The sequence below is a fragment of the Kitasatospora sp. NPDC049258 genome (genome assembly GCF_040678895.1).
Lineage (GTDB): Bacteria > Actinomycetota > Actinomycetes > Streptomycetales > Streptomycetaceae > Kitasatospora.
In genome coordinates this window covers 115,344-171,093 of sequence record NZ_JBFAQT010000005.1, presented here as the reverse complement: position 1 = coordinate 171,093, position 55,750 = coordinate 115,344, and the positions used below count along the sequence as shown (strand labels likewise).

Annotated in this window: 51 protein-coding genes, 3 tRNA genes and 1 pseudogene (2 of these 55 only partly in view); 29 read left to right on the top strand and 26 right to left on the bottom strand. The window is 72.4% G+C overall.

The features are described 5' to 3' along the window. Both AB0K43_RS06865 and AB0K43_RS06860 read left to right on the top strand, forming a co-directional pair. A protein-coding gene (locus AB0K43_RS06865; RefSeq protein ID WP_363636567.1) for a cyclopropane-fatty-acyl-phospholipid synthase family protein crosses the window boundary here: on the top strand, window positions 1-86 show its final stretch. Its footprint begins 1,306 nt before the window's first position; 86 of the gene's 1,392 nt are visible here — the last part of the coding sequence; its start codon lies beyond the left edge, outside the window; its stop codon occupies window positions 84-86. Between the two features lie 16 nt (window positions 87-102). Then, a tRNA-Ile gene (locus AB0K43_RS06860) sits at window positions 103-176 on the top strand. Between the two features lie 96 nt (window positions 177-272). Here AB0K43_RS06860 and AB0K43_RS06855 read toward each other — a convergent pair. The 6 genes and pseudogenes from AB0K43_RS06855 to AB0K43_RS06830 form a co-directional block, all read right to left on the bottom strand. Next, complete coding sequence (locus AB0K43_RS06855) at window positions 273-1,433, bottom strand: site-specific integrase (protein ID WP_363636565.1); 1,161 nt, start codon at window positions 1,431-1,433, stop codon at window positions 273-275. After that, window positions 1,433-1,612: a helix-turn-helix domain-containing protein gene (locus AB0K43_RS06850; protein WP_363636563.1), complete on the bottom strand. Its 180-nt coding sequence runs from the start codon at window positions 1,610-1,612 to the stop codon at window positions 1,433-1,435. Before AB0K43_RS06850 ends, AB0K43_RS06855 begins: the two co-directional genes overlap by 1 nt. Next, window positions 1,594-2,925: pseudogene (locus tag AB0K43_RS06845) on the bottom strand (replication initiator); the annotation flags it as partial. The gene AB0K43_RS06850 and the pseudogene AB0K43_RS06845, both read right to left, overlap by 19 nt. An 86-nt stretch (window positions 2,926-3,011) precedes the next feature. Then, window positions 3,012-3,218: a hypothetical protein gene (locus tag AB0K43_RS06840; RefSeq protein ID WP_363636561.1), complete on the bottom strand. Its 207-nt coding sequence runs from the start codon at window positions 3,216-3,218 to the stop codon at window positions 3,012-3,014. A gap of 3 nt (window positions 3,219-3,221) precedes the next feature. Continuing rightward, entirely contained in the window at window positions 3,222-3,479 is a 258-nt protein-coding gene (locus AB0K43_RS06835) for a hypothetical protein (RefSeq protein ID WP_363636559.1), read from the bottom strand. A gap of 88 nt (window positions 3,480-3,567) precedes the next feature. Next, on the bottom strand, window positions 3,568-3,759 hold the full coding sequence (locus tag AB0K43_RS06830) for a hypothetical protein (protein ID WP_363636557.1): 192 nt from the start codon (window positions 3,757-3,759) through the stop codon (window positions 3,568-3,570). A 171-nt stretch (window positions 3,760-3,930) separates the two neighbouring features. Between AB0K43_RS06830 and AB0K43_RS06825 the strand changes: the two genes are divergently transcribed. The 7 genes from AB0K43_RS06825 (at window position 3,931) to AB0K43_RS06795 (ending at window position 8,968) form a co-directional block, all read left to right on the top strand. Continuing rightward, window positions 3,931-4,797, top strand: a complete 867-nt coding sequence (locus AB0K43_RS06825; protein WP_363636555.1) for a winged helix-turn-helix domain-containing protein — start codon at window positions 3,931-3,933, stop codon at window positions 4,795-4,797. Beyond that, the gene (locus AB0K43_RS06820; RefSeq protein ID WP_363636553.1) at window positions 4,787-5,470 is read left to right on the top strand and encodes an HAD-IA family hydrolase; all 684 of its coding nucleotides are present in this window, start codon (window positions 4,787-4,789) and stop codon (window positions 5,468-5,470) included. The genes AB0K43_RS06825 and AB0K43_RS06820 overlap by 11 nt, the downstream gene beginning before the upstream one ends. A 1,020-nt stretch (window positions 5,471-6,490) precedes the next feature. Next, window positions 6,491-6,757 (top strand): hypothetical protein, encoded by a 267-nt coding sequence (locus AB0K43_RS06815; protein WP_363636551.1) that lies wholly within the window; start codon window positions 6,491-6,493, stop codon window positions 6,755-6,757. A gap of 447 nt (window positions 6,758-7,204) precedes the next feature. Further along, window positions 7,205-7,951 (top strand): hypothetical protein, encoded by a 747-nt coding sequence (locus tag AB0K43_RS06810; RefSeq protein ID WP_363636549.1) that lies wholly within the window; start codon window positions 7,205-7,207, stop codon window positions 7,949-7,951. 111 nt (window positions 7,952-8,062) lie between these two features. Next, entirely contained in the window at window positions 8,063-8,452 is a 390-nt protein-coding gene (locus AB0K43_RS06805; RefSeq protein ID WP_363636547.1) for a DUF6191 domain-containing protein, read from the top strand. Between the two features lie 153 nt (window positions 8,453-8,605). Then, window positions 8,606-8,734 carry a DLW-39 family protein gene (locus AB0K43_RS06800; protein ID WP_014137031.1) on the top strand — a complete coding sequence of 43 codons (129 nt, stop codon included), beginning with the start codon at window positions 8,606-8,608 and terminating at the stop codon, window positions 8,732-8,734. A 161-nt stretch (window positions 8,735-8,895) separates the two neighbouring features. Beyond that, a tRNA-Ala gene (locus AB0K43_RS06795) sits at window positions 8,896-8,968 on the top strand. 123 nt (window positions 8,969-9,091) lie between these two features. Here the strand turns inward: AB0K43_RS06795 and AB0K43_RS06790 are convergent. Beyond that, complete coding sequence (locus AB0K43_RS06790; RefSeq protein ID WP_363636545.1) at window positions 9,092-10,021, bottom strand: DUF5324 family protein; 930 nt, start codon at window positions 10,019-10,021, stop codon at window positions 9,092-9,094. A 98-nt stretch (window positions 10,022-10,119) separates the two neighbouring features. Between AB0K43_RS06790 and AB0K43_RS06785 the strand changes: the two genes are divergently transcribed. Both AB0K43_RS06785 and AB0K43_RS06780 read left to right on the top strand, forming a co-directional pair. Then, complete coding sequence (locus AB0K43_RS06785; RefSeq protein WP_363636543.1) at window positions 10,120-10,644, top strand: peptidylprolyl isomerase; 525 nt, start codon at window positions 10,120-10,122, stop codon at window positions 10,642-10,644. An 81-nt stretch (window positions 10,645-10,725) separates the two neighbouring features. Then, window positions 10,726-11,631, top strand: a complete 906-nt coding sequence (locus AB0K43_RS06780; protein ID WP_363636541.1) for a rhomboid family intramembrane serine protease — start codon at window positions 10,726-10,728, stop codon at window positions 11,629-11,631. 273 nt (window positions 11,632-11,904) lie between these two features. Here AB0K43_RS06780 and crgA read toward each other — a convergent pair whose 3' ends face one another. Then, window positions 11,905-12,156, bottom strand: coding sequence for a cell division protein CrgA (crgA, locus tag AB0K43_RS06775; protein ID WP_363636539.1), 252 nt, complete (start codon window positions 12,154-12,156; stop codon window positions 11,905-11,907). A gap of 260 nt (window positions 12,157-12,416) precedes the next feature. On the opposite strand from crgA, the gene AB0K43_RS06770 reads away from it, so the two are divergent. The 4 genes from AB0K43_RS06770 (at window position 12,417) to AB0K43_RS06755 (ending at window position 15,144) form a co-directional block, all read left to right on the top strand. Then, window positions 12,417-13,127, top strand: coding sequence for a DUF881 domain-containing protein (locus AB0K43_RS06770; protein WP_363636742.1), 711 nt, complete (start codon window positions 12,417-12,419; stop codon window positions 13,125-13,127). Between the two features lie 132 nt (window positions 13,128-13,259). Then, entirely contained in the window at window positions 13,260-13,430 is a 171-nt protein-coding gene (locus AB0K43_RS06765; protein ID WP_363636537.1) for a hypothetical protein, read from the top strand. A 54-nt stretch (window positions 13,431-13,484) separates the two neighbouring features. After that, on the top strand, window positions 13,485-14,144 hold the full coding sequence (locus AB0K43_RS06760; RefSeq protein WP_363636535.1) for an aminodeoxychorismate/anthranilate synthase component II: 660 nt from the start codon (window positions 13,485-13,487) through the stop codon (window positions 14,142-14,144). A gap of 13 nt (window positions 14,145-14,157) precedes the next feature. Further along, window positions 14,158-15,144: a class E sortase gene (locus AB0K43_RS06755; protein ID WP_363636533.1), complete on the top strand. Its 987-nt coding sequence runs from the start codon at window positions 14,158-14,160 to the stop codon at window positions 15,142-15,144. Window positions 15,145-15,184: 40 nt separating this feature from the next. On the opposite strand, the gene AB0K43_RS06750 is transcribed toward AB0K43_RS06755, so the two are convergent. After that, complete coding sequence (locus AB0K43_RS06750; RefSeq protein WP_363636531.1) at window positions 15,185-16,225, bottom strand: helix-turn-helix domain-containing protein; 1,041 nt, start codon at window positions 16,223-16,225, stop codon at window positions 15,185-15,187. A 111-nt stretch (window positions 16,226-16,336) separates the two neighbouring features. Between AB0K43_RS06750 and AB0K43_RS06745 the strand changes: the two genes are divergently transcribed. Both AB0K43_RS06745 and AB0K43_RS06740 read left to right on the top strand, forming a co-directional pair. Then, window positions 16,337-16,759: a zinc-binding dehydrogenase gene (locus tag AB0K43_RS06745; protein WP_363636529.1), complete on the top strand. Its 423-nt coding sequence runs from the start codon at window positions 16,337-16,339 to the stop codon at window positions 16,757-16,759. A 115-nt stretch (window positions 16,760-16,874) separates the two neighbouring features. Next, window positions 16,875-17,816, top strand: a complete 942-nt coding sequence (locus tag AB0K43_RS06740) for a Bro-N domain-containing protein (RefSeq protein ID WP_363636527.1) — start codon at window positions 16,875-16,877, stop codon at window positions 17,814-17,816. 116 nt (window positions 17,817-17,932) lie between these two features. On the opposite strand, the gene pknB is transcribed toward AB0K43_RS06740, so the two are convergent. The 6 genes from pknB to AB0K43_RS06710 form a co-directional block, all read right to left on the bottom strand. Beyond that, window positions 17,933-19,993, bottom strand: a complete 2,061-nt coding sequence (gene pknB, locus AB0K43_RS06735; protein ID WP_363636525.1) for a Stk1 family PASTA domain-containing Ser/Thr kinase — start codon at window positions 19,991-19,993, stop codon at window positions 17,933-17,935. Between the two features lie 306 nt (window positions 19,994-20,299). Then, a complete protein-coding gene (locus AB0K43_RS06730; RefSeq protein ID WP_363636523.1) occupies window positions 20,300-21,760 on the bottom strand; it encodes a penicillin-binding protein 2 in 1,461 nt (486 codons plus the stop codon). A 97-nt stretch (window positions 21,761-21,857) separates the two neighbouring features. Further along, on the bottom strand, window positions 21,858-23,249 hold the full coding sequence (locus tag AB0K43_RS06725; protein WP_363636740.1) for an FtsW/RodA/SpoVE family cell cycle protein: 1,392 nt from the start codon (window positions 23,247-23,249) through the stop codon (window positions 21,858-21,860). Between the two features lie 114 nt (window positions 23,250-23,363). Then, entirely contained in the window at window positions 23,364-24,866 is a 1,503-nt protein-coding gene (locus AB0K43_RS06720) for a protein phosphatase 2C domain-containing protein (protein ID WP_363636521.1), read from the bottom strand. Window positions 24,867-24,917: 51 nt separating this feature from the next. Then, window positions 24,918-25,427: an FHA domain-containing protein gene (locus tag AB0K43_RS06715; protein ID WP_363636519.1), complete on the bottom strand. Its 510-nt coding sequence runs from the start codon at window positions 25,425-25,427 to the stop codon at window positions 24,918-24,920. 12 nt (window positions 25,428-25,439) lie between these two features. Next, window positions 25,440-26,309, bottom strand: a complete 870-nt coding sequence (locus AB0K43_RS06710) for a DUF3662 and FHA domain-containing protein (protein WP_363636517.1) — start codon at window positions 26,307-26,309, stop codon at window positions 25,440-25,442. Window positions 26,310-26,713: 404 nt separating this feature from the next. On the opposite strand from AB0K43_RS06710, the gene AB0K43_RS06705 reads away from it, so the two are divergent. Next, window positions 26,714-26,800: transfer RNA gene (locus tag AB0K43_RS06705), tRNA-Leu, on the top strand. Between the two features lie 90 nt (window positions 26,801-26,890). On the opposite strand, the gene AB0K43_RS06700 is transcribed toward AB0K43_RS06705, so the two are convergent. Both AB0K43_RS06700 and AB0K43_RS06695 read right to left on the bottom strand, forming a co-directional pair. After that, a complete protein-coding gene (locus tag AB0K43_RS06700; protein WP_363636515.1) occupies window positions 26,891-28,036 on the bottom strand; it encodes a histidine kinase in 1,146 nt (381 codons plus the stop codon). After that, a complete protein-coding gene (locus tag AB0K43_RS06695; protein ID WP_363636513.1) occupies window positions 28,033-28,704 on the bottom strand; it encodes a response regulator transcription factor in 672 nt (223 codons plus the stop codon). The genes AB0K43_RS06700 and AB0K43_RS06695 overlap by 4 nt, the downstream gene beginning before the upstream one ends. A gap of 293 nt (window positions 28,705-28,997) precedes the next feature. Here AB0K43_RS06695 and AB0K43_RS06690 point away from each other — a divergent pair, with 293 nt between their 5' ends. Further along, entirely contained in the window at window positions 28,998-30,797 is a 1,800-nt protein-coding gene (locus AB0K43_RS06690) for a phosphatidylglycerol lysyltransferase domain-containing protein (RefSeq protein ID WP_363636738.1), read from the top strand. Window positions 30,798-31,096: 299 nt separating this feature from the next. Beyond that, window positions 31,097-31,849, top strand: a complete 753-nt coding sequence (locus AB0K43_RS06685; RefSeq protein ID WP_363636511.1) for a hypothetical protein — start codon at window positions 31,097-31,099, stop codon at window positions 31,847-31,849. Between the two features lie 55 nt (window positions 31,850-31,904). Here the strand turns inward: AB0K43_RS06685 and AB0K43_RS06680 are convergent, their stop codons facing one another. Beyond that, a complete protein-coding gene (locus AB0K43_RS06680; protein WP_363636509.1) occupies window positions 31,905-34,640 on the bottom strand; it encodes a SpoIIE family protein phosphatase in 2,736 nt (911 codons plus the stop codon). A 413-nt stretch (window positions 34,641-35,053) separates the two neighbouring features. Here AB0K43_RS06680 and AB0K43_RS06675 point away from each other — a divergent pair, with 413 nt between their 5' ends. From AB0K43_RS06675 to AB0K43_RS06655, 5 genes are all read left to right on the top strand, one after another. Beyond that, complete coding sequence (locus tag AB0K43_RS06675; RefSeq protein ID WP_363636507.1) at window positions 35,054-36,196, top strand: rhodanese-like domain-containing protein; 1,143 nt, start codon at window positions 35,054-35,056, stop codon at window positions 36,194-36,196. A 107-nt stretch (window positions 36,197-36,303) separates the two neighbouring features. Beyond that, window positions 36,304-36,933 (top strand): DUF5819 family protein, encoded by a 630-nt coding sequence (locus tag AB0K43_RS06670; RefSeq protein WP_363636505.1) that lies wholly within the window; start codon window positions 36,304-36,306, stop codon window positions 36,931-36,933. Then, window positions 36,930-38,123, top strand: coding sequence for an HTTM domain-containing protein (locus AB0K43_RS06665; RefSeq protein ID WP_363636503.1), 1,194 nt, complete (start codon window positions 36,930-36,932; stop codon window positions 38,121-38,123). The genes AB0K43_RS06670 and AB0K43_RS06665 overlap by 4 nt, the downstream gene beginning before the upstream one ends. Before the next feature lie 9 nt (window positions 38,124-38,132). Beyond that, complete coding sequence (locus AB0K43_RS06660; protein WP_363636500.1) at window positions 38,133-40,277, top strand: FUSC family protein; 2,145 nt, start codon at window positions 38,133-38,135, stop codon at window positions 40,275-40,277. Between the two features lie 11 nt (window positions 40,278-40,288). Then, window positions 40,289-40,930, top strand: coding sequence for a TrmH family RNA methyltransferase (locus AB0K43_RS06655; RefSeq protein WP_363636736.1), 642 nt, complete (start codon window positions 40,289-40,291; stop codon window positions 40,928-40,930). A 30-nt stretch (window positions 40,931-40,960) separates the two neighbouring features. Here AB0K43_RS06655 and AB0K43_RS06650 read toward each other — a convergent pair whose 3' ends face one another. The 5 genes from AB0K43_RS06650 to AB0K43_RS06630 form a co-directional block, all read right to left on the bottom strand. After that, window positions 40,961-42,271 (bottom strand): peptidoglycan-binding protein, encoded by a 1,311-nt coding sequence (locus tag AB0K43_RS06650; RefSeq protein WP_363636498.1) that lies wholly within the window; start codon window positions 42,269-42,271, stop codon window positions 40,961-40,963. A 110-nt stretch (window positions 42,272-42,381) separates the two neighbouring features. Then, window positions 42,382-43,254 carry a pyridoxamine 5'-phosphate oxidase family protein gene (locus AB0K43_RS06645; protein WP_363636496.1) on the bottom strand — a complete coding sequence of 291 codons (873 nt, stop codon included), beginning with the start codon at window positions 43,252-43,254 and terminating at the stop codon, window positions 42,382-42,384. After that, a complete protein-coding gene (locus tag AB0K43_RS06640; RefSeq protein WP_363636494.1) occupies window positions 43,254-43,733 on the bottom strand; it encodes a VOC family protein in 480 nt (159 codons plus the stop codon). Before AB0K43_RS06640 ends, AB0K43_RS06645 begins: the two co-directional genes overlap by 1 nt. A gap of 112 nt (window positions 43,734-43,845) precedes the next feature. Then, window positions 43,846-44,805, bottom strand: coding sequence for a hypothetical protein (locus AB0K43_RS06635; RefSeq protein WP_363636492.1), 960 nt, complete (start codon window positions 44,803-44,805; stop codon window positions 43,846-43,848). A 324-nt stretch (window positions 44,806-45,129) separates the two neighbouring features. Then, window positions 45,130-47,280 (bottom strand): protease pro-enzyme activation domain-containing protein, encoded by a 2,151-nt coding sequence (locus AB0K43_RS06630; RefSeq protein ID WP_363636490.1) that lies wholly within the window; start codon window positions 47,278-47,280, stop codon window positions 45,130-45,132. Window positions 47,281-47,480: 200 nt separating this feature from the next. Between AB0K43_RS06630 and AB0K43_RS06625 the strand changes: the two genes are divergently transcribed. Beyond that, window positions 47,481-48,026, top strand: coding sequence for a CGNR zinc finger domain-containing protein (locus tag AB0K43_RS06625; protein WP_363636488.1), 546 nt, complete (start codon window positions 47,481-47,483; stop codon window positions 48,024-48,026). A 6-nt stretch (window positions 48,027-48,032) separates the two neighbouring features. Here the strand turns inward: AB0K43_RS06625 and AB0K43_RS06620 are convergent, their stop codons facing one another. Further along, the gene (locus tag AB0K43_RS06620) at window positions 48,033-49,514 is read right to left on the bottom strand and encodes an FAD-dependent monooxygenase (RefSeq protein ID WP_363636486.1); all 1,482 of its coding nucleotides are present in this window, start codon (window positions 49,512-49,514) and stop codon (window positions 48,033-48,035) included. Window positions 49,515-49,634: 120 nt separating this feature from the next. On the opposite strand from AB0K43_RS06620, the gene AB0K43_RS06615 reads away from it, so the two are divergent. Beyond that, window positions 49,635-50,867: a glycosyltransferase gene (locus AB0K43_RS06615; RefSeq protein ID WP_363636484.1), complete on the top strand. Its 1,233-nt coding sequence runs from the start codon at window positions 49,635-49,637 to the stop codon at window positions 50,865-50,867. A 13-nt stretch (window positions 50,868-50,880) separates the two neighbouring features. On the opposite strand, the gene paaN is transcribed toward AB0K43_RS06615, so the two are convergent. Together paaN and AB0K43_RS06605 are read right to left on the bottom strand one after the other, a co-directional pair. Beyond that, window positions 50,881-52,581: a phenylacetic acid degradation protein PaaN gene (gene paaN / locus AB0K43_RS06610; protein ID WP_363636481.1), complete on the bottom strand. Its 1,701-nt coding sequence runs from the start codon at window positions 52,579-52,581 to the stop codon at window positions 50,881-50,883. 145 nt (window positions 52,582-52,726) lie between these two features. Continuing rightward, window positions 52,727-53,995, bottom strand: coding sequence for a hypothetical protein (locus tag AB0K43_RS06605; protein WP_363636479.1), 1,269 nt, complete (start codon window positions 53,993-53,995; stop codon window positions 52,727-52,729). 171 nt (window positions 53,996-54,166) lie between these two features. Here AB0K43_RS06605 and AB0K43_RS06600 point away from each other — a divergent pair, with 171 nt between their 5' ends. Beyond that, window positions 54,167-55,198 carry a glycosyltransferase family 2 protein gene (locus AB0K43_RS06600; protein ID WP_363636477.1) on the top strand — a complete coding sequence of 344 codons (1,032 nt, stop codon included), beginning with the start codon at window positions 54,167-54,169 and terminating at the stop codon, window positions 55,196-55,198. A gap of 49 nt (window positions 55,199-55,247) precedes the next feature. Further along, window positions 55,248-55,750, top strand: partial view of a TetR/AcrR family transcriptional regulator gene (locus AB0K43_RS06595; RefSeq protein WP_363636475.1) — the 5' portion only. The gene runs 79 nt beyond the window's last position; only the first 503 of its 582 coding nucleotides appear in the window; the start codon lies at window positions 55,248-55,250; the stop codon falls past the right edge of the window.

Sequence of the window (55,750 nt, the reverse complement as noted above, 5' to 3'; positions counted from 1 at the left end):
GCCGGGACCCTGAGCTGCACCGCCCGGAGCCCGGCTCCGGGGAGGCCGCGGATACGGATTTGGGAGATCGGCGCTCGGTCCGCTAATCTTTCAGTGCGGCAAGGGCCTATAGCTCAGACGGTTAGAGCGCTTCCCTGATAAGGAAGAGGCCACAGGTTCAAGTCCTGTTAGGCCCACCTGCAAGAAGGACCCCGGTCACCTAGTGGCCGGGGTCCTTTGACATCCACGATCTGACAGCAACGGCAGCGGCCAAATCCGGGGCACGTCAGGATTCAGTCGAGCGAGGATCCGTTCATCCCGTCTCGCAGCTTGCTGCTCAGCATGGCTGCCGCAGCCCTCTGTGTGTCGGTCGTCACATGGGTGTAGATCTCCAGAGTGGTCGTGATCCGACTGTGCCGAAGGATCTTCTGCGCGTCATTCGGATGGATGCCCAGGAAGGCGAGCAGGCTGCCGGTCGTGTGCCGGGTGTGGTGCAGCGGAATACGCCTCACGCCTGAGCGGATCACCCGGCGCTCGAAGCTCCCGGAGAAGCCGTCGGGATCGATCATCCCGCCTGACTCGGTCGTGAAGACTAGGTCCATCTCCGTCCAGGTTCCGTCGGCCTTGGCCCGTTCCAGCTTCTGGAGTTGGCGCCGCTCTCCCAGCGCTTCGAGGCAGAGCCGCGGAAGTGGCAGCGCGCCCTTCGAGTGCTCGGTCTTGAGATCGGTCAGCACCAGACCGGTGCCCTTCTGCCGCTGGACCTGCTTCCGAGGGTGAGCGACACCTTCGGCCAGGTCCAGGTCGATCCACCGGAGACCGAGCAGTTCACCGCGTCGAAGGCCCAACACGATGGCGAAGACGAAGGCCGCGTGCAGCCGGTGCGACCTGGTCGACCGCAGAAAGGTGATCGCTTCCTGAGCCCGCCACGGGATAACCTCCCGTGTCTCGGCTCTCGGCATGTCGACCAGCTGAGCGACGTTCCGCAAAAGCAGCTCTTCGCGCATCGCTCGGTTGAGCGCGTTCCGGAGCGTCTTCAAGCACTCCTGCTGGGTGGCTCCGCCGACCCTGTCGGTCTTCAGCTGGCGGAGGAAGCGTCGGATGTCTTCGACACCTAGCTTGGTGAGCTTCTTAGTCCCCAGCTTGGGGATCAGGTACAGCCGCACCATGGTCTCGTACTTGCTGTACGTGGTCGGCCGCTGGTTGGGCTGCACGATCTCGGCCAGCCAGTGAGCTAGGTATCCCGCAACGGTCCACGCCTTGTCCGGCACAGGGACGCCCTTGCGCTCCTGGGCCTGAAGCAGCGCGACCTTCTCGGCCGCCTCGTCGTAGGTCCTGCCGTAGACGCTCTTTCGGACCCGGCGCCCCAGCGTGTCGGTCACGTAGACCGCGCCCATGTACCGGCCATCGGATCGCTTCACGATCGTTCCGGCACCGTTCGGGTTCTTCCTGGCCATCAGGCCGCTGCCTCCAGTCGCAGGGCCACGAAGGCCCGGATCGAGTCGGCCGGCACCCGGCGGGCCCGGCCGATGGTGATGGACGCCAGCTGCCGCGTCCGGATCAGGTCGTAGACCGCCGAGCGGCCGAGCTTGAGACGCGCCATGACTTCGGGGACGGTCAGCAGTTCGTCAGCCATGCCTGCTCCTCCTGGTCCAAGGCGATCAGCTCTTTGCGGATGGCGTGGTTGTGCTCCAGCTCGCGCGCGATGGTCGCGGCGAGGATGGACTCGCCCGGGGTGTTGCCGGACCCGGCGAAGGACCAGTGAGCGAGTACGAGGGTCTCGGCCTCGGGCAGGTCGTCCAGGTCGGGCAGACCGGCGGCCAGGAGCCGTTCCCGTAAGTCCTGGCGGGCCTGGTCGGCGCGGAAGTCGGCCCGGACCTGGCGGAGCGCCCCGAGAGTGGTCGAGTAGGTCGGGGACTTCGAGGAGAAATGGCCCCGGAAGCCGAGCATGTGGGACCAGTGCGCCAGCAGCCGTTCCGGGTACAGCACGTCCAGGTCCCAGCAGGCTTCGATCAGGCGCCGGGTGTGGTCGGGCAGGTCGTGCCGGTCCAGCTCTTGGCGCTCCAGGATCCGGCGGTCCACGCTCTCGGTGCTCTCCGCCGACTTGGTCGCGTACTTCGCCACGTACGAGGCCACGGCCTGTTCGCTGATCTCCCCGGATGCGAACGCACCGATCGGCCGCACGTCGACCTGAGCACCCCACTCCAGGACCCGGGCCGGATACGGTCCGGCACCGGCCACCGGGACGCCGGCGCGGCGGGCGGCTCGGCGGATCGCGCTGTCCAGGAGAGCCACCGTTGCCCAGTCCGGGGGCGGGGAGCCAGCACCGTCGAGGCCGTCGATCCGGATCACGGTGTGGAAGTGGACCGCGCCCCGGCGCTGGAACTCGGCGACCTTCCCGAACGAGATCCGTGCCTGCTCCTTGAACTCCCGCTGCGTGAGCCCGGCCAGCTTGGCCATCACCCGGAACAGGTAGATCGTGAAGCGCCGCCACAGGTCCGGGGCGTGGTTGTTCCACAGCACGGCGTGTGCGTAGTCGTAGCGCTCCGGGTCCAACGGAGTGCCCAGCACGGCGGCTCCGGCCGGGTGCGCCAGGCCACAGCGGCACCGGCCGGAGTCGGGCCGGTTGTGGACCGGGCCGAACGACGGAGCAGTCAGGGTGGCGAAGACCCGGGGGTGCTCGCGGACGGTGCCGGGGACGCCCTTGGTCTCGTCCCCGGCGAGTCCGGCGCGGATCAGGTGGAAGGTGTCGGCCGCGTAGGTTCGGGCGCACGAGGTGCAGCGGGAGGCCCGGCGGTTGCCGCAGGCGACCTTGAGCCGCTCGCCGGGTGCCTGGTCGGTGGAGAACCGGTGCCAGACGGCGCCGGTCGGGGCGTGCACCAGAGTGCGGAACCCCTTGAGGTGGACCGGGTTCGAGCAGCCGCCCGTGCGCCGAATCTGCTCGTGAAGCTCTGGAAGGTCACCCCGGGAGGCAAGCCGTGCCAGGTCCGCCAGGGCGAGCCGATCTGCCTCACCAGACACTGGGTAGGGCAGGATCACGCGGCCACCGCCAACCGTGCCGGGGCGGTCTCAGGGTGCCAGCCGAACTTCGAGTCGCGCGGGCAGATCGTGTTCCCATCGTGAGTCAGCACCCACAGGCCGTCGGCGCGAACCCAGGCCCAAGCCGGGGCTTGGGTGAGGCAGCGCGGGCAGCGGGTCGAATGCGGTGCCATGTTCAGGATCTCGTCCCAGGTGAAGGCCATCGGTCAGCCCTCCAGGATCTTGTTGCCGCAGCAGGTCGGGCACCAGATGTTGAATCCGGTCGAGTCCCAGCCCGTACCGGCGCAGTCGTGGCACGTGATCCAGGTCCGGGCGGCGAACTCGACCGCGCAGGCAGCGGGGGCGAAGCGGTGGTGGTCGGCGCAGACCGGGCAGTCACGCCCGGCGCGAGACTGCCGGACGGGCTCCGGTCGGGCGGAGGGAATCGGGACCGTGGGCGAGGCGAGAACGGCAACAGCGGGCATGATGGAAGTTCCCCTTCGAGGGAAGCCCGGGGCGGCGGCTCTGCTTGGCGGTAGGTGCGCCGCCCCGGGCACTGTTCGGACGAGGTGACTACTTGCGGCGGCCGAAGAGCTTCGAGGTGATGCCCCGACTCTCGGGCTTGTGGCTCGTCTTGTGGTCGGCGTGGATCCGGAACGCGTCCTCGTAGGTGCTGGCGCTCGTGGTGTCGCTCCAGTCGCACGAGAAGTCGTTGCAGGTGATCTCGTACTTGTCGTCCTTGCCGTTGCCATCCTTGAAGAACATGTGCAACTTCCCTTCGAGAGAGGGGCGGCGGCTCTGCTTGGCGGTAGGTGGGCCGCCCCAACCTGACTAGCCTGGCTGGCCAGGTCTCTAAAGTAGGTTACATGGCTAGCCAGGTCAACACCCTGGCTAACTTGGCTGTCCCAATGTCGGCTGGCCGCGTACGATCGCGATATGACCTTTGCCCCCGACCGACTTGACCCGGACGACAGCCGTCCGCCGTATGAGCAGGTGGCTAGCAGCCTTGGCGCTGCCATCCGCACACGGAGGCTCGCCCCGGGGGAGAAGCTGCCGTCGCACAAGGACCTGACGGAGATGTATGGCTTCGCCAGGGCGACGATCCAGCGCGCGCTACGGGACCTTGAGGACGAAGGTCTCGTGGTCTCTCGCAAGGGCAGCGGGGTCTACGTCCGCAACCGCACCGAGCGGCCGGCGGGGCTTCGGCCTTACGTGGAACAGGCATTCGCCAGCGACACCGTCACCATCGACTTCGCAGGCTTCTCCAGCGAGACGCTCCACGGCGCACTGCAGGAGCCGTTGGACAAGATCCGCATCGGTCGACTGACGCCGAGGAGTATCAGCATCCGCATCCTGGTACCGGACATGAGCGTGCCGCAGGCGGCCCCGGTCCGGCGCGAGGACTGCGCGGACGACGTGCGGCTACGTGACCGAATGCACGACATCATGGTCGGCTACGCGCGCAGCATCCGGGATTCCGTCGCCGAGCTGAGCCACCTCGGCCTGGTCTCGGAGACCCGGGTAGAGGTTCGGGTCCACAGCGGCACACAGTTCTTCAAGCTGTACATCATCAACGAGACCGACGCATTCTTCGGCTACTACCCGATCAGGCCGAACAAGGTGGTGGCTCAGGGCGAGGCCATCGAGATATACGACCTGGTGGGCAAAGACACGGTTCTCTTCCACCACTCGGTCAACGAAGGCGACTCTTCCTCGGGCTTGCAGCAGGTCGAGCAGGGTCGCATGTGGTTCGACAGCATCTGGGACACCATCGGAAGGGACTTCGATCTCGATGCCCAGTGACGACCTGATCCGAACGCTGGCTGTCCCCGGCATCCTGTTCGACTTCGACGGACCAGTGTGCGACGTCTTCGCCGGCGCGCCAGCTCCGGAGGTAGCCAGGAAGCTCGAAGAGTTGCTTGTCGCTCAGGCGCCATCCCTGATCAGTGAGACTGCTACCACGGATGATCCGCTGGTCATCATGCGCATCGCTTACGGGGTCGACCAGGAGTTGGGCCAGCGGATCGAGCAGGCCCTGACAGAGGCCGAGGAAATCGCAGTGGCGGTGGCCGGCAACCCGACCCCTGGTGCGGTGGCAGCTCTGCGTGATGCGAAGAGCTTGGGACGCCGCGTCGCGGTGGTCAGCAACAACTCGGCGAGCTGCGTCCGAGCCTTCCTGGATCGTCACGGGCTCATGGAGTACGTCGAAGAGATCATCGGTCGCCCAGCGGGGCGCCCAGACCTGATGAAGCCTCAGCCCTACTCCTTGCTCAAGGCGGCCGAGGTGCTCGGGGTGGAGCCCGCAAAGTGCACGCTGATCGGCGACTCGCTGACTGACATCGAGGCCGCCCATGCCGCCGGGGCCACCGCCATCGGCTACGCGAATAAGCCCCACAAGCGCTCGACCTTCGCTGAAGCAGGGGCCGACGCGATCGTGGACAGCATGGCGGAGATCCCGGAAGCCCTTCGCCAGTAGGGCGGGTCTACTCGGCTAGTGGAGCTGTTACGAGTTTCGCTACTTCATCAAGGCGCCGCGTGCCGCGGCGCGGGCGGGGGCGGAGCCCGAAGGGGAAGGCACATCACGGCGGCATCGGAGATACCGGCGAAGATTCCCGGCCTCCTGAACTGACTGGTAAGCAGCCTCACACAAGGTTCGGGGTGCCGCGCTGCGCGCGGCGGCGCCGGCCGTCCGCCGGCGCGCGCCCCGCCTCCTGTCTTCGCCCCGGCTGGGGCTTCGCCGTCGACCGTCCGCGCCCGAGGGGCGGAAGCTAAGGCCGGGGCGAAAACGGACAAGGTCCAGACTTACCCCCAGCCCGGCCAGCGGCAGCGGGACCAAGAACCGGGGTCAGAACCCACCCCACCGGGGCCGGGGCGGGCGGCTCCACGGTTTTACCCACCTGCCAGGACCGGGACCCGCACCGAGCAAGACCGGGGGGCCACTCGGCCAAATTGCGGTCAGGCCCAAAGAGCCCTGACCGAGTCGCAGCAGCTTACGGCCCCCCGATCATGCTCGGACCCAGACCAGGCAGGACACCGGCCAAAACCGCTCCACCGCCCGTGGAGTCCGGGTCCGAGCACTTGCTCAACTACCTTCGGCGCACGTATGGCACTGCGATACCTGCGACTGCTGCCCCGACGCCAAGCGGGGCGGCGGTCTGCGGATAGGCAGCTACGACCCCGGTAGCGATGAGCACCGCGGCAGCGGCGCCAGCCAGGTAGCCGCGGCCCCGGCGAGTCTGGCCTTGGGCAATGTCCTTGTCTGGACGTACTTTCATCAGTAGCACCTTTCTGTTCAACGAGACCGAGCGGTGCGAGGAGCGGCCTCCCGTTGCAGCGGGGGGCCGCTCGGCGTTTGCCGGGTGGCCCTTGGACTGCTCCTCGCATGTAAAACGCTACCGATCGGGTCCGACAATCCGTGAACGCTTGGGCATGTGCTCTGACCTGCGACTTTTCTCGAAATTGAGTGACTGGTCGTCAGATCTGTCAACATATGTTGATGCCGAACCAGAGAGAGCGCATCGAATCGGGACAGTCGCATGAGATCGAGGTCTTCCTCCAGGAGCAGGTCGACAAGCTATGCAGGCCCTACCGGAGGCAGGGGGCGCGGTACCGCATCTACTTCGCGGCGAAGCTGCGGGATGCGGCCGAGGCAGTGCTCCAAGGTGAGATAGCGATGGCGACTGAGTCGGCCGGGATGACTTGGAGGGAGGTGGGTGAACTGCTTGGCGTGTCCGCGCAGGCCGCTCACCGGCGCTATCACTGACGCGACGGCGGCCCGACTGACAACGACACCTGACAGCAACGGCGGCGGATTGTGGCGGATCCCGGCGAACGTGCACCCACAGTTGCTGGTGCCGCCCCGGCTGCAGACTGCTCGTTTCGATCAGCTGATCGAACTGATAAGGAAGAGGCCACAGGTTCAAGTCCTGTTAGGCCCACCGGCGCAGAAGGCCCGGAGTGATCTCACTCCGGGCCTTCTGGCGTTCCCGGCGTGACCTCTGCCCGGGTGGCTCGTTGGACCGGGTGCGCAGAGGCACTGTGGGGATGAGCGACTCGAAACTCCTGTGAAGTCGGGGATAGCCGGGCGACAGTACCGGTCATTGGATCTGTGGACGTGTGCGACCTCTGGTCCGGCCGGCGGAAGTTCGGCCCCGTACGCCCCGGGTGATGTGGCGGTCCACGATCCACTTCAACCATGGAGGGCATCCCCATGTCCATGGACTCCGTCATGCTCGAATCCCCGACGCTGCGCGGTGAGCTGGCCCGGCGGCTGGACGGCCGTACCGAGGCGCTCGACAAGGTCAAGGCGCTCACCCTGCTCCCGGACGGTGTGCACGTGACCGTCCGGATGGCGGCCGACTACTTCGAGGTCGGCGAGGAGGTGATCCGGAAGGTGCTTGTCCGCCACCGCGAGGAGCTGGAGGCCAGCGGAGCTCGCGCGCTCCGGGGTGCTGACCTGCAGACTTTTAAGAGTGAGACGATGTCTCTCTATTACGCGAGTTATCCACAGGCCCGTTCCGGGCTCACCATCCTCCCCCGGCGGGCCGTGCTGAACGTGGCGATGCTGCTGCGGGACAGCAGGGTGGCCCGGGCGGTGCGGCGGGCGATGCTGGCCGCCGCCGAGGAGTTCTGGCGGGACGAGGCGGCCGCGCCGCGGGTGCGGGAGTTCCGGGCCCGGCCGCGGCCGTGGAGCGGGCTGCGCCGGGACGAGTACGAGCGGGTGGCCGCCGATCCGGCGGTGCGGGAGTGGCAGCGGCGGATCGACGGTGAGGAGCCGTTCGATGCGGTGGAGCTGCGGCTGCTGGCGATCGAGCGCCGGCTCGACGCCGGCGACCGGGTGATCGCGGCGATCGGGCAGCGGCTCTGCCGGCACGGTGACGACCTCCGGGCGATCCGCGGCGACCTGCGGATCCTGCGCCTGGACGTGGCCGGCCCGCGCGGGCGCCGGCGGAGGTAGCCGCCGGGGCCGGTGCGGTGGCCTAGGGGCCGCCGCACCGGCCCTTCTGCTCGGCCGGGGGTGGGGCGCATGATGGTGGGGGAGATCCGGCCTGCGGAGGGGAGCAAACCGATGGCGGTGTTCTGGGCGATGAGCATCCCGGGGCTGGTGTGCGCCCTGGTGCTGGTCGGCATCGTCGATCAGCTCGCGCTGCGGGCCAGCCGGACCCGGTGGATCCCCTGGCGCGGGACGGGCCGGGAGGGGCAGATCTCGGCGACCGGGTTCGAGCAGCTGCACGCGCAGTTCGCGGCCGGCAAGCAGCACGAGCTCGACCAGCGGCGGAGCACCCTGATGCTGCGCGACGAGGAGGGCGAGGGCGCGCCGCCGCGGAGCACGGTGGATCTGACCGCCGGGACGGCGGTGCTGCGGGTGCCGGCCGGTCGGGCAGACCGTACGACAGAAGGCGTGGCGTCAATCCTGGGCGCGGATCGGTCGGTTGGACCGGGCAGTGGCACCTCTTGACCCGGTTACCGGTGTGTATCATCGGCCGCAAGGCGGTCTCCACCTCGACCGCTGGTTCGTGCTCGTACACCAAAGGGTTCGTGGGTGCTGCCTCCCGGTCGGGACGGCGGGCCGGCGATCCGATACTGCAAGCAAGAAGGACGAGGTCCCGCGGTGAAGAAGCTCCTCCTGGTCGCCCTGGTCGCCCTCGGCGGCTTCTTTGTCTACCGTCAGGTCCAGGCGGACCGCGCCGAGCAGGACCTGTGGACCGAGGCCACCGACCCGGTCCCGGCCGGCCGCTGAGGCCAGCAGACGATCTTCGGGGGCCGGTGCGCCGGCCTCCCGCGGGTCGGCCCCGGCCGTCAGGCCGGGGCCGGTCCGCCCTCCGGGGCGCTCCGGTCGGTGCTGTTCGTCGGCCCGCGCGGGATTCGTTCCGGGAACGGGTACGCTAGTGCCCGGAACACGGGGCTTTAGCTCAGTTGGTAGAGCGCTGTCTTTGCATGGCAGATGTCAGGAGTTCGAATCTCCTAAGCTCCACAACCCGACGGCCGCCGACCTGATCACCAGGTCGGCGGCCGTTCGTCGTTGCTGCCCGCCCAACACCCGCCCAACAGCCCGCTCAGCTGTCCGCCCACCTGCCCGGGCGGCGGCGGCGGTGCGTCAGTGCGGCTTGCGCGGGTCGTGCGGCTTGGGACGCTCGTCGTGGTCGGCGTGGGGTGCGGCCCCGCCGCTGTCGGGAGCGCCGCCGCCGCCCGGCTGGTCGTCCGGCCGGTGGTGCGGGCCCGCACCGGGCCGGCTCGCGCCGCTCGGGGTCGACCCGTTCACCAGGGTCTCCTCCACCGGGGTGGCGCTGCCGGTGCCGGAGGTGGTCTGCGGCGCCGGGGGCTCGACCAGCCACTCGGGGTTGCTCTGCTTGCGGTACCAGTGCCAGACCAGCACCCCGCTGCCGATCGCCACGGTGCCGGCCACCGCGAGGCCGGTCGCCCAGCCGTGCCGGTGCTGCTTCTTCGCGTTCTTCGCCGCGAGGTCGCTGATCTCGGCCGCCGTCACATGGCCGTGCAGCGCGGTCAGCGCCGCCGCCCCGCGGGTGTGCGCCTCCTGGGCCAGCGGGGTGACCGTGGCCCGGGCGTTGTCCACCGCCGTGGTGACCTTGGGGACCACGGCCGCCTTGGCCTGCTCGGTGGTCCGGGCCGCGGTGAGCTTGGCGGCCAGCGCGGCCTCCTGGGCCCGGTGCACGGCCTTCAGGGTGCTCTTCTGGGCGTGTGGGGGCAGCCCGGCGAAGGCCTGCTCCAGCTGGGGGACGACGTGCTTGGTGTACTGGGTGCGGGCCGCCAGCGCCGCCTGGGCGGCACCCGTCCTGGCCTGGGCGCCGACCGCCGCGGCCTTGGGGCCGAGCGCGTCGATCCGGGGGGCGAGCAGCAGCTTGGCCTCCTCGGCGTACTGCCGGGCGGCGTCCTTGGCGGTGGCGGCGTAGGGCGTGAGGTTCTCCTTCGTCCGGCCGGCCGTCTCGCGCGCTGAGTCCAAACGGGTCACGAGCTTCTCCTCCTCGGTGGCGTCCTTTATGCACCTTTCCACCTGTTTGGAGATCATGCATGCTCATCTGCCGCTCAGCACGCCGGGCTGAGCCGTCCGCGGGGGTCGTGGGATGATTCCAGGTGTTAGTGATTCGAGAGAGAGGAAGGCATTCCGTGGCCGAGGACCTGACCGCCACCCTGAAGACCAACCGCGGTGACATCGTGGTCAAGCTCTTCCCGAACCACGCCCCGAAGACGGTGGCGAACTTCGTGGAGCTGGCCGAGGGCACGCGCGAGTGGACCGACCCCCGCACCGGCCAGAAGTCGAAGACGCCGCTGTACGACGGCACCGTCTTCCACCGTGTGATCGGCGACTTCATGATCCAGGGCGGTGACCCGCTGGGCACCGGTACCGGTGGCCCGGGCTACAAGTTCGCCGACGAGTTCCACCCGGACCTCGCCTTCACCAAGCCGTTCCTGCTCGCGATGGCCAACGCCGGCCCGGGCACCAACGGTTCGCAGTTCTTCATCACGGTCACGCCGACCACCTGGCTGACCAACAAGCACACCATCTTCGGCGAGGTCGTCGACCCGGGCAGCCAGGCCATCGTCGAGCAGATCTCGAAGGCTCCGACCCGGCCGGGCGACCGCCCGCTGGAGGACGTGGTGATCGAGTCCGTGGTCATCGCCCGCGGCTGAGTCACCACGGCGTAGCCTGGACGGTCCCGGCGCCCCCCGGAAGCGGGTGGGTGGCCGGGATCCGTCATGAGGAGGTAGCGGATGCTTCCCGGCTCGCCCGACGACAGCCCGCAGGTCGGGAGCGGCGGCGGCCCGCAGGCCTGCTACCGGCACCCCGAGCGGGAGACCGGGGTGTCCTGCGGGCGGTGCGGCCGCCCGCTCTGCCCGGACTGCATGACCGGGGCGGCGGTCGGCTTCCAGTGCCCGGAGTGCGTGCGGGAGGCGGGCGCGCAGGGCCGGCCGGCCACCGGGCGGTTCGGCGGGCGCCCGGTGCGCCCCGGGCGCCCGGGGCGGGCGGTGGCGCCGGTGACGGCGGTGCTGGCCGGGCTGAACGTGCTGGTCTTCCTGCTGACCGAGTACCTCGCGCCGGCCTGGCAGCTGCGGCTCGGCCTGTACAGCTACGTGCCCGCGCCCGGGGTGTCGATCGGCGTGGCCGCCGGGCCCGAGCAGTGGTACCGGTTGCTGACCTCGGCCTTCGTCCACGCGGGCTTCGCGCACCTGGCGACCAACCTGGTCAGCCTGCTGGTGCTCGGGCCGCCGCTGGAGCGGGCGCTCGGCCGGGTGCGCTTCCTCGGCCTCTACCTGCTGTCCGGGCTGGCCGGGAACGCGCTGGCGTTCCTGGTCGACGGCGGCTCGCTCTACTCGGTGGGGGCCTCCGGGGCGATCTTCGGGCTGCTCGGGGCCACGGTGGTGCTGGTGCGGTACGACCGGGCGCCGCTCGGGCCGGTGGTCGCCCTGCTGGTGTTCAACCTGGTGGTGACCTTCTCGGTGCGCTGGATCGACTGGCGGGCGCACATCGGCGGGCTGGTGGCCGGAGCGGTCATGGCGGCGGGGCTGGTGTACGCCCCACGGGAGCACCGCCGGCTGGTCCAGGGGTTGACGGCGGCAGCCGTCCTGGCGCTGGTGCTGGGCACCATGCTGCTGGGGATGGCCCGGCTCGGAGCCTAGTTGTCCACAGTGGGCGTGCGACGGTGCACAGCGGGTGCGCGAAGCTGCTGTGCACTGCCGGGTCTACGCGCGTTCAACTGCGCTTTCGACGGTCACGGCAGTGGTGCGGGCGGAATTCTCCCGGAGGAGTTATCCACAGGCTGAGCCGACTTTTCCCCAGTGTGGATAACCGTGTGGATAAACATATGGTCGCGACCGGCGGGGGCACGCCGAAACACCGCCCCGGGGTTCACGCCGAGGCGGTGCAAGGTCGGACGGGAGAGCGGCCGAGGCCTACTTCCACTGGGTGGAGACGCCGAAGCCCGCCGCGATGAAGCCGAAACCGGCCAGAATGTTCCAGTTGCCCCAACTGGCGACCGGCCAGCCGCCGCTCGTCACGTAGTAGGTGACGATCCAGACCAGGCCGATGAGGAAGAACGCCAGCATGAGGGGGGCGACCCAGCTCCGGCCGGAGCTGATCTTCACCGCGGTCGCCGCGGACGGCGGGGTGTAGTCGTCCTTCTTGCGGACTCGAGACTTCGGCACGAGGGAATCTCCTGTCGATGCGCTGTGACCGCGCGGGGTGCAGCGGGAAAGCGGGCGGCTGTGGGGACCGGATCCTTACGGGAGGCCGTCAGCCGGCACGTACCGCGGGCAGGCCCGCTGTCGTGCCGGGACCAGCACTCCGCACATGCCACCGGCGTCCGTTAGCGTAGTGGCTCGCCGGGTCTTAAGGAGATAAGGGTACGGTGCCGAATTCCACGATTCCCCCACAGCCTGGCTCCGCGCGCCCCGGCGGGACCCGAATTGTCGGACGTGCCCTGACCTGCGCCGTCTTCGCCCTCGCCGGTCTGCTCTTCTACATCAGCGCGCAGACCGCCCAGGGCACCGATCTGCGCACCGACAACTCGCTGCTCAAGCTGAGCGACGTGATACGCCAGCGCAGCGCGCAGAACCAGCAGGTGCAGGCCCAGGTCGGTGAACTGCAGGACCGCACCGACCAGCTGGCCCAGCAGCAGGGCAGCCCGGCCGACACCGACCGGCTGGACGCCCTGCAGCAGGTGGCCGGCCTGGACCCGCTGCGCGGCCCGGGTCTGACGGTGACCCTCAACGACGCCCCGCCGAACGCCACCGCCCGGATCCCCAACGTGCCGGAGCCGGACGTCAACGACCTGGTGATCCACCAGCAGGACATCCAGGCCGTGGTCAACGCGCTGTGGCGGGGCGGGGCCGAGGGCATCCAGGTGATGGACCAGCGGCTGATCTCCACCAGCGCGGTGCGCTGCGTCGGCAACACCCTGCTGCTGCAGGGGCGGGTCTACTCCCCGCCGTACGTGATCAAGGCGGTGGGGAAGACCGAGGCGCTGCGCTCGGCCGTCGAGTCCGACCCGACGATCAAGCGCTACCTGCAGTACGTGGTGGCGTACGGCCTGGGTTGGAAGGTCCAGGACAACGCCGACCTGACCCTGCCCGGCTACGCGGGCTCGGCCGACCTGCGGGCCGCCGCGGGGCAGTAGCCCCCGGGGGCGGGAACCGGGTCGGCGGGGAACCGGGCGGCAGCCGACTGCTGTCCACCAGGGTGATATGCGCGGTACGGAGCCGGACGGCGGTCTAGTCTGGTTCCCGACCTGAACCTCGCGAGGAGCACCATGTACGGCTGGATCTGGCGGCATCTGCCGGGCAACACCCTGATCCGGGCGGTCATCGCGCTGCTGCTCGTCCTCGGGGCCGTCTACGTCCTGTTCCAGTACGTCTTTCCGTGGGCCGAACCGCTGCTGCCCTTCGGTAACGTCACCGTGGACGACGGCGGTGCCGGCTGACGCCGGTGCACACCGCCCGCCCCGCCTGCCCGACTCTGCACCAGGAGTAGCGCGATGACCTCCGGCCGCCCGCCCCGGATCCTCGTGGTCGACAACTACGACAGCTTCGTCTTCAACCTCGTCCAGTACCTCTACCAGCTCGGTGCCACCTGCGAGGTGGTCCGCAACGACGAGGTGACGGTCGACCACGCGGTGCTCCGCGACGGCGAGCAGGGCTTCGACGGGGTGCTGCTCTCCCCCGGCCCCGGCACGCCCGAGGAGGCCGGGGTCTGCGTGGAGATGGTGCACCGCTGCGCGGAGATCGGGCTGCCGGTGTTCGGGGTCTGCCTCGGCCTGCAGTCGATCGCCGTGGCGTACGGCGCCGTGGTGGGCCGGGCGCCCGAGCTGTTGCACGGCAAGACCTCGCCGGTGACGCACGAGGACGGCGGGGTGTTCGAGGGGCTGCCCTCGCCGCTGATCGCCACCCGGTACCACTCGCTGGCGGTCGACCCGGCGACGGTGCCGGACAGCCTGGTGGTCACCGCACGGACCGGGAGCGGCGTGATCATGGGCCTGCGCCACCGCGACCTGCTGGTCGAGGGGGTGCAGTTCCACCCCGAGTCGGTGCTGACCGAGGGGGGCCACCGGATGCTGGCCAACTGGCTCGCCGAGTGCGGCTACGCCGAGGCGGTGGGGCGCTCGGCAGGGCTCGCCCCGGTGATCGGGCGGGGCTGAGCCGGTGACGGCGGTGCGCCCGGAGGGGAACGCGCAGTGGACCGGCGGCACCGGTGACGGGCCGGCGCCGGGGGACTGGGGGGTCTACGAGCCGGCCGGCGGCCCCGGTGGGCCGGCGCCGTACGAGCCGCCGGTGAGCGAGCGGACCATGAACCTGCGGATGGTCCCGGTCGTCGAGGCCGAGGCCGTGGGCGCGGTGGACGACGGCACCGGCGAGCAGCCGAACCGCCGGGCGGAGGGCCGCGCCGCGCTGCGCTCGGGCACCGGCCGGCGCCGGGCGTCCGGTCCGCGGCGCCCCAAGCCGCGGCCCAAGGAGTCCGCGCTGGTGGTGACCGCCCGGATGGTCGGCGAGCTGTTCATCACGCTGGGTCTGGTGATGCTGCTGTTCGTCTCGTACCAGCTGTGGTGGACCAACGTGCAGGCCGACGCGGCCGCCGACGGCACCCGCAACCAGCTGGAGCAGCAGTGGGCGCAGCCGCAGCCGGCCGCGCCGGGCGCGGGTGTGCCCAAGGACCCGGGCAAGTTCGAGCCGGGCCAGGGTTTCGCGATCGTGTACATCCCCAAGCTCGGCCTGAAGTACCCGATCGCCGAGGGCACCAACAAGCAGCAGGTGCTCGACAAGGGCCTGGTCGGCCACTACACCGGTACCGCGATGCCGGCCGACAAGGCCGGGAACTTCGCGATCGCCGCGCACCGGACCACGCACGGCCAGCCGTTCCGCAAGCTCGGTGAGCTCAAGCCGGGCGACAAGATCGTGGTGGAGACCGCCACCACCTTCTACACCTACGAGGTTGCCGGCGGCATCCCGGAGACTCCGCCCAACAACGTGACGGTGATCCAGCCGGTGCCCAAGGGCTCGCCGTTCACCCAGCCGGGGCGGTACATCACGTTGACGACCTGCACGCCGGAGTTCAGCGCCCGCGGCCGTCTGATCGTGTTCGGCAAGATGGCCGGCGAGCAGCCGAGGAGCCAGGGCCAGCCGGCCGCGCTGACCGGCTGACCCGGCGGGCGCCGAAGGCTGCCGTCCGGGCCCCGAGGACCTACCGGACGGCGGGGTGCGGCGGCCGGGCGCGGGCACCCGAGGAGGCCTCCCGGCGGTTGGCGCCCGCCGGGCCGTGCTGGAGGCGCGGGGAGCCGCGGAAGGTCCGCCGGTAGGCGGCGGGGGAGACGCCGAGCGAGGCGGCCAGGTGCTGGCGCAGCGAGGCCGCGCTGCCGAAGCCGGAGCGCTCGGCGACCTGGTCGACCGGCAGGTCGGTGCTCTCCAGCAGCCCGCGGGCGAGGCCGAGTCGCTGGGCGGTGAGCCACTGGCCCGGGGTCTGGCCGGTCTCGGCCAGGAAGCGGCGGCTGAAGGTGCGCACGCTCATCCCGGCCCGGTGCGCCAACTCGGCCAGCTGGAGCGGCCGGTGCAGCTCCCGCAGGGCCCAGTCGCGGACCGCGGCGGTGTCGGCGCCGGTCGCCGGCGGCACCGGGCGTTCGACGAACTGGGCCTGCCCGCCCTCCCGCCAGGCCGGCACCACGCAGCGGCGGGCGGCCCGGTTGGCGACCTCGGTGCCGTGGTCCCGGCGGATCAGGTGCAGGCAGAGGTCGAGTCCGGCGGCGGCGCCCGCGGAGGTCAGCACGTCGCCGTCATCGGTGAAGAGCACGTCCGGGTCGAGCCGGGTGCGGGGGAACAGCTGCCGGTAGCGCTCGGTGTGGAACCAGTGCGTGGTGGAGGGTCGGCCGTCCAGGAGGCCCGCGGCTGCCAGGACGAACGAGCCGGTGCAGATCGACATCCAGCGGGTGCCCGGGCGGACCCGGGCGAGCGCCTCGGCCAGGCCGGGCGGCAGCTCGCCGTTCATGATCGACGGGTGGTAGCTGGGGGCGACCACCACCGTGTCGGCCCGCTCCAGGGCGCTCGCGTCGTGCTCGACGGCGATCGAGAAGTCGGAGTTGGAGGGCACCGGGCGCCCGTCCGGGCTGCAGGTGGTGACCTGGTAGAGCGGCTGCCCGTCGGTGCCGTACGCCAGGCCGAAGACCTTGGCGGGGATGCCGAGCTCGAAAGGGATGACGCCGGGGAGGGCGAGGACGACGACCTGGTGCATGGCCAGATCCTCTCACTTGATGGCCTTGTGGCCACTCGTTCGCGGTGGAGTGCTCGTCGCAGGTGTGATCGACGGTCGATCGAGCAGGGGAGCGCGGAGACGGCGGAGACGATGACGGTGGTCACCCAGGACCGGCTCGGCGGGCCGGGGGTGCTGCACCTGGCCGAGCGGGACCGCCCGGTGCCCGGCGCCACCGAGGTGCTGGTGCGGGTCCGGGCGGCGGGGGTCAACCCGACCGACTTCAAGGCCCGGACGGCGGGCGGCCTGCTGCGCGCCGAGCCCCCGTTCGTGCTCGGGCACGACGTCTCGGGGGTGGTGGAGGCGGTGGGCTGGGGCGTGACGCTGGTCGAGCCGGACCGGGCCGCCCTGCTGGCCGTGGCCGACCTGGTGGCCACGGGCCGGCTGCGGGCGGAGGTGAGCACCGTGCTGCCGCTGGCGGAGGCCGCCAAGGCGCATGAACTGGTGGAGTCGGGGCGGACGCTGGGCAAGGTGGTGCTCGACCTGGCGGACCGGGCCGAGCCGGTGCGGGGCTGAGACGATGCGGCCGGGGGCGCGTGCGCCGGTGGAGTGACTCCCGCGCCCCCGAGTCAGACTGACCTACTGTCAGGTAACCGGTTCTCCGTCACCCGGGTGGGTCGTTGTATCCGGTATGACGAGCACGAACGGAACACTGGCCCAGTTCGACTTCAACGGCCAGGAGGTGAGGGTGGTCACCATCGACGGAAGCCCCTGGTGGGTGGCCGGCGATGTGTGCGAGGTGTTGGAGATCTCTCTTGCACACCGCGCACTGGCTGCCCTCGATGAGGATGAAAAGGGGCGTCATACTATGACGACCCTTGGCGGTGACCAGCAGGTTTCCGTCATCAACGAGCCCGGGCTGTACTCGCTCGTGCTCCGCTCCCGCAAGCCCCAGGCCCGGGCGTTCAAGCGCTGGATCACCCACGAGGTCATCCCCTCGATCCGCCGTTCCGGCCGCTACGCGGTGGACGAGGAGCAGGCGCCGCAGGTGTCGCCGGAGGCGATGCAGTTCTTCCGCCTGGTCGCGCGCGCCGCGGCGGAGGCCTTCGGCGCCGAGGCCAGGGCGGCGGCGCAGCGGGCCGAGACGGCGGTCACCGTCGCGGTGGCGGCCAACGGTCGGGCGATCGAAGGCCTGGACGAACGGATCACCCAGCTGATCGAAGCGGTCGCGGGCGGCGGGCGGGGCCACGGCGTGCCGCCGCAGCGCGGCGCGGGCCCGGTGCGGTCGGTGCCGGACGAGGAGCCGATCAGGCACCACGCCATCCCCGAGGACGCCCTGACCTTCGACGCGCTCGCCGAGCTGCTCGCTCTGGAGACCGACCGGCCGGAGCTGAGCCGGAACGCGCTCTTCGAGACCTCGTGCGACGCCGGGCTGCTGCGCCGGCTGTCCGCGCCGTACAGCGGTTACTCGCTGACCGATCCGCGGCTGGCCGTGCTGCTGCGGGTGCGCCGGGTCAGCGGCGCCGCACACGGCTGGCCGTGCCTGCACCACTTCCAGCCGCTGGTGCTGCCGCAGGGGGTGGCGATCATGCGCCAGCTGGTGCTGCAGGACCTCGGCCACCTGACGCCGTAGCGCGGCCGGGAACGCCGGCGCGTCCCGGGAGCGCCGGCGCGTCCCGGGAGCGCCGGCGGGTCCCGGGAACGCCGGAGGGGGCCGTGCGGATCGCACGGCCCCCTCGGTGGCGGTTGTCAGTTGTTGCCGCCGGGTGTGCCGTCGGGCTTGCCCGGCATGGTGTAGAGCTGGACGCTGGATCCGGCGTCCACCAGGTTGTTGGGGCCGGGGTTGGTGTTCAGGACGACGTTGTTGTTGTCGCCGCCGGCGCCCGCGAACGTCCAGACCAGCCCGAGGTTCTTCAGGGCGGCGGTGGCGTCCTTGACGTTCTTGCCCTTGATGTCGGGCACCTGGACCTTGTCGGCCATCTTGCCGACCGTGATGGTGACGGTGCTGTCCTTCTTCGCCGAGGTGTTCTTCGGCGTCTGGTCGCTCACCAGGCCGACCTTGGTCGCGTCGGTGACCGGCTGGGTCTTCACGGACACCTTGAAGCCGGCGTCGGTGAGCTGCTGGGTGGCCGCGTCCTGGGTCTGGTTGATGACGCTGGGCACCGGGATCTTGCCCTGACCCTGGGAGACCGTCAGGGTGACGGTGGCTCCGGCGGCGGCCTTGCCGGCCGGCGGGTTCTGCGAGATGACGCTGTCCTGCGGCGTGGAGTCGTCGGTCTTGTAGACCGGCGGGCCGACCACGAAGCCGGCCTTCTGCAGGGCCTGGGTGGCGTCGTTCAGGCTCTTGCCGGTGAAGTCGGCCAGGTCGACTGCGGCGGGGCCGGAGGAGAGCTGGACCTTGATCACCGTGTTGGTGGCGACCGAGGTGCCGGCCGGCGGGTCCTGGGTGCAGACCTGATCCTTCTGGATCTTGGTGTCGGGGCAGGCGATCGGGTCGCCGGCCTGCACGGTCAGCGCCGGGTTCTGCGCCTTGGCCGCGTTCTGGGCCTCCGCCAGACTCTTGCCGACCAGGGTCGGGGAGGTGGTCCTGCCGCCCGCGCTGTCGCCGGTCTTGACCATGGCCTGGACCACGAAGAAGGCGCCGACCAGGACCAGCACCGCAGCCACCGCGAGGATGATCCAGGAGGTGTTGTTCTTCTTCGGCGGGTCCTCGCGCCGACGGCCGCCACCACCGGCGTTGTAGCCGTCGTCGTAGCCGCCCTGGCCGCCGCCGTAGCCGTTCTCCTGCGGCGGGTAGCCGTAACCGCCCTGCTGGTTGCCGACCTGCGGCAGCATGGTGGTCGGACCGGCCGCACCCTGCTGCGGGAGCAGGTTGGTCTGGCCGTACGGGTCGTACTGGGCGCCGCTCTGGTCGTAGCCGTAGCCCGCCGCGCCCATGCCGTAGGCGGCCTGCTGGGCGGCGGCGACCGGGAGGCCGTCCAGGAAGCGCTCAATGTCGTCGCGCATCTCGTCGGCGCTCTGGTAGCGGTAGTCCCGCTCCTTGGCGAGTGCTTTGAGCACGATCGCGTCGATCTCGGGCCGTACCTCGGGGTCGTACGCGGACGGCGGCTGGGCCTCCTCGCGCACGTGCTGGTAGGCGACCGCGACCGGGGAGTCGCCGACGAACGGCGGGCGCACGGTCAGCAGCTCGTAGAGCAGGCAGCCGGTCGAGTAGAGGTCCGAGCGGGCGTCGACGGTCTCGCCCTTGGCCTGCTCGGGGGAGAGGTACTGGGCGGTGCCGATGACGGCGGAGGTCTGCGTCATCGTCATGCCGGCGTCGCCCATCGCCCGCGCGATGCCGAAGTCCATGACCTTGACGTTGCCCTGCCGGGTCAGCATCACGTTGGCGGGCTTGATGTCGCGGTGGACGATGCCGGCCCGGTGCGAGTACTCCAGCGCCTGCAGGATCCCGATGGTCATCTCCAGCGCGCGCTCGGGCAGCAGCCGGCGCCCGGAGTGCAGCAGCTCGCGCAGGGTGGACCCCTCGACGTACTCCATCACGATGTACGGGATGGAGATGCCGTCGATGTAGTCCTCGCCGGTGTCGTACACGGCGACGATGGCGGGGTGGTTGAGGGAGGCCGCGGACTGGGCCTCGCGGCGGAACCTGGCCTGGAAGGACGGGTCTCGGGCCATGTCGGCGCGGAGGGTCTTCACGGCGACCGTACGGCCGAGCCGGGTGTCATGGGCGAGGTAGACCTCGGCCATGCCGCCGCGCCCGAGGACGCCGCCGAGCTCGTACCTGCCGCCGAGGCGACGAGGCTCTTCCATAGTTCCGACCCTCTCCCCCACCGGTCGGTGAGGATGTGACGTAGGTGTCCCCGCACGCTCTGTTGGACGCATCCGGAGCCCGCGCTGGTTTCGCGGTCCCGGCCCCAGGCCTGGGCCGTGGGTGTGCGGCGGGCAGACCCGCTGCTTGCGGATACGCTACCGGGCCAACCTCCGCGAGCCGGACGAGCCCGCCAGCTGAGACCAGACCGGTATCGACCGGGACCGTCCCATTGTGACAATCTCCGGGTAAAAGCGGGCGGCGTCGGTCCTGATCGATCAGCCGGGGACGGCGGCCACGGGCCTGCCCTACTTGTTGACGACGGCCTCCATCACCGACTTGGCGATCGGCGCGGCGATCGACCCGCCGCTGATCTCGTTGCGCTCGGCCGCGCCGTCCTCGACCACCACGGCGACCGCGACCTGCTTGCCGTCGGCGCCCTTGGCATAGGACATGAACCAGGCGAACGGCAGGCCGCTGTTGTCCTGGCCGTGCTGGGCGGTGCCGGTCTTGCCGCCGACGGTGGCGCCGTTGATCTTGGCCTTGGTGCCGGTGCCGTTCTGCACCACGCTCTCCATCAGCTGCTGGAGCTTCTGCGCGGTGCCCGGGCTGACGGCCTGGCTCAGCTGGTGCTCGGTGTGGTTGGAGATCACATCGAGGTTGGCCGAGCGCTCCTGGGCGACCAGGTAGGGCTGCATCAGGCTGCCGTTGTTGCAGATGGCTGCGGCGACCATGGCCATCTGGAGCGGGGTGGCCCGGGTGTCGTGCTGGCCGATGGCGTCCATCGCGGTGCCGTCGGGGCTGGAGTTCGAGGGGAAGACGCTGGTGACGGCCCGGATCGGGGTGTCGAGCTTGCCGTTGTTGAAGCCGAACTTCTCCGCCTGCGCCCGCAGCTTCTCCTTGCCGAGGTCGGCGCCCATCTTGCCGAAGACGGTGTTGCAGGAGAGGTCCATGCCGTGCTCCACCGTGGCGTTCTCGCAGTCCTCGGTGGGGCTGGCGTTCTTCAGCTCGGTGTTGGTGCCGGGCAGGATGAACGGCTTCGGGGTCTGGGTGGCGTCGTCGACGTTCTTGTACAGCCCGGTCTCGAACGCGGTGGCGGCGGTGATCAGCTTGAAGGTCGAGCCGGGCGGGTAGGTCTCGCGCAGCGCCCGGTTGAGCATCGGCTTGTTCGGGTCGTTGTTGAGGTCCGTCCAGGCCTTGGAGTCCTCCTTGCCGCCGCCCGAGAAGGTGCCCGGGTCGTACGAGGGGGTGGAGACCAGGGCGAGGATCGCGCCGGTGCGCGGGTCGATGGCGACCGCGGCGCCCTTCTTGTCGCCCAGGCCCTCGAAGGCCGCCTTCTGCGCCTTGGGGTCGATCGTGGTGACGACGTCCCCGCCCTTCTTCTGCTCACCGGTGAGCATGTCGAGGGTGTTGCGGAAGAACAGCCGGGAGTCGGTGCCGGCCAGCACGCCGTCCTCCAGCTGCTCCAGCTGGCTGGTGCCGAAGGACTGCGAGGAGTAGCCGGTGATCGGCGCGTACATCGCGCCGTCGATCCAGCTGCGCTTGTACTTGTAGCGCAGACCGTTCACGAAGTCCGAGTTGGTGACCGGCTGGCCGCCCGCGATGATGTTGCCGCGCGGGTAGGCGTACCGGTCGTACTTGTTCCGGTCGTTGTGCTTGTTGCTGGCCCAGGCCTCGGCCTGGACGCCCTGCACCCAGTTCACCCGGACCATCAGGGCCAGGATCAGCACCAGGCAGAAGATGGAGACCCGGCGGATCGGCTTGTTCACGGGACGGGTCCCCTCCTGCGCTCTTCGGTCATGGGGTGCGGCTCGGCCGATGGTGGCACAGCTCTGTGAGATTCAACCGCATGGATCACCACGGGATTCAGGCCCGGGTCGGTTCCGCTCCGGGCGCGGCCCCTGGCGCGGGCTCGGTCGAGGGCTCGGCGGCCGGGCGGCGCGCGGTGTCGCTGATCTTCAGCAGGATCGCGATCAGCGCCCAGTTGGCGACCACCGAGGAGCCGCCCTGGGCCAGGAACGGCATCGTCATACCGGTCAGCGGGATCAGTCCGGTGACACCACCGGCCACCACGAAGACCTGCAGCGCGAAGGCCGAGGACAGCCCGACCGCGAGCAGCTTGCCGAACGGGTCGCGGGCGGCCACCGCCGTGCGCAGGCCGCGCTGCACGATCAGGCCGTACAGGACGAAGAGCGCCATCATGCCGGTGAGCCCGAGCTCCTCGCCGAACGAGCCGAGGATGAAGTCGCTCTTGGCGGCGAACTGGATCAGCCAGGAGCGGCCCTGGCCGAGGCCGGTGCCGGTGACCCCGCCCGTCCCGAAGGACATCAGGGTCTGGCCGATCTGCTCGCTGGTGCCGGCCGGCGGCGGGTCCTGGAAGGCCGCCATCGGGTCCAGCCAGGAGTTGATGCGGGTCTTGACGTGCGGCTCGGCCATCGCGACCACGGCCGCGCCGCCGATCGACATCACCAGACCGAAGACGATCCAGCTGGTCCGCTCGGTGGCGACGTAGAGCATCACCACGAAGAGGCCGAAGAACAGGAAGGAGGAGCCGAGGTCGGTCTCGAACACCAGGATCAGGATCGACAGCAGCCAGACCACGATGATCGGCCCCAGGTCGCGCCCGCGCGGCAGGTACAGGCCCATGAAGCGGCGGCTGGCCAGCGCCAGGGCGTCCCGCTTGACCATCAGGAAGCCGGCGAAGAAGACGGTCAGGATGATCTTGGCGAACTCGCCCGGCTGGATCGAGAAGCTGCCGATGTGGATCCAGATCTTGGCGCCGAAGTCCCCGGCCCGGGCCGGGAAGAAGGCCGGCGCGGCCAGCAGGACCAGCGCCACCACCATCGAGATGTAGGTGTAGCGCTGCAGGATCCGGTGGTCCTTCAGCAGCAGCATCACGCCGATGAAGAAGGCGATGCCCAGGCCCGACCACATCAGCTGGTTGGCCGCGGCCGGGAAGTTGGAGGCGAGCAGGCTGCCCGCCTTGTCCAGCCGCCAGATCATCACCAGCCCGAGGCCGTTCAGCAGCGTCGCCAGCGGCAGCAGCAGCGGGTCGGCGTACGGCGCGAAGCGGCGCATCACCAGGTGCGCGATCAGCGCCAGCGCGCCCATCCCGAGGCCGTACTCGAGCATGCCGGCGGGCAGCCTCTTGTCGATGGCGAGTCCGACGTTGGCGTACGCCGCCATCGGCACCACCACCGCGAAGGCCAGCATGACCAGCTCGGTGTTGCGCCGGTTCGGGGTGCCCTGGGGGGTGATGGTCGTGTTGGCCCGCCGCCGGGCGGGCCCGGATCCGCGGTTGCTACTGCTGCTCAGGTCAAAGGTGCTCACGTGACGGCCGCTCCCCGACGGCTGCTGGACCCCGGGGGGCCACTACTGGGTCGGGCAGGAGGTGGCAAGCTGCGCCTCCGCCTCGGTGAGGGGCGCCACACCCCCCGGGGTGGTCGTGTCGGTGGTGCCGGGCTCGGTGCTCGGCGGTGCGGCGGGCTTGGCGCCGGCGGCGACCTTCTTGCACACCGCCGCCTGCTCGCCGAGCCGCTTCACCTGGTCCTCGGCGTCGCCCAGGCTCTTGGCCTGGATGGTCTTGGTGACCTGCGTGCGCTGGTAGCTGGGCAGGAACTTCAGCTCGATGTCGCCGTACTTCTGGTGCACCGAGGACAGGCCGAGGCCGGCCAGGTTCTGGTTGATGCCCTGGTAGACCGCGACGCTCTCGCCGTCCGCGCCGACGTAGTACTGGTCCTGGGTCCACCGGTAGCCGAACCAGCCGGCTCCGCCCAGCGCCCCGAGGGTGACCGCCACGGCGACCGTGACCTTCAGCCCGCGGCGCTTGCGGCGGCGCCGCCCGGGCGCCTGGTACTCGGGCTGCTCGGCGTCCGGGTAGTCGCCGTAGGGCTCGCCGAAGCCGCCCTCGGCGGGCTCCCCGAAGCCGTCCTGCGGGTACCCCTCGGCCGGGCCGAAGCCGGGTGCGGTGCCGTCGTAGCCGCTGGCCGGGCCGAAGGCGCCCTGCGGGGCCTGCGGCCGGCCCAGACCCGCCGCCCGGCCGGCCGGGGTGTTCAGCAGGTTCGGGTCGGTGGCCTGGTGCGGCTGCGCCTCGGCGACCGCGCCGACCACCACCGGGAAGTCGGCCAGCTGGCCGCTCAGGGTGTCGGTGGCGCCGACGTCGATGACGTCCGCGACGATGCAGGTGATGTTGTCCGGGCCGCCGCCGCGCAGCGCCAGCTGGATCAGCTCCTGGACGGTCTGCTGCGGGGCGTAGAAGCTCCCGAGCGTCTCCTCCAGGGTCTGGTGGCTGACCGGGCCGGACAGCCCGTCCGAGCAGATCAGGTAGCGGTCGCCGGCCCGGACCTCGCGGATCGACAGGTCCGGCTCGACCTGGCCGCGCCCGTCCAGGGCCCGCATCAGCAGCGAGCGCTGGGGGTGGGTCTCGGCCTCCTCCGGGGTGATCCGGCCCTCGTCCACCAGCCGCTGCACCCAGGTGTGGTCCTGGGTGATCTGGCTGAGCGAGCCGTCCCGCAGCAGGTAGGCACGGGAGTCGCCGATGTGCACCAGGCCCATCCGCTGCCCGGTCCAGAGCATCGCGGTGAGGGTGCAGCCCATGCCCTCGAGCTGCGGGTCCTCCTCGACCATCTGCCGCAGCCGGTCGTTGGCGGCCTGGACCGCGTCGTTCAGCAGCGTGAGCAGGTCGGCACCCGGCACGTCCTCGTCCAGCCGGACGATCGAGCCGAGTACCTCGGAGGAGGCGACCTCACCGGCCGCTGCCCCGCCCATGCCGTCGGCCACGGCCAGGAGGCGGGGCCCGGCGTAGCCGGAGTCCTCGTTCCCCTCCCGGATCAAGCCCTTGTGGGACCCGGCGGCGAAGCGCAGCACGAGACTCATGCGGTCCCTACCCTCCTCTGGGTGGACGGGGTGCTGTCCCTCATGCGCTGACTACTTCCGCAGCTCGATGACGGTCCGGCCGATACGGATCGGCATCCCGGGCTGGAGCGGCTGCGGCGTGGTCAGCCGCTGCCGGTCCAGATAGGTGCCGTTGGTGGAGCCTAGATCCTCGACCGTCCACTGCCCAGTCTGGTCGGGGTAGATCCTGGCATGCCGGGAGGACGCGTAGTCGTCGTCGAGCACGATGGTGGAGTCGTGCGCGCGGCCCAGGGTGATGGTCTGGCCCTGCAGGGCCACGGTGGTGCCGGCCAGTGAACCCTGCACCACCACCAGGTGGGTGGGGGCGCCGCGGCGCTGCCGGGGCTGGCTGGGGGCGGCGGTCTGCTGGGTCTGCGGCGGCCGGTTCGGGGCACCCGCCGGGGCGGCGGCCCGCCGCGCGGAGCGCGGATTGACCTTGGTGCCGAACAGATCGCTGCGGATGACCTGCACCGCGACGATGACGAACAGCCACAGCACGGCAAGGAAGCCCAGCCGCATGACCGTCAGGGTCAGATCTGACATAGGTGGCCCGCTCTACCCTTCGACCTGTCGGTAGACGATGGTGGTGGACCCCAGAACGATTCGGGAGCCGTCGCGGAGCGTAGCGCGCTGGGTGTGCTGCCCGTCCACCACGATGCCGTTGGTCGAGCCGAGGTCGAGCACCATGGCGGGTGTCCCGGGCCTGATCTCGGCGTGCTTGCGGGACACCCCGGGGTCGTCGATCCGCACGTCCGCCTCGGTGGAGCGGCCGAGCACCAGGGCGTTCCCGGTGATCTGGTGCCGGTTGCCGTTGACCTCGATCCAGCGGCGGGTGTTGGCACCGCTGTGCCCCGCGCCGGGGAACGGGCGCACGTTGCCGCCGCCCATCGCGGGGGGCGCCGGGGGCATGGCCGGGGGCGCGGCCGGCGCGGGCGGCGTGCCGTACTGGCTCGCGCCGGGCTGCTGCCAGGGTGCGCCGGGGGCCTGCGGCGTGGGCGGCCGGCCGTAGCCCTGCTGGGCCTGCGGCGGGGCGGCCTGCTGCGGCGGCTCCTCGGCTGCGAGGGTGCGGCTGCGCACCCGGTACAGGCCGGTGTCCAGGTCGTCGGCCTTCTCCAGGGTGACCTGGAGCGGGCCCATGAAGCTGTACCGCTGCGCCTCGGCGTACTCGCGCACCATGCCGGCCAGCTCCTTGCCGAGCTGTCCGGCGTAGGGGCTGAGCCGCTCGTGGTCGTGCGGGCTGAGCTCGACGATGAAATCGTTGGGCACGACGGTGCGGTCGCGGTTCCAGATGGTCGCGTTGTTGTCGCACTCGCGCTGGAGCGCGCCGGCGATCTCGACCGGCTGGACCTCGGACTTGAACACCTTGGCGAAGGTGCCGTTCACGAGACCCTCGAGCCGCTGCTCGAACTTCTTCAGGACTCCCACGGGGCACCCCCTTCCAGGGCGTTTGGGCCGACCGGGCCGCGCCGGGTGGGCGTGGCGCCTTCGGTCGACGGCGGTTTTCCGTACTGATCGTATCCACGCCGGGCCCATCCGTACGGTTCCCCCGGCATGTGGTGCCCATGGGTGAGCCCCGGCACACACCTCCGTCGGCGGTGGCGGCAAGCGAGGGCTACCCCCTCCGCGTGCGCCCAACCCCTCGATCACCCGTTCGTCGGCGCCCGTCCGGGCGGGCCTGGGGAAAGGGATTTCTGGGTACCCCGAGGGCCGTGCTAATGTTTTCCACGTCGGAAGGGGCGCCCCGAAAGGGAGCCGGGCCGGATGACCAGGAAGAACCGGAAGGTTCGGAGCGGGTCTGAAGATCAGGTAGCATCTACGACAGCACCCATGCGCGGGTGGCGGAATAGGCAGACGCGCTGGATTCAGGTTCCAGTGCCCGAAAGGGCGTGGGGGTTCAACTCCCCCCTCGCGCACCACTGAGGCCGGTCGGATTAACTCCGACCGGCCTCTTTGTTTTACCCCGGCACGGGCGGCGGGCCGCCCGGCGGTGGCCGGAGCCCGGCGGGCTACTCGCCGGTCGCTGGCAGCACGGCGCGGACGGTGAAGCCGCCGTCCGGCGCGGGGTCGGCGGTCAGGCTGCCGCCGAGCAGCTGGGCGCGCTCGCGCAGGCCGACCAGTCCGTGGCCGCCGCCGGGGAGGTGGTCCGGGAGCGCGCTGGCGGCGCCCAGCGGCGGCGGCCCGTTGCGCACCTCCACCAGCAGCCGGGTGCCCCGGGCGGCCAGCCGGACGCTCACCTCGGCGCCCGGCGCGTGCTTGCGGATGTTGGTGAGCGCTTCCTGGACGGTGCGGTACGCGGCCCGCTCCACCGCCTCCGGCCAGTCCCGGCCGCCCGGGGTCAGCGAGGTGCTGACGGGCAGCCCGCTGCCCTCGATCAGCCGCGGCAGGTCGGCCAGCCGGGGCTGCGGGGCGAGCGGCTCGTCCCGGCGGGCGCCGGCCGCCCGCAGCACGCCGACCATCTGGCGCAGCTCCTCCAGGGTGCGCACGGACAGCTCGCGGATGGTCCGGGCGGTGTCCTTGGCGACCGGGTCGGCGGTGGAGACCTGCAGCGCGCCGGCCTGGATCGAGATCAGGCTGACCTGGTGCGAGACCACGTCGTGCATCTCCCGGGCCAGCCGGGCGCGCTCGGAGCCCAGCACCCGCTCGGCCAGCAGCCGGCTCTCCCGCTGCTGGCCCTCGGTCAGCTGGACGATCCGTTCGGCGAGTTCGCGCCGGGTGCGCGCCAGCAGGCCGAGCGCGGCCGGGCCGGCGGCCAGCATGGTGCTCTCGATGGCGTTCAGCGCGGTGTCCCGGCCGACCTCGAACATCGACGCGTCGATCGGCCAGTGGAAGTACTCGACCAGCGCGAACAGGGTGGCGCAGACCGTGGTGATCCGCACGCTCGCCCGGTGGGCGGCGACCGAGTAGACGGCCGTCATCGGGGCGATCCAGATGTACTCGACGTAGGCCCCGGGCAGGGTCAGCAGCAGGGTCAGCACCGGGAGGCGCCGGCGCAGCAGCAGGGCGGCCACCGCGATCGAGGAGAGCAGCAGCTCCCACCAGGTGCCGTCCTTGCCGACCAGGAAGGCGTCGATGCCGGCCAGCAGCACCGGCAGCAGCAGGCCGGCGGTCGGTCCGGTGGCCCAGCCGGTGAGGGATCTGCCGCTCGCGGTCATCGGCCGGGCTGCCCCGGGGCGCGGACCAGTCCGGCACGGTGGGCGACCACGGCGGCCTGGACGCGGTTGGCCGCGCCGAGCTTGCCGAGGATGGCGCTGATGTGGTCCTTGACGGTGCCGGTGCCCAGGAACAGCCGGTCGGCGATCTCGGCGTTGGACAGGCCCTCGCCGAGCAGCGCCAGGACGTCCAGCTCGCGGCCGGTGAGCTGGCGGGTGAGCACCGCCGCCTCGGTGTCGGGGGCGCCGCCCTCGACGTAGCCGCTGATCACGCTGCGGGTGACGGTGGGCGACAGCACGCTGCCGCCGGCCGCCAGCACCCGCACCGCGTGCACCAGCTGCTCGGGGGCGGTGTCCTTGAGCAGGAAGCCGGCCGCGCCGGTGCGCAGCGCGGTGCCGATGTACTCGTCGGTGTCGAAGGTGGTGAGCATCGCGACGGCCGGCGGGTCGGGCAGGGCGCGCAGCCGGCGCAGCACGGTGATGCCGTCCAGGTCGGGCATCCGGATGTCGAGCAGGACCACCTGCGGGGCCAGCGCGGCGACCTGCTGCTCGGCCTGGCCGCCGGAGCAGCTGCCGACCACCTCGAGGTCGGGGGCGGACCCGACGATCAGGCCGAGACCGGAGCGGACCAGGACCTCGTCGTCCACGATCAGGACGCGGATCGGCGGCATGGTCTCTCCTTCTTCTCGGCGGGCGGTCGCCCAGCGGGGTTGCTTCGAGCGTAGGTGCAGGCGGATCCGGGTGACCCGGCGGCCGGGGTGATGGCACCCCCGCCGATCGGCGGGGGGTCAAATCCGCTACCGGATTCACGTAATTCTCATCCCGGGTGGGCAACCATGGAAGCGATGGGCCCCTCGCTGCGGGCCGACGGGACCCCGGCCGTTCGGCCCGGGCCGCGCCCCCTTCGGGTGTCGTGCGGATGCGTGCCCCGGTCCGATCGCTTGGAATTGGAGCTGTGTCCACTGTGAAGACGGTCCCGTCCGCCGGCTCTGCCGCTCCACCCGCCGACCTCGGGCCGTCGCCGCGGTGGCGGGTGCGGGCGGCGTCGGCGACGGTCTGGTACCTGCGCCTGATGGCCCTGCTCAACCTGGTGGCGGTGCTCGCGGTGCAGTTCCGCGAGCAGGTCCGCACCCACAACGAGGGCGAGTACTTCACCCCGTACCTGGTGACGGCGGGCCTGAGCACCGTGGTGCTGTCGGTGTTCCTGGCGGTGGCGATGCGGCGTCGCAAGCGGGCCGCGTGGATTTTCAACACCGCGCTGGCCGGGCTGTTCTTCGTGCTCTACCTGACGCTGATGCTGGTGCCGGGGGAGCGCTTCGCCCACCATCCGCTGAACTACTTCTCGACCGTGATCACCGGCCTGTTCGTGCTGGCCCTGGTGGCCAGCCGCAAGGAGTTCACCTCCAAGGGGGACCGGTCGAACCCGAAGACCGCGGTGGCCACCTTCTTCGCCGGCCTGCTGGTCGGCGGCGGGGTCGGCTCGGTGCTGGTGGCGGCCACCAACACCATCCCGGGGGCGGATCTGGGCGACCGGTTCGCCTACGCGGTGGCCCGGATGGTCACCGTCACGCCGTCCGAGCACGTGGCCGGTGTGATCGCGGTGCCGACCTGGGTGAACGCCTTCATCAACGCGATGGGCGCGGTGCTCTTCCTGCTGGTGCTGTACGTGGCCTTCCGCAGCCCGCGCGGCCAGGAGCTGCTCAGCGAGGAGGACGAGGGCCGGCTGCGCGCGCTGCTGGAGCGCCAGGGCGACCGGGACTCGCTGGGGTACTTCGCGCTGCGCCGGGACAAGGCGGTGGTCTTCTCGCCGAGCGGCAAGGCGGCGGTCGCCTACCGGGTGCTGGGCGGGGTCTCGCTGGCCTCGGGGGATCCGATCGGTGACCCGGAGGCCTGGCCGGGGGCGATCGACGCCTGGCTGGGCGAGGCCCGGGAGCACGCCTGGGTGCCGGCCGTGATGGGCGCCTCCGAGGAGGCCGGGGTGATCTACGCCCGGCACGGGCTGGACGCGCTGGAGCTGGGCGACGAGGCCATCGTGGAGCTGGACGAGTTCTCGCTGGACGGTCGGGCGATGCGGGTGGTCCGGCAGGCCTACAACCGGGTGAAGCGGGCCGGCTACACGGTCCGGATCCGGCGGCACGAGGACATCCCCGAGGCGGAGATGGCCGCGCTGGTGGACCGCGCCGACCACTGGCGCGACGGCGCCACCGAGCGGGGCTTCTCGATGGCGCTCGGCCGGCTCGGCGACCCGGACGACGGCCGCTGCGTGATGTTGGAGTGTCACGACGGCGAGGGCCGGCTGCGGGCCCTGCTGAGCTTCGTGCCCTGGGGCCGGGACGGGCTCTCGCTGGACCTGATGCGCCGGGACCGGGACAGCGAGAACGGCCTGATGGAATTCATGGTGATTGAGCTGCTCCAGCGGGCCGAGGAGGTCGAGCTCGCCCGGGTGTCGTTGAACTTCGCGATGTTCCGATCGGTATTCGAGCGCGGCTCCAGGCTCGGTGCGGGTCCGGTTCTGCGGCTCTGGCGCTCGGTGCTGGGATTCTTCTCCCGCTGGTGGCAGATCGAGTCCCTCTACCGGGCCAATGCGAAGTACCGCCCGATCTGGGAGCCGCGCTATCTGCTGTTCGAGAAGAGCAGCGAGATCCCGCGGATCGGAATCGCGAGTGCGCGGGCCGAGGGCTTCATCACCGTGCCGAGCCTCCCCGCGTTGTTCCGTCGCCGGCACGTCAGGGCAACCGTGACGCCGGCCGCGCCGAAGGCGTAGTCGGCGGAGCGGTACGGGGTGGGATGGTCCCTCCGCCGGGGGGCGGAGGGAATCCTTCCGGAAGGTCGGTCCCGGGGGCCGATCGGGGGGTGGGTCGGGGGCGAATGGGGGAGTGTCTCCGACTTGAGGATGACACCGGTTCGCCACTTGTGTTGATGCCCGCTGTTTAGCCGTTGCCTACCGTAGATGTAGTGCTCGAACGAAGACTGGTTTTCGGGTGCTGCAGCCTCAGGTCGGGGATTTCGGGAACGCGGACGGGGAGCGGATCGGCTGTGAAGGAAATTGCCCACGCGGGGGGCGTGCGAAAGGGACTGCCGGAGATTGCCGGGCGGGTCGCTGTCGCCGAGTGGGGGAATCTGTTCGCCGTGGTCAGGGGCCATGTGGTGCGCAGGCGCTTCGCCTCGGTGCCGCTGGCCACCGCGGCCACGCTGCTGATCCTGGTCTTCAGCATCGTCCAGCACCTCCCGGGCGGGGCGAAGGTCGTCACCGGGATCGGCGTGGTGAAGGCCTCGCTCCCGCTGGACGTCTCGTTGCTGCGCACGCCGCTGTCGCTCTACGTGCCCGCGCTGGACCTGCCGGTCTGGGGGGCGCTGGCCCAGGTCTTCCTGGTGTTCGGGCTGGCCGAGATCGTGCTGGGCCGCCGGCTGACGCTGGTCGTCGCGTACGTCTGCACGCTGGCCGGGACGCTGTTCGCCCGGGTGGGGGTGGCGATCGGCCCGGACCACCTGTTCGGCTTCCCGCAGTGGGTGGCGCACGTCCGCGACACCGGCCCGTCGGCCGCCGTGGTGGCGCTGGCGGTGTGCGTGGCCTTCCGGACCAGGGCCTGGTGGACGGGTGGCGTGGTGGCCCTGGTGATGGTGGCGGAGGCCGTGGTGCTGCCCAACCTGGCGGGGCTGGAGCACGTGGTGGCGCTGCTGACGGCCGTCCTGATCGCCGCCGCGGTGGAGGTGTTCGGGGACTTCTGGCCGCGGGTGCTCGCCGGGGTGGGGGCGGCCGCCGCGGTCGCCACCGAGGCGGCCCGCCGCACCCCGGCGGGGGCGCTGACCCGCTAGGGCCGGTCCTCGGAGCCCCGTCGCCCCTCGGCGCCGCCCGCCGGCCCTGCCCGCTTCAGCTGCGGGGCAGGGCCATCTCGAACCAGACCACCTTGCCGACCGCCTTGCGCGCGGTGCCCCAGCGCTCGGCGAGCTTGCTCACCAGGTTGAGGCCGCGTCCGTTCTCGTCCATCGACTCGGCGGGCTCCAGCGAGGGCAGGTTGTGGTTGTCGTCGCTGACCTCGACCAGCAGTTTGTCCACCCGGATCAGCTGGAGCTGGACGTCCGCGCGGCCCACCCGGACCGCGTTCGTGACCAGCTCGCTGACCAGCAGCTCCACGGTGTCGGTGAGCGCGGTCAGCTGCCAGGCGGCGAGCTGCTCGCGGACCAGCCGGCGGGCCCGGCGCACCTCGGTCTGCTCCACCGCCAGCTTCCAGGTGGCCACCTCGCTCGGCGCGACGCCGTCGAAGCGGGCCACCAGCAGCGCCACGTCGTCCTTGCGGTCGTCGGTGTGCAGCCGGTCCAGGACGGTGTCGCAGGCCTCCTCGGGGGTCTTCTTCGGGTCGATCAGGTTGCCGCAGAGCGCGGCCAGCCCCTCCCCTATGTCGCCGCCCCGGACCTCGACCAGGCCGTCGGTGCACAGCACCAGCATCGAGCCGTCCCGGACGCTGATCTTCTTCGCCACGAACGGCACCCCGCCGACGCCGATCGGCGCGCCCTCGGGGATCTCCAGCAGTTCGCCGCGGCCGTCCGGGTGCACCAGCACCGGCGGGACGTGGCCGGCGCTGGCCAGCTCGCAGGTCCGGTTGATCGGGTCGTAGACCGCGTACAGGCAGGTCGCCAGGTGGTCGTCGCCGAGCTTCTGGGCCAGGTTGTCGAGGTGGCGCAGCAGCTGGCCGGGCGGCAGGTCGAGGGCGGCGAGGGTCTGCATGGCGGTGCGGAAGCGGCCCATCGCGGCGGCCGAGTGCAGGCCGTGGCCCATCACGTCGCCGACCACCAGGGCGACCCGGCTGCCGGGCAGCTGGATCGCGTCGAACCAGTCGCCGCCGACCTCGGCCTTCGGGTCGCCCGGCAGGTAGCGGTGGGCGATCTGGACGCCGGGGATCTTCGGCGGCCGGGTCGGGATCATCGAGCGCTGCAGGGTGGTGGCGACCTTGGACTCGGCGCGGTGCAGCCGGGCGTTGTCCAGCGAGAGCGCGGCCCGGGCGGCCAGCTCCTTGAGGGTGTCGGCGTCGGCCTTGGTGAACGGGCCGCGGTCGGCCAGCCGGAGCAGCTTGAGGATGCCGAGCACGGTGCCGCGGGCGGACAGCGGCAGCACCAGCATGGAGCGGTCGACCACCAGCGGGACCAGCTCCGGGCCGCCGAGCGAGGCCGCGTACTCGACCGCGACGTCGGCGGTGATCACCGGGACCAGCACCGGTTTGTTCTCCTGCAGGGCCAGGCCCGGCGGGGTGGTGCGGGGCATCGCCAGCAGCCGGCCCTCGTCCAGCACGTGGCTCCAGTTGCCGGAGCCGGCGTTGAAGACCCGGGCCACCCGGCGCAGCATCGTGGAGTCGTCGGGCCGGTCCCGGGGCAGCTCCGAGTCGGAGATCAGGCCGTCCAGCAGGTCGACGCAGGCGAAGTCGGCCACCCGGGGGACCAGCACGTCGCACAGCTCGCGCGCGGTGGTGTCCAGGTCGAGGGTGGTGCCGACCCGGCCGCCGACCTCGCTCAGCAGGGCCAGCTGGTCGCCGTCCGGGGTGCCGCGGACCACCTCGACGCCCTCGACCGGGGTGGGCGGCGAGGGCGGTGCGGGCGCCGGGCCGTCCTCCAGGGCGGGGGCGCTGCCGTTGGCTGCGGACTCGATGGCGGGGCCTCCCGGGTCGGTGTCTTCGCCGGTGCCGGCCACCTCGCGCTGGCCGGGGATGGTGCTGCCGAGCGCCCGCTCGCCCTCGGGGCCGGTGGCGGCCGCCGGCAGATCGAGCGTACGGCGCCCGCCTGCGGCTGCGCCGCCGGTGAGCGGCGCGCCGTCCGGGCGGGTGGTGACGGGCCGGCCCGCCTCGGGCGGCCGCCGGCCGGCTCTCGGCTGGGCCACCCGCTGCTGGGGGGTGGGGTAGCGGCGCCCGATCCCGGCGGCCAGCCGGGCGGTGCCGGTGGGTGAGGACTGGTAGGGCAGCACCGGCAGCAGGGTGGCGGAGTCGACCCACAGCGCGGGCAGCCCGGCCGCGACCAGCTGGGTCAGCAGCCGCTGGCGGCGCTCGGCGGAGCCCTTGGGCAGCAGCGGCTCCAGCGCGGCCGCGCTGCCGGCGGCGGCCGGGGCCAGGGCGGCCGCGACCCGCAGCGGGCGGGCGGCGGTGGTCGGCGCGGCCGCGTACGGCAGCAGGCGCTCGCCGAGGGCGATCCGCAGGCCGGTGGTGCGCAGCGGGCGGGCGTCGGCGGCCAGCACCAGCAGGCTGCGCCCGCTCGGCTCGGTCAGCGGGTAGGCCCACCAGAGGATGTCGCGCAGCCGGTCCTCGCGGTCGACGACCGCCATCGCGCCGGCCCAGGGGGCGTTCAGCTGGGTGAGGTCGTCCAGGGTGGCGAAGGCGTCGCAGCGGCGGCCGGCGCCGGGCGGCAGCGGGGCGGCGGTCTCGGGGCGGGGCTCGACGGCGGGCAGCAGCCCGGCCGCGTTGCGCCCGCAGGCGACCTCGGCGCGGTGGCCGAAGAGCTCCTCGGCCGTGCGGTCCCACTGGGCGATCCGGCCGTCCGGATCGATCAGGACCGAGGCGACCCGCAGCAGCGCCACGACCCCCGCGGGGTGGGCGCCGGAGGCCGCCGAGCCACCGGATGGCACCGGCGGCTCGGTTCCTGGGTTCGGTGTGGAGTTGGGCTCGTCCACCATGGATTCGGTCTGCTCCCGCCTGGCCGCTGTGCCGTGCGACGGCCCCGCTCGGATCGGGGCGGCGTGCTGGGCTTCGTAGTCTTCGGCCGCTCCTGCCTGTCCTGTTCCCACGCGTACCCGGTGCCGTCCAGTTGGCCGTTCGGCACTCGTCCGTACGTGCGGTGCAACCCGGTGCACCCTCCAGCGAAGCACGGACCGGGTCGGGTCCGACAGCGAATCGGGGAGATTCGTAAGTATCAGTTGCGTGTCACGCATCGTGCGCCGGAGTGAGCTTCTGGTTCACCCGTTCGCTGCGGCGGTGCACCGGGCCGGGGCCCCGGTAGGGTGGCAGGCCGGACCCAGGTCGACCGGACGAAGGCGAGCAGGTGAGCACGGAGATCCCGGCGCGATGGAGTGACCCGGAGCGGGAGCAGCTCGAGGAGCGGGTGGCCGCCACCGAGCTGGCCTGGCTGACCCTCGAGGTCGACGTGGAGACCCTGCGGGTCGAGATCGACAACTTCGCGCTCGTCCACCACCAGCTGCTCGGCCCGCTGTACGCCAGCCTGGACGAGCTGGACGCGCTGATCGCCGAGGCGGTCGCCGCCCGCACCGGGGACCCGGCTGACCTGCGCCGGGCGGTCGAGGCCAGGGCCCGGGTCGAGCCGCCGGCCGACCCGGAGCTGGCGGAGGGCCTGCGCGAGGTCGAGCCGGAGCCGACCCGCAAGGTCCGCCCGGACCGGGAGGCCCAGCGGGTCTACCGCGAGCTGGCCCGCCGGGCGCACCCCGACCTCGCCACCGACCCGGTCGAGCAGGAGCGCCGCTCGGCCTTCATCGCCCGGGTCAACGAGGCCTACGCGCACGGCGACGCCGCCACCCTGGAGCAGCTGGCCGAGGAGTGGTCCACCGACCCCGACTCGGCGCCCGCCGCGGACGCCGCCGAGCGCCCCGACTGGCTGCGCCAGCGGCTGGAGTGGCTGACCGGCAAGATCGGCCGACTGGCCGCCGAGCAGGTCCGCCTCGAGCGCACCCCGATGGGCGAGCTGCTGCTGCTGGCCCCGCAGGAGCCCGAGCGGCTGCTGGAGGAGCTGGCCGAGAGCCTGCTGGCGCGCGCCGCCGAGCAGCGGGCCGAGCTCGACCGGCTGCTCGGCGATCCCGGTCACAATGATGGTGACCGACCCCGTGAAACCCAGGAGAACCCGACGATGTTCGCTCAGATCCCCACCACCGACGCGGCCTCGGTGCCGGCCGACGCCGTGCTGCTCGACGTCCGCGAGCAGGACGAGTGGGACGCCGGCCATGTCGAGGGCGCGCTGCACATCCCGATCGGCGAGGTGATCGCCCGGCTCGACGAGCTGCCGGCGCAGAAGCTGTACGTGCTGTGCCGGGTCGGCGGCCGCTCCGCGCAGGTGGTCCAGTACCTGGTCGCCCAGGGCCGCGAGGCGGTCAACGTGGACGGCGGCATGTTCGCCTGGGAGGCCGCCGGCCGTCCGATGACCGCGGGCGACGGCCGGGACGCCTTCGTCCTGTGACCCGCTGACGGGCCGTCGCCGGTACGGCGGTGCCCCTGTCGCCGGTGGGCCCGGTTGGGGCAGGATGACCGGGCGTGCCGCACCGGTGAGCCGTGGGAGGAGGGGCCGTGCGCGTCTGGTCCACCCCCGCCCTGCTGGTGATCTGCCTGACCGGGGCCGCCCTGCTCGGCGGCACCGGGCTCTTCCTCGGCGCGCTGTTCCTGCACGTGGCACCGGCCAACGCGGTGTCCCGGCAGTACCAGGGCGACCTGGACGCGGTGGTGTACCCCGAGTTCGAGCAGAACTGGAAGCTGTTCGCGCCCAACCCGCTCCAGCAGGACCTCACGGTGGACGCCCAGCTGCAGACCATCGGCGAGGACGGCCAGGTGCGCACCCGGGACTGGCTCGATCTGACCGCCCAGGACATCGCGGCGATCCGCGGCAACCCGGCGCCCAGCCACCTGGACCAGAACATGCTGCGCCGGGCGGTGGACTTCTACCGGTCCACCCATCCGGAGCAGGAGGGCGCGGTGGTCGGCCCGCGCGGGGCGCTGGCCCAGGAGTACCTCAAGCGGATCGCGCTGCAGCGCTTCGGCCGGACCGCGGGCGGTGAGCGGGTCCTGCAGATCCGGTTCCGGCTCGGCACGGCCACCATCGCCCCGCCGGCCTGGAGCCCGGAGCAGGTGGACACCGGCGTGCAGTACCAGGAGCTGCCCTGGTGGCCGGTGTCCGAGGACGACTACCGGGGGCTGGGGTGAGCGGCCCGATAGCGGCCGGGGAGGCGGAGCGCCGTCCGGCGGCGGGCATCGGGCGCCAGCGGGCCGGCACGGCGGCCGACCCCGCGCCGCAGCCGGCTCCGGCCGCGCCGGCCACCCGGTTCGAGCGGCTCTTCGACGCCTTCACCGCCCGGGTCCAGCTCCCCCGCCAGGCCGCCGTGGTGCGGATCGGGATCGCCCTGGCCTGGGGCGGCTACCTGCTGCGCGAGTGGCCGAACCGCCGTGAGCTGTACGGCGACCGCTCGCCCTGGTCGGCCGAGCTGGCCGGGAAGCTGCTCGGCGAGACCCACGCCTTCACCGTGCTCACCTGGTCCGACTCCCGGCTGTGGTTCGAACTGGTCTACCACCTGGGTCTGCTGGCCGCCGTGCTGCTGGCGCTCGGCTGGCGCACCCGGGCGAGCAGCCTGCTGTTCGCCGTCACCGCCGTCTCGCTGCAGAACCGCAACGTGCTGGTCGGCGACGGCGGGGACAACGTGGTGCACCTGATGGCGATCTACCTGGTGCTGGTGCGCTGCGGCCGGGCGTGGTCGCTGGACGCCCGCCGGCGCCGGCGCCGCCCGCCCCCCGGGCCGACGGCCGAGCCCCGGGCCGTGCTGGACGCGCTGGCCACCATGGTGCACAACTGCGGCATGCTGGTGATCGCGGCCCAGGTGGTGCTGATCTACTCCACGGCCGGCTGGTACAAGGTGCAGGGTTCGCGCTGGCAGGACGGCACCGCGCTGCACTACCCGCTGCACCTGGACTACTTCACCCCCTGGCCGGGGCTGTCCGGGCTGCTCGGCGCGAGCCTGCTGGTGACCTTCCTGCTCACCTACGGCACGGTGATCCTGCAGGTCGGCTTCCCGTTCACGCTGGCCAACCGGCGGCTGAAGAACGTGCTGCTGGCGCTGATGATGGCCGAGCACCTGGCGATCGCGGTCACGCTCGGCCTGCCCTTCTTCTCGCTCGCGATGATCGCGGCCGACTCCGTGTTCCTGCCGACCGGGGTGCTGCTGCGGGTGGAGCGCCGGTTCGGGCGCTGGGTGGAGCGGCGGGCGGGGCGCTGGGTGGAGCGGCGGGCGGGGCGCCCCCGACAGAAGCAGGGGCGGGAGGACGAGGACGGGCGGACCGACGGCCGGCAGGAGGGCGTGGCCGAGCGCGGGAGCGAGGAGCTGCGGCAGGCCAGCGGATAAGCTCCCGCTATGCCCTGGTTTGCCTCCCTTCGTGACACCGCGAAGGCCGGGCTGACCCTGGACCGGGCCTACTCCGACCCCCGCCGGGCGGTGCGCGGCGCCCTCGCGGTGGCCCTGGTGCTCTTCCCGACCCTCGCGCTGGCCGGCCCGGCCCTGGCCACCTCGGCCGCGATGGGCGCCTTCATCGCCGGCACCGCGACCTTCCAGCGCAGCTTCCGCCCGCGCACCTCGCTCGCGGTCGCCGCCGGCCTCGGCCTCGGACTGAGCACCTTCCTCGGCTACCTGGCGGTCGGCGTGCCCGGGGCCTTCCCGGTCCTGCTGGCGCTGTGGTCCTTCGGCGCCGGGATGGCCTGGGCGATCGGGCCGACCGGCGGAGTGGTGGCCGCGACCACCGTCTCGGTGATGCTGGTGGTCGTCCAACTGCCCGTCAGCGTGGAGACGGCGCTCGGCCACGGGGCGCTCTGCGCGCTCGGCGGCGCCGCCCAGGCGCTGGTGGTGACGCTCTGGCCGATCGACAGCTGGGGCGCCCAGCGCGGCGCGCTCGCCGACACCTACGCCGCGCTCGCCGACTACGCCCGGCGGCTGCGCCAGGACCCGACCGCGCACGTCGACCCCGAGCCGTTCTTCCTGGCCCGGCAGGCCGCCGAACTGACGCCCTGGCAGCAGCGGCACCGCCCGCCCGCGCTGCGGGGCCTGCGCGGTGTCGCGGAGAAGGTCCGCCCGGCGCTGGCGGCGCTGGCCGACCCGCGGGTCGGCGCCCCGGCCGAGGGCCCGGCCCGGGACCGGGCCCGGGAGATCCTGGCTGCCGCCGCCGAGGTGCTGGACGCGCTCGCCCGGTCGATCCGCTCCGGCGACTCCTACCGGCCGCCCCGGTCCACCCCGTCGCTGGCGCTGTTCACCCCGGACGAGAAGCCCGCCCTCTCCGGGGCCGCCCGGCGCTCCGCGCGCCGGCTGGCCGGCCTGCTCAGCCGGGCGGTGGACAGCCTGGACAAGCAGGACCAGTCCACCGTGACCGGCCCGCCCACCGGCCCGGGGCTGCACCGGCCGCCGCTGCTGCGGGTGCTGCCCTCCGCGCTGCGGACGGTGCGCCGCCAGCTGGAGCCGCACGCGGCCGTCTTCCAGCACGCGGTCAGGCTGTCCGCCGTGGTCACCGGCGCCTACGTGGTGGCCAAGGTGCTCGGGGTGCGGCACGGCTACTGGGCGCCGATGACCGCCGCGATGGTGATGCGGCCCGACTTCGCCCAGACCTACAGCCGCGGCGTGGCCCGGCTGGCCGGTACGGTGGCCGGCGTGGCGCTGGCCACCGCGGTGGTCCGGGTGTTCGACCCGGGCCAGTGGGTGTCGGCCGCGCTGGCCGTGGTGTTCATCGCCGGGGCCTACCTGAGCCTGCGCACCGGATACGCGCTGGCGACCACCTGCATCTCCGGGTACGTGGTGTTCCTGCTCGGCCTGGAGGACGTCGACCCGACCCAGACCGCGCTGGACCGGGTCGCCATGACGCTGCTCGGCGGCGCCGTCGCGCTCGGCGCGTACGCCCTCTTCCCCACCTGGCACACGGCCCGGCTGCCCGAACGGCTGGCCGAGTGGCTGGCCGCCGTGGGCCGGTACGCGGCAGCGGTGGTGACGGCGCTCGGCGACCCGGACGAGCGGCACACCCGGGCCGTCGCCCAGACCCTGCTGGACCTGCGCGAGACCCGCTCCGAGATGCTCCAGGCCCAGCAGCGGGCCGACGCCGAGCCGCACCGCGACCCCGACCGGCTGACCGAGCTCCCGCGCAAGCAGCTCGACCGGGCCCGGGCCGCCGTCGGGCTGCTCGGCCGCAGCGCGATGCTGATGGAGGCGCACCTCCCGGCGGCGGGCAGTCCGACCCTGCCGGGCGCCGCGGAGTTCGCCGAGGAGCTGCGGGACGCCACCGCGATCGCCGCGGCCGCCGTGCTGCTCGGCCAGCCGGCCGACTTCTCCGGCCTGCGGGCCGCGCACGAGGACTGGGACGCCCGGCTGGCCGCGCTGCCGCCGGAGTCCGGCGCGGAGGACCGGGGCGCGGTCGCCCGGGCCGGCGCCCGGCTGCTGATGCAGGCGATCGCCGAGCTGGAGAAGGCCGTCCGACCGCGCCGCCGGACCGAGCCGGCCGGGCCCGTACCCTCGAAGGCGTGAGAGAGACGGGTGTGCCCCTGACGGGCGAGCAGTACGACGAGGCCTTCGCACCGGACGACCGGGAGATCGGCGTCGGCCCGCACCCGCGGCCCTGGCCCGACGGGGTGCGCTACGACCCCGCGCTGCTGGCCGACGGCGACCGCCGCAACGTGGTCGACCGCTACCGGTACTGGACCCACGAGGCGATCGTCGCCGACCTGGACACCCGGCGGCACGGCTTCCACGTGGCGGTGGAGAACTGGCAGCACGACTTCAACATCGGCTCGGTGGTGCGCACCGCCAACGCCTTCCTCGCCGAGCAGGTCCACATCGTCGGCCGGCGGCGCTGGAACCGGCGCGGCGCCATGGTCACCGACCGGTACCAGCACCTGCGCCACCACGAGGACGTGGCCTCGCTGGCCGCCTTCGCGGCCGAGCGCGGGCTGCCGCTGATCGGCATCGACAACCTGCCGGGCGCCGTGCCCATCGAGACCTTCGAGCTGCCCGAGCGCTGCGTGCTGCTGTTCGGCCAGGAGGGCCCCGGGCTGACCGAGGCCGCCTGGGAGCACGCCAGCGCGGTCTGCTCGATCGCCCAGTACGGCTCGACCCGCTCGATCAACGCGGGCGCCGCCGCCGCGATCGCGATGCACTCCTGGGTCCGGGTGCACGGCTGATCGCCCGGCGGCGCCCGCCCGGCGGCCGGCTCAGCCGAACAGGAGCCGCCAGGTGTCCTGGCCCGGGTAGCCGTCGGCCTCGGTGCCGCGCCAGCCCTGGGCCAGCTGGAAGGCCTGGGTGCCGAGCCGGTCCGCCTCACCCCAGTCGGGGCTCGGCCCGACCGTGTAGTAGTGGCCGAAGCCCTTGCGGACCAGCTGCTCGCCGAGCTGCTGGACGTACCCGTTGACCTGGCCGGGGCCGAAGGCGGCCGGGCCGGGGAAGGGCGGGACGGCCGGCGTGGGCGGCGTGGCCGGGGGCGGCGCCGGGGCGGTGGCCGGCGGGATGTCCTGGCCGGTGCCGTGGACCAGGCGGTCCCAGGTGTCCTGGCCCGGGTAGCCGTCGGCCTCGGTGCCGCGCCAGCCCTGGGCCAGCTGGAAGGCCTCGGTGGCCCTGCGGTCGGCCTCGCCCCAGGCGGGGCCCGGGCCCACCTGGTAGAACCGGCCGCCGCCGCGGCGGACCAGCAGCTCGCCGAGCCGCTGCACCCGGGCGTTGGACTTCCCCGGGCCGAAGGCACCGCTGCCGGGGAAGGCGTCCGGGTCCGCGGGTGCGGGTGCGGGCGCCGGGGTCGGTGCCGGGGCCGGGGCCGGGGTGTTGAGCCCGCGGTAGCGGTAGGGCAGGTAGGACCCGGAGTTGTTCCAGTACGCGTACGGGGTCGCCCGGGTGAGGGTGGCCGGCCGGGTCTGCTCGTACGCGGTGTAGCGGGTGTGGGTGGCGTCCGTCCAGCCGCCGAAGAGCACGGCGTGCGAGCCGCCGCCCGGGTCCGCGGGGTTGTTGTGGAGCAGCACGTCGCCGGGCTGGAGTTCGGCGGGGGCGATCCGGTCGGCGAAGTCGGGCAGGGTCCAGGTGGTCTGACTGCTGCCCAGGCCCCAGGCCATCGAGACGAAGCCCGAGCAGTCCTGCCGGTAGCCGTCGCTCCAGTAGCTGGTCATGCTGTACGGCACGTGCCGCGCGAGCCAGCGCTCGGCGCGCGCCATGACCTCCGCGCGGGTGGTGGCCGGGGTCGCGGCCCGCAGCCGGGTGCCGAGCGACTGCGCGCCGTAGAGCCCGCTCACCTCGCCCTGCGGGGCGTCGGGTATCTGCCCGGAGCTGTCGCCGGGGGCCCGGGCGGTGGCGGTGCCCGCGCCGGCGGCCCCGCCGAGCACGGTGGTGACGGTGGCGAGCAGGACGGCGGCGCGGCGGGCGCCCCGGGCCGCCCGGTGGCCGCCGTCCTCGGTCCGGGCGGCGTGCAGCCGGGCCCGGCGCCGGGCCCCGCACCCCGGGCAGGCGCAGCCGTCGTCCGGCGGGGTCTCGGTGAACTCCATCAGCACGGTGATCCCTGTCCTTCCGTCGTGGGAGTGCTCATGCATTCCACGACGGGCTGAGGGAATATCAGCTGAAGATATAACAAAACGGACGTGGGGTGGCCGCCGGTTCAGTGCTCGGCGGTCTCGATCCAGGTCAGCGCGGTGGCATGGGGGAGCTGGACGGTACCCAGCACCCGGTAGTCGACCAACGGGGCGGCCGGGTCGCTCCAGTCCACCCGGGCGGTGCCGGTCAGCAGCAGCGCGCCGCCGCCCTCCCAGTCCGGCAGCAGCAGCCCGGCGGCGGGGTTGAGCTCCAGGTTGCCCAGGGTCATGAACATGGTGTTGCCGGGGTACTCGGGCCAGCTCAGCCGGTCCGGGCCGAGCACGGACAGGAAGCCGGGCGGCCCGCCGCGGTGCGAGGCGTCCACCGTGCCGGCGGGGTCGGCGGTGGCGATGAAGAAGGTGTCGGCGGTGGCCGCGGCCAGCTGCTGGGGGAGCGTCAAGGCGGTGCCCGCGGTGACCGCGCCGGCGGCGGTGGGGGCGGGGGCGTCCAGCGGGCTGCGCCGGTGGATGTGCTTGGGGCAGTTGGCGTACACCTGCTCGGCGGCGACCAGCAGGCCGCCCCGGCCGTCGGGGGCGGCCCGGCCGTTGACCCGCATCCGGCGGCGGCCGGCCGGATCGAGCGCGATGGTGCCGACCTCGGCGGGCCGCTCCAGCGCCTCGGCGAGCGGGTCGCCGGGCCCGGGGCGGGCGGCCACCGCGAGGGTGCGCTCGTCGGCCGCCCGCAGGAAGCCGGCCGGGCCGCCGAGCAGGGTGGCCCAGAGCCGGCCCGAGCGGTCGGCCGCGCCCAGCACCAGGGTGCGGCGCTCGGCCAGGAAGCGGGCGGCCACCGGTGGGATCACCGCGCCGATCGAGCGCCCGACGTGGTCGGCCCGCTCCAGCATCCCGGTGCGGCGCTGCACCGCCCGCTCCCCGAGGTGGTAGTGCCCGGGCGCCGGCATCAGAAGAACCCGCAGGTGGGAGCCTCGCCGCTGGGCGCCTCGGCGCCGGTGTCGGCGACCCCGGTGAGGGTGAAGACCTCCAGCCGGATGCCGTCCGGATCGGCGAAGAAGACACCGCCGGACGGCGCGCCCTCGGAGTGCGGCACCACGCCCTCGTGGGCGAACTCGGCGCCCAGCTCGCGCAGCGTGCGCTCGGCGTCCCGGACCTCCGCCAGCGAGTCGACCTGGAAGGAGAGGTGGTGCAGCCCGGGCCGCCCGGCGTCGAACGGGCCGGTGGACTGCTGCCAGAGGGTCAGCACCAGCCGGCCGTCACGGCCGAGCAGGGCGTACCGGCGCTCCGGGTCGGTGCCCTCGGCGGCCACCTCCAGGCCGAGCAGGCGGCGGTAGAACGCCGAGGAGCGGTCGAGGTCCGTGACGTTGAGGCCGATGTGGCCGGTCTGCAGGGTGGGGAGGACGGGTGCGGCGGTGGTACCGGACATGCGGACACACTCCCAGGGCGGGTCGGCTGGACCGTGCTAACCATTACTGACGACAGTAGGGGTTAGTGCGCCGGGCGTCAAACCATTCCGGAGTTGTGTACCGGTTAGAATCTCACTCCCACTGCCAGCGGATCCCGACCTGGCCGGGCTGCTGGTCCGGGGAGAGCACATGCGCACTGGCCGAGGCGCCGATCCAGAGCTGCTGGTGGTGGCGGTCCACCTCGGCGCCCGGGTCGCGGTCGAAGCGCTCGCAGTGGGCGGGCACGGACGCCGGGTCGAAGTGCACCTGGAGCACGTACTCGCGCACCGGTGCGGCGAAGAACCGCCCGTAGTCGGTGGTCGGCCCGGTGCCCGGGATCTCCACCTCGTACTCGAAGACGGTGGAGTCGCCGAGGCCCAGCGGACGGTCCAGCAGCAGCTCGGCGACCAGCAGGCCGTTCTCCGGCCGGCGGCGGACCCGGCCGAGCCGGGCGTGCCGCACCGAGGTGATCTCCGGGCAGCCGACCGCGCCCTCGTCCGCCTTGTGCACCACCACCAGGCGGGCCACGTCGGCCACCGTGGCCCGGACGACCTGGCGCATCCGCAGCAGGTGGCCGCGCCGGCCGGCGTCGACGAAGTACGAGTCGTGGATGGACAGCCGCTCCAGCTGCCCGGTGGGCGGGGCGTCCAGCTCCACGAAGACCTCGCTGATCTCCTGCTCGCCCGGCCAGACGTCCTCCACCCGCAGCGCGTCGGGGCAGGCGGGGGTGACCCAGCGTCCGCGCGGCCGCGGCGGGCCGAGCTGCGCCGTGAGGGCGTCCGTGGGCAGGCCGAGCAGCTGCTCCAGCAGCAGGACGGCGCGCAGCGAGGTGGCCCGCTCGGGCTGGCTGCGCCCGCGCCGCCAGTAACTCAGCGTGGTGACGCTGACCCTGACACCCTGTTTGGCCAGCGCCGATCTGATCCGGTCGAGGCTGAGCCCACTGGCCTCGATCGCGACGTTCAGGGTCTCGGCGAATCCGCTCGCCGCCGCGGGCGGCGGCGTGGTCGGGGCGGCCTGGCCCGGACCGGCGGGCGCCGGGCCCGGGGGGTTCACCGCCCCGCTGTCCCGTCGGCCTACCAATCGGAGGCGACCCGTCTGCTGCGGTTGCTGCGATCCCATCCCGACACCTTCCCCACCAGGTGAGTTCGGCGGGTCCAGCCCGGCGCGCACCTGCGCCGGGAGTTGTGCCACCGAGCTGTGGGAACCCTACGCACGGCCCGAGGTTACGTCATCAACTTGGACATATGACAGTGGTCACGACAAGGAATCGGAAAAACAAGCGATCTTGAAACATTGCGGAAACAACAGCACCCGCCCGCGACCGCCAGGTCGGGGCAGGTGCTGAGGTCTAAACCACATCGACCTGCTGAGCGAAAGTCAGGAAATGCTCAGCGCGGCGTCGTCGACCACAAAGCTGGTCTTCAGCGAGGAGTCCTCGACGCCGGTGAACTTCAGCGTCACGGTCTGCCCGGCGAAGGCCGACAGGTCGAAGGTCTTCTGCACGTACCCGGTGGCCGCGTTGGCGTTGGAGTAGGTCGCCAGCGTGGTCGAACCGGCCTGCACGGTCAGCTTGTCGTAGGCGGTCGAACCGGTCTCGGCGGTGTCGATGTGCAGCCAGAAGCTGAAGCTGGCCTTGCAGCCGGCCGGGATCGACACGGTCTGCGACAGGGTGTCGGTGTGGGCGGAGCCGTAGCCGTCCATCCAGGCCTTCCAGGAGCCCGCGTGGGCGGCCTCGCCGGAGGCGTTGTCGACCACGCCGCTGGAGGCGGTCCACGGCGCGGCGGAGCCGGTCTCGAAGCCACCGTTGCCGATCAGCTGGCCGGCCGTGCAGCCGCCGGTGGGCGGGGTGGTGGTGCCGCCGCCGAGCAGCGCGGTGGTCAGCTGGTCGGCGACCGGCGTGCCCCAGCCGGTGACCTGGTCGTAGCCGGCCTTGGTCGAGAAGTCCTGGTTCTTGCCGCTGGTGACGTCGTGGAAGACCGAGCCGTAGCTGCTGCTGTTGGCCAGCGCGTAGAGCTTCGGGTTGGCCTCGCCGAGCACCGCCGCACCGGCGGCCTTGGCCTTCTGGTTGTACAGCGCGGCGTAGCCGGACCACAGCGGGGCGGCCGCCGAGGTGCCGCCGTAGACCTGCCAGCCACCGGCCGTGTAGATGGCGAAGCCGCTGGCCGGGTCGGCGTTGGAGGAGACGTCCGGGACGGTGCGCATGGTGCCGCTCACCCCGGTGCCGGTCTGCCAGGCCGGCTTGGCGAACTGGGTGGAGACGCCGCCGCCCGCGGTGGACCATGCGCTCTCCGAGGAGTAGGCGTTGCCGCTCACCTTGAGGTTGGTGCCGCCGACACCGGTGTTGTACGGGCTGGAGGCCGGGAAGTCGACCGCCTTGACCGAGGAGCCGCTGTCCGAGCGGGTGCAGTCGCGGGAACCGTCGTCACCGGAGGCGGAGAAGATCGATATGCCCTGGGCGGCGGCCTGCTTGAAGGAGTTGTTCACCGCGTTCATCGAGGCGGGGGTGGTGTCCGGCTCGCAGGAGCCCCAGGAGATGGAGATGACCGAGGCCCGGTTGTCCGCCACGATCTTGGCGGCCATGTCGATCTCGCCCTGGTCGCTGTTGGGGGCCTCGTAGACCAGCTGGGTCGCCTTGGGCGCGGCGCCCCGGACGATCTCGCTGTCCAGCTCGACCTCGCCCTGGCCCTCGCCGGGCTTGCTGTCGTAGGTGGCGCCGTCCACCGAGACGGTGCTGACCGCCGGGCCGGTCAGGCCGTACTGCGAGTCGTAGGTGGTCAGATTGGTGGACTTGTAGCCGTCGAACTCCCAGAGCGCGACGTTCACCCCGGTGCCGTCGGCGCCGACCTTGCCGAGGTTGTAGGCACCGTCGTACTGCGCCGGGCCGAAGCCGCTGGGGGCGGCCTTCGGGGTGGCGCCGTTCGGCTTGGCCAGCTGGGCCTTGCGCACGGTGTGGTTGTTCAGGCCGAGGACGCCGTCGACCACGCCGGCCAGCGCGGTCGGCACCGAGGCGGCGGTGTCGTTGGCGAAGAAGGACCGGTTGCCCTGGGCCGGGTCGGTGTACGAGCTCTCGTGGGTGCCGAAGGCCTTCGCCAGCTGCTCGGCGGTGCCCTGGGCGTTCACCACCTGGCGGTTGGCGCTGACCGAGGAGACGCTCAGGCCCTGGGAGGCCAGGAAGGCGCGGACCTGGTCCACGTCGGCCTGGGTCGGGCCGAAGGCGGCGGTGAACTGCTCCGGCGTGAGGTACCGGCCGTAGTCCTTGCTGCCCGGGGTGGACACGGCGGTCAGGAAGCGGTCCAGGTCGGCGGTGTTGCGCAGCTTGAGGCTGACGGACACCGAGAGCTGCTGGGCGGCGGGGACGTCACCCTGCTTCTGCGAGCGCGCCACGGCGGGGGTGACGGTGGCGGGCAGCGAGACGCGGGCGGCGGCGTTGGGGACCGGCGCGGCCTGGGCGGTGGAGACGCCCAGGGAGATGGCGGTGAGCGGCAGGACGGCGATAGCCGCGGAAAGGGCGAGCGAGCGGGGTCGCACGGGCTCCTCCGGAAAGTGTGGGGCGTTCCGGGTTCGAAAACGCTGGCCAGACTTTCGCAGAGAATTCAGGGGTATAGGCCCATGGCCGGGCAATTGCTTACTAAAAAACAGTCAAGTGTGGAAGTCGAATTCATCAACAGAATTCTGCGCCAGGAATACAGTGAATATGGTTCGGGTGGAACAGAGTTACACTCGGCGGCATGGCTGACCCCCGTGACCCGCGCCCGCTGACCGGCGAACCGCTCTCGCTCGATCTGCTCAACACGCGCTGGGCCGGCACCCCTGTCAACGACCTGCTCGCCGACCTCGACGGCTACCGGACCTGGCTCTCCTCGGTCGGCCTGGCGGAGCGCTGTCCGGCCGACCCGGCGGGCCTGGAGGCCGTGCGGGAGGCCCGGGAGGCGCTGGCCGCGCTGGTCGGGGCGGCCGAGCGGGAGCAGCCCGCCCCGCTGGACGGGCTGAACCGGGTGCTCGCCCACGGGCGGCTGCGCCACCGGCTCGGCGAGCGCGGCCCGCAGCGGTCGGTCGAGGTCGACGACCCGCACCGGCTGGCCGCCTGGCTCGCCGCCGACAATTATCTCGACCTGCTCGACCAGGGGGCGCACCGCATCAAGGCGTGTGCCCACCCCAACTGCATTCTTCACTTCTTCGACACATCCCAGAACGGCCGCCGCCGGTGGTGCTCGATGGCGCTCTGCGGAAATCGGGCAAAAGCCGCCCGGCACTACGAGAAGGCCACCCGCTGAGCGGGCTCACTCCTCGGGCAGGCCCAGCCACTCGGTCAGGGCCGTCCGCAGCTCGCCGAGGGTGGGGTCGACGGCCGCCCAGGCCGCGTAGCCGTCCGGCCGCACCAGCAGCACGGTGTCGCGCAGCTTGCCGTGCGGGTCGGCCGGGGCGGCCGTGACCACCCGGCCGGCCCAGGGCTCGGCCACCGACAGCTCGTCGTTGCTGATCAGCACCGCCCGCCCGGCGCGCAGCGCCTCGTACAGCCGGGCCGGGCCGCCCGGCTGGTCCACCGCCAGGCGCAGGTCCGGCAGCCGGCGCCCGGCCAGCGGGTGCGCCTGGGGCGGCGCGGGGTAGCGGACCGCGAGTCCGGAGACCTGCCGGGCGCCGATCCGGGCGGCCGGGCCCAGCCGGTCGGCCGCCGAGGTCAGCGCGGTGCGCAGGGCCCGGGCCGGGGCGGAGTGCGCCAGGGCCACCCGGATCAGCGCTCCGGAGCTGCGCAGCACGGCCCGGCCCACCGGGTGCCGTTCGGTCTGGTAGGTGTCCAACATGGCGTCAGGGGCCCAGCCCTGGAGGGCCGCGACCAGCTTCCAGCTCAGGTTGGCGGCGTCCTGCAGGCCGGTGTTCATGCCCTGGCCGCCGGCCGGCGAGTGGCAGTGCGCGGCGTCCCCGGCCAGGAACACCCGGCCGGAGCGGTAGTTGGGGACCTGGCGCTCGTCGCTGTGGAAGCGCGACATCCAGCGCGGGTCGTGCAGGCCGAAGTCCTGGCCGAGCACGGTGCGGGTGAGCTCGGCCAGCTCGGGCAGGGCGACCGGCGCGCTGTCCGGCAGCTGCCGGTGCCGGTCCCAGGCGATCACCCGGTACCAGCCGTCGCCGAACGGGGCCAGGAAGGCGAAGCCGGCCTCGGTGGCACCGACCGTGAGCACGTCGGCCGGCTCGCGCTCCAGCCTGACGTCGGCCAGCAGCACCGAGTTGACCACCGACTCGCCGGGGAACGGGATGCCCAGCAGGTCGCGGACCCCGCTGCGGACGCCGTCGGCGCCCACCGCGTACCGGGCCCGGTGCTCGCTCTGCCCGTCGGCGCCGGTGCAGGTCAGCGTGACCCCCTGGCCGTCCTGCCGCAGGCCCACCACCTCGGTGCCGCGCAGGATGGTCGCCCCGGCCTTCGCCGCCCGCTTCTGGAGCAGCCGCTCGGTGGTGGACTGCGGGGTGATCAGCACGAACGGGAAGCGGGTCGGCAGTTGGCCGAGCTCCACCCGCAGCCGCCCGAACAGCCGGAGCGAGCCGAGCGCGGTGCCTGCGGCGACCAGGTCGTCGGCCAGCCCCCTGGCGTCGAGCTGCTCCAGGGTGCGGGCGTGCACCGCGAAGGCGCGGGTCAGGTTGGACTCCGTGGCGCGCTTCTCCAGCACCGTCACCCGCAGTCCGGCGCTCGCCAGGTCACCGGCCAGCAGGAGCCCGGTGGGGCCGGCGCCCACGACCAGCACGTCGGCGGTGAGCTGCTTGTCTGACATCGGCCATCTCCCCTTGATCGGCAGGACAACTCGGTACGCGGGACGGAGCCGGGGCGGTTTTCAGCGTGCTCTCAGCCTCCCATCATCGCGGCCCCATCAGGGGCTGTGAATGTCCTTCCCATGACTCAGCCCATGACGCACGGCGCGGCCCTCGCCGATCCGGCGACCGCCGACCGGCACCGGCCGCACGTCGGCACCGTCGAGGTGGTCGTCCCGGTCTACAACGAGGAGCACACCGTCGAGCAGTGCGTACGCCGCCTGCACGCCTACCTCGCCGAGACCTTCCCCTACCCCTACCGGATCACCGTGGCGGACAACGCCAGCACCGACGGCACCTGGGCGGTGGCCGCCGCGCTGGCCGCGGAGATCCCCCAGGTGAACGCCGTCCACCTGGATCTCAAGGGCCGCGGCCGGGCGCTGCGCGAGGTCTGGGGCCGCAGCGAGGCGGACGTGGTGGCGTACATGGACGTCGACCTGTCCACCGGCCTGGAGGCCTTCCTGCCGCTGGTGGCCCCGCTGCTGTCCGGCCACAGCGACCTGGCCATCGGCAGCCGGCTGCACCGCGGGTCGGCGGTGGTCCGCGGGCCCAAGCGGGAGTTCATCTCGCGGACCTACAACCTGCTGCTGCGGGCCACCATGGCGGCCAAGTTCTCCGACGCCCAGTGCGGGTTCAAGGCCGGGCGGACGGCGGTGGTCAAGCGGCTGCTGGACGAGGTGGAGGACAACGCCTGGTTCTTCGACACCGAACTGCTGCTGCTGGCCGAGCGCTCCGGGCTGCGGATCCACGAAGTCCCGGTGGACTGGGTGGACGACCCGGACAGCCGGGTGGACCTGGTCCGCACCGCGCTGGACGACCTGCGCGGGATGGCCCGGGTGGCGCGCGGCGCGCTGGCCGGGCGGGGCCGGGTGGAGCTGCTTGAGCGCGGCCGCCGGGAGCAGCTGCCGCCGGGCCTGGGCTGGCAGTTGGCGAGCTTCGCGGTGGTCGGCACGCTCTGCACGCTGGCGTACGTGCTGCTCTTCCTGGGGCTGCGTCAGCTGCTGCCGGCGCTGCCCGCCAACGCGCTGGCGCTCGGCGCCACCGCGGTGGCCAACACGGCGGCCAACCGCCGGTTCACCTTCGGCGTGACCGGTCGCCGGGACGCGCTGAAACACCAGCTGGAGGGTGGTGCGGCGTTCCTGCTGGGCCTGCTGCTGAGCAGCGGGGCGATCGGCCTGCTGCACCTGCTGCGGCCCGGTGCGGCGCACGCGGCGGAGCTGGCGGCGCTGGTGGTGGCCAACGCGCTGGCCACCCTGGCGCGCTTCCTGCTGCTGCGGATCTGGGTGTTCAACCCCGGGCGCGGGGCCCGGGGTTGAACACCAGGTCGGCTCAGGCCGGGCGGCGGACCTCCACGGTGCGGAACCGGTTGGCGACGAACGCGCCGTCGCAGTAGGCCGAGTTGGCCGCCGGGTTGGCGCCGGTGCCGTGCAGGTCGGAGAAGGCGGCGGTCTGGTTGACGTAGACCCCGCCGGTGAGGTTGAGCGAGAGCGAGACCCCGCCGTCCAGACAGGCCTGCACCAGCGCTGCCTCGACCTGGTCCGAGACGGTGTACGCCCCAGCGGTCATCGCGCCCTGCTCCTGGGCGCTGCGGCGCAGCAGCTCCACGGCCGCCTCGGTGGAGTCCACCGCGACCGCGAACGAGACCGGGCCGAAGCACTCGCTCATGAAGGCCGTCCGGTCGTCCGGCTTGTCGGCGTCCACCTTGATCATGGCGGGCGTGCGGATGGTCGCCCCGGGGAACTCGGCGGACTCCACCACCCTCGGGCTCAGGGCGAGTTCGCCGTACTCGCCGCCGGCGGCCGCGACCGTGCGCTGCAGCACGCCGGGGTTGACCACGGCGCCGAGGACGGCGGCGGCCCGGGCGTCGTCGCCGAGCAGGCCCTCGATCGCGGCCGCCAGGTCGGCGACCAGCTCGTCGTAGGACTTGCTGCCCTCGTCGGTGCGGATGCCGCCGCGCGGGATCAGCAGGTTCTGCGGGGTGGTGCACATCTGGCCGCTGTAGAGCGAGAGGGCGAAGGCCAGGTTGGACAGCATGCCGCGGTAGTTGTCGGTGGAGTCGATCACCACCGTGTTGAGGCCGGCCTTCTCGGTGTACACCTGGGCCTGGCGGGCGTTCTCCTCCAGCCAGTCGCCGAAGGCGGTCGAACCGGTGTAGTCGATCATCTTGATCTCGGGCCGGACGGCCAGCACCTTGGCGACCGTGCCGCCGTCGTGCTCCGCGGCCAGGCACACCAGGTTGCGGTCGAAGCCGGCCTCGGCCAGCACGTCGCGGGCGATCTCGACGGTGAGCGCCAGCGGGAGGACCGCCCGCGGGTGCGGCTTGACCAGCACCGGGTTGCCGGTGGCCAGCGAGGCGAACAGGCCCGGGTAGCCGTTCCAGGTCGGGAAGGTGTTGCAGCCGATCAGCAGCGCCAGGCCGCGCGGCACCACGGTGAACTCCTTGACCATGGTGAGCGGGTCGCGCTTGCCCTGCGGCTTGGTCCAGCCGGCGCTGGCCGGCAGCCGGGTCTGCTCGGCGTACGCGTAGGCGACGGCCTCCAGGCCGCGGTCCTGGGCGTGCGGGCCGCCGGCCTGGAAGGCCATCCCGTAGGCCTGGCCGGTGGTGTGCATCACCGCGTGCGCGAACTCGTGCGAGCGGGCGTTGATCCGGGCCAGGATCTCCAGGCAGACCGCCGCCCGGGCTGCCGGGGTGGCCGCCGCCCAGCCGGGGCGGGCCGCCTCCAGCGCGGCGATCAGCGCGTCCGGCTCGCCGTGCGGGTAGCTGACGCCGAGCTCGATCCCGTACGGCGAGGCCTCGCCGCTCACCGGCTCCCCGGAGGTGGGCTGGCCGTCGATCGTGAACAGCCGGCCGAGGCGGGCCTCGAACGCCGCCTTGCCGTCCGCCGGGCCGCTCTCGCCGTATGCCTTCGGGAACTCCGGGTAGGGGGACCAGTAGTCACGGCTCTTGATCGCGTCGAGTGCGCGGTCGAGGGTGTCCTGGTGGCGTTCGATCAGTTCGGCGACCGAGGGGGTCGGGGTCGCAGCAGCCATGGTGCGCTCCTCACAGGGGCAGGCGGGACACACCTCAGAGTAACCGAACGATCGGTCGGTGCAAGCCCCTGTGGCCGGTTCGTCGCCCCGGCGCGGGCGCACCGACGGCGGGCCGGCGGGCCGACGGGCCGACGGGCCGGCCGGGCTACGGGATGCCGAGTTCGAACAGCACGTAGCCGGCGTACCACCCCGAGGCGACCGCGGCGGTGCCCAGCACCACCGCGAGCGAGGGCCGCGACAGCCGGCGCAGCGCCACCGCGATCGGGACGAACAGCGGGAAGGCGGGCAGCAGGTAGCGCGAGGTGTTGCCGAAGATCTGCTGGCTGCCGAGCACCAGCACGACGGTCACCACCGTGTAGACCACCAGGAAGGCCGGCGGGCGCAGCCGGATCAGCAGCGTCAGCAGGATCGGCAGCGTGATCACCAGCAGGATCCCGATCAGGTCCTCGGTGGGGTAGGCGAACAGGTAGCCGTTGTGGCCGAGCAGCACCCCCTCGAAGACGTCCCGGGTGTGCGCGCCGGCGTCGAAGAAGTGCAGCCAGGCCCCGCGCTGGAGCTTGAAGTAGCCGCTCAGGTCGCCCATCTGCCAGCCGACCCAGGCGATGTAGCCGAACAGACCGACCGGGGCGACGGCCGCGGCGGCGAGCGGGCCGAGCACGCCGTCCCGGCGCCGGTACAGCGCGATCAGCGCGGCCACGCCGACGGCGGCCACCAGCGCGGCGGCGGTCGGCCGGTTGAGGCCGGCGATGAAGGTGGTGGCCCCGGCGGCCGCCCAGCTGCGGTCCAGCACGAACCAGCAGGCCCAGACCGCCAGCGCGACGAAGAGCGAGTCGGAGTAGACCGCCCACTCCGCCCCGGAGCCCGGGAAGACGCCCCAGACGGCCGCCGCGATCACCCCGGCCCGGCGGTCGGTCAGCCGGGCGGTGAGGGCGTAGATCCCGGCCGCGGCGGCGAACGAGGCCAGCACCGAGACCAGCATGCCGGCGCCGTACGAGCCGAGCCCGGTGCCGGCCGAGACGATCCGGATCAGGCCCGGGTACAGCGGGAAGAAGGCCGAGGAGTCCTGCTGGTAGGACCAGATCTGGCCGACCAGCGGCGTCAGGTGCGGGTGGTAGCCGTTCTGTGCGACCTGCTGGTACCACCAGCCGTCCCAGCCGCCGAGCACGTCCCAGGGGTGGGTGCCGCCGCCGAACCGGTGGTCCTTGGTGAGGTACTCGCCGGACCACTCCAGCAGCCACATGAACACGGCGAAGCCGATCAGCTTCACGGCGCCGTAGAGCCCGAGCGCCGGCCCGTACTCCCGGGCCGCCCGGGCACCCCTCGCCCGTAGCGCCGCGGCCCGGCCGGGCGCCGGCCCGGTCGAGGCGCCGGCCTGCGGACGGGCCTCGACGTCCGCGTCGGTAATCACGCCCATGGGGATGTGGTCCTGACTTCCGCTGGTGGTCACGCTGAGATGATCCCCCAAGTCTGCCGTGCGCCCGTACGGGGGAACAGTGGTCCGTACCAATCAGGCCTCCCGGGCTCGCGCGGCCGCGGGTAAACTCCGACCACTGACGAGCCGAGGGCCTGAGCCGGGGAGTGTCCGATGAGTTCAGCGCCGCCCGCCGGGATCGCACTCTCCGTGGTCGTGCCGATGTTCAACGAGGAGGAGGCGCTGCCCGCGCTGGTCGGGCGGCTGCGCCCGGTCCTCGACGCCATCGGCGAGCGGTACGAGGTGGTCGCCGTCGACGACGGCAGCTCGGACAAGACCCCGGCGCTGCTCCAGGACCTGCGGGCCGGCTGGCCCGAGCTGCGGGTGGTGCGGCTGCGGCGGAACTCCGGCCACCAGGCGGCGCTCACCGCGGGCCTGCACCGGTCCGTGGGCGGCTACGTGGCCAGCATCGACGCCGACCTCCAGGACCCGCCGGAGAAGATCGCCGAGATGCTGGAGCTGGCCCGCGCGCGCGAGCTGGACGTGGTCTACGGCGTCCGCGACGACCGGAGCACCGACAGCGGGTTCAAGCGCCGCACCGCCGGCGCCTACTACTGGCTGATGCGCCGGCTGGCGGGCAAGCAGGTGCCCGCCCAGGCCGGCGACTTCCGGCTGCTCAGCCGGGAGGCCGTGGAGGCGCTGAAGTCGCTGCCGGACCAGCAGCAGGTCTACCGCCTGCTGGTGCCCTGGCTCGGCTTCCCCAGCGGCGAGGTGCGCTACCAGCGCGACGAGCGGGTGGCGGGCGAGACGAAGTACCCGGTGAGCAAGATGGTCCGGCTCGCGCTGGACAGCGTCACCGGCTTCTCCGCGGCCCCGCTGCGGATCGCGACCTGGCTGGGGGTGGTGAGCTTCTTCACCTGCCTCGCCCTGGTGGTCTTCGCGGTGGCCGCCTACCTGGCCGGGCACACCGTGCCCGGCTGGACCTCGATGTTCGTCGGCATCCTGTTCGTCGGCGGGGTGCAGCTGATCTGCGTCGGCCTGCTCGGCGAGTACATCGGGCGGATCTACACCGCCGTCCAGCGCCGGCCCACCTACTTCGTCGCCGACGACTCCGCGGACGACCCCGCCGACGACCCTGCCCGCGACGCCGCCCACCGGGCCGCCCGCGACGGTGCCCGCGACGCCGCCCGCGACGGCGCGGTCTGAAGCCCGCCCCGGCTGCTTCGCCCCGCGGGCGCCGGGGATACTCGTGGGTATGGCCGAGAACTCCACCCGCACCGCCTACACCGTCGACTCGCTGCTCGCCGTGACGGTGGAGGTCTTCAACGAGCGGGGCTACGACGGCACCTCGATGGAGGACCTGTCGCGGGCGGCCGGCATCTCCAAGTCCTCGATCTACCACCACGTCCGGGGCAAGGAGGAGCTGCTCCGGCTGGCCGTCGGGCGGGCACTGGACTCGCTGTTCGGCATCCTGGCCGAGCCCGAGGCCTCCACCGGACGGTCGGTGGACCGGCTGGAGCACGTGGTGCGCCGCACCGCGGAGGTGCTGCTGACGGAGCTGCCCTACGTGACGCTGCTGCTGCGGGTGCGCGGCAACACCGAGACCGAGCAGTGGGCGCTGGAGCGCCGGCGCGACTTCGACCACCGGGTGGCCGAGCTGCTGCGGGAGTCGGTCGCGGAGGGGTCGCTGCGCGCCGACGTCGAGCCCCGGCTGGCCACCCGGCTGCTGTTCGGCATGATCAACTCGATCGTGGAGTG

Bases quoted from the DNA above. Each gene is read 5' to 3' on its own strand.
- AB0K43_RS06855 (WP_363636565.1), bottom strand. From the start codon at position 1,433: ATGGCCAGGAAGAACCCGAACGGTGCCGGAACGATCGTGAAGCGATCC.
- AB0K43_RS06850 (WP_363636563.1), bottom strand. From the start codon at position 1,612: ATGGCTGACGAACTGCTGACCGTCCCCGAAGTCATGGCGCGTCTCAAG.
- AB0K43_RS06840 (WP_363636561.1), bottom strand. From the start codon at position 3,218: ATGGCCTTCACCTGGGACGAGATCCTGAACATGGCACCGCATTCGACC.
- AB0K43_RS06835 (WP_363636559.1), bottom strand. From the start codon at position 3,479: ATGCCCGCTGTTGCCGTTCTCGCCTCGCCCACGGTCCCGATTCCCTCC.
- AB0K43_RS06830 (WP_363636557.1), bottom strand. From the start codon at position 3,759: ATGTTCTTCAAGGATGGCAACGGCAAGGACGACAAGTACGAGATCACC.
- AB0K43_RS06825 (WP_363636555.1), top strand. From the start codon at position 3,931: ATGACCTTTGCCCCCGACCGACTTGACCCGGACGACAGCCGTCCGCCG.
- AB0K43_RS06820 (WP_363636553.1), top strand. From the start codon at position 4,787: ATGCCCAGTGACGACCTGATCCGAACGCTGGCTGTCCCCGGCATCCTG.
- AB0K43_RS06815 (WP_363636551.1), top strand. From the start codon at position 6,491: ATGCCGAACCAGAGAGAGCGCATCGAATCGGGACAGTCGCATGAGATC.
- AB0K43_RS06810 (WP_363636549.1), top strand. From the start codon at position 7,205: ATGTCCATGGACTCCGTCATGCTCGAATCCCCGACGCTGCGCGGTGAG.
- AB0K43_RS06805 (WP_363636547.1), top strand. From the start codon at position 8,063: ATGGCGGTGTTCTGGGCGATGAGCATCCCGGGGCTGGTGTGCGCCCTG.
- AB0K43_RS06790 (WP_363636545.1), bottom strand. From the start codon at position 10,021: ATGATCTCCAAACAGGTGGAAAGGTGCATAAAGGACGCCACCGAGGAG.
- AB0K43_RS06780 (WP_363636541.1), top strand. From the start codon at position 10,726: ATGCTTCCCGGCTCGCCCGACGACAGCCCGCAGGTCGGGAGCGGCGGC.
- AB0K43_RS06765 (WP_363636537.1), top strand. From the start codon at position 13,260: ATGTACGGCTGGATCTGGCGGCATCTGCCGGGCAACACCCTGATCCGG.
- AB0K43_RS06760 (WP_363636535.1), top strand. From the start codon at position 13,485: ATGACCTCCGGCCGCCCGCCCCGGATCCTCGTGGTCGACAACTACGAC.
- AB0K43_RS06750 (WP_363636531.1), bottom strand. From the start codon at position 16,225: ATGCACCAGGTCGTCGTCCTCGCCCTCCCCGGCGTCATCCCTTTCGAG.
- AB0K43_RS06745 (WP_363636529.1), top strand. From the start codon at position 16,337: ATGACGGTGGTCACCCAGGACCGGCTCGGCGGGCCGGGGGTGCTGCAC.
- AB0K43_RS06740 (WP_363636527.1), top strand. From the start codon at position 16,875: ATGACGAGCACGAACGGAACACTGGCCCAGTTCGACTTCAACGGCCAG.
- pknB (WP_363636525.1), bottom strand. From the start codon at position 19,993: ATGGAAGAGCCTCGTCGCCTCGGCGGCAGGTACGAGCTCGGCGGCGTC.
- AB0K43_RS06720 (WP_363636521.1), bottom strand. From the start codon at position 24,866: ATGAGTCTCGTGCTGCGCTTCGCCGCCGGGTCCCACAAGGGCTTGATC.
- AB0K43_RS06715 (WP_363636519.1), bottom strand. From the start codon at position 25,427: ATGTCAGATCTGACCCTGACGGTCATGCGGCTGGGCTTCCTTGCCGTG.
- AB0K43_RS06700 (WP_363636515.1), bottom strand. From the start codon at position 28,036: ATGACCGCGAGCGGCAGATCCCTCACCGGCTGGGCCACCGGACCGACC.
- AB0K43_RS06695 (WP_363636513.1), bottom strand. From the start codon at position 28,704: ATGCCGCCGATCCGCGTCCTGATCGTGGACGACGAGGTCCTGGTCCGC.
- AB0K43_RS06660 (WP_363636500.1), top strand. From the start codon at position 38,133: ATGCCCTGGTTTGCCTCCCTTCGTGACACCGCGAAGGCCGGGCTGACC.
- AB0K43_RS06650 (WP_363636498.1), bottom strand. From the start codon at position 42,271: ATGGAGTTCACCGAGACCCCGCCGGACGACGGCTGCGCCTGCCCGGGG.
- AB0K43_RS06645 (WP_363636496.1), bottom strand. From the start codon at position 43,254: ATGCCGGCGCCCGGGCACTACCACCTCGGGGAGCGGGCGGTGCAGCGC.
- AB0K43_RS06640 (WP_363636494.1), bottom strand. From the start codon at position 43,733: ATGTCCGGTACCACCGCCGCACCCGTCCTCCCCACCCTGCAGACCGGC.
- AB0K43_RS06625 (WP_363636488.1), top strand. From the start codon at position 47,481: ATGGCTGACCCCCGTGACCCGCGCCCGCTGACCGGCGAACCGCTCTCG.
- AB0K43_RS06620 (WP_363636486.1), bottom strand. From the start codon at position 49,514: ATGTCAGACAAGCAGCTCACCGCCGACGTGCTGGTCGTGGGCGCCGGC.
- AB0K43_RS06615 (WP_363636484.1), top strand. From the start codon at position 49,635: ATGACTCAGCCCATGACGCACGGCGCGGCCCTCGCCGATCCGGCGACC.
- paaN (WP_363636481.1), bottom strand. From the start codon at position 52,581: ATGGCTGCTGCGACCCCGACCCCCTCGGTCGCCGAACTGATCGAACGC.
- AB0K43_RS06605 (WP_363636479.1), bottom strand. From the start codon at position 53,995: ATGGGCGTGATTACCGACGCGGACGTCGAGGCCCGTCCGCAGGCCGGC.
- AB0K43_RS06600 (WP_363636477.1), top strand. From the start codon at position 54,167: ATGAGTTCAGCGCCGCCCGCCGGGATCGCACTCTCCGTGGTCGTGCCG.